Raw genomic sequence first — 56,318 nt, 5'->3', positions numbered from 1 at the left:
ACCTGGTCGTCGAACTTGCGGATGTTGCCCGGGTTCACCCGAACCGCCGCACAGCCGGCCTCGATCGCGGTGAACACGTACTTCGGCTGGAAGTGGATGTCGGCGATCACCGGGATCTGCGAGTGCTGGGCGATCTCCGCCAGCGCGTCGGCGTCGTCCTGCGACGGGCAGGCGACCCGGACGATGTCACAGCCGGCCGCGGTCAGCTCCGCGATCTGCTGCAGCGTGGTGTTGACGTCGGAGGTCAGCGTCGTGGTCATCGACTGCACCGAGACCGGCGCGTCGCCGCCGACCAGCACCTTGCCCACCTTGATCTGGCGGGTCTTACGGCGCGGGGCCAGGACGGGCGGCGGCAGCGCGGGCATGCCCAGGGAGATGCTCATGATTCCTTACTCGGTTGAGGGTCAGCCGTTGAACAGACGGATCGGGTTCACGATGTCGGCGATGACGAGCAGCACACCCATCACCGTGATCACGCTCGCCATCACGTACGCGATCGGGAGCAGTTTGGCGACGTCGACGTACCCGGGGTCGGGGCGGCCGAACAGCCTCGCGAAGCCGCGCCGGATGCCTTCCCAGATCGCGCCGATCATGTGGCCGCCGTCGAGCGGCAGCAGCGGGATGAAGTTGAACAGGGCCAGGAAGAGATTCAGCGAGGCCAGCAGCGAGATCAGGAAGGCGATCCGCTCACCACCGGTCAGGGACTGGTTCGACGCGATCTCGCCGGCCACCCGGCTGGCGCCGACGACGCTCATCGGGCTGTTCTCGTCGCGTTCACCGCCGACGATCGACTTCGCGACGCCGACCAGCTTCTGCGGGAAGTTGCCGATCGCCTTCACCGTGGCGACGGTCAGCTCGCCCATCTTGTCGACGACGAACGCCGGCCCCTGCCGCTCCAGCTTCATCTCCGGGGAGACGCCCAGGAAGCCGACCGAGACGAACTTGTCCGACCCGGCCTCCTTCGGGACCTGGTTCACGATCGTGTTGGTGCGCAGGGTCTGCTGCGCACCGTTGCGCTCGACAACGATCGTCGCGGGCTTGTCGGTGTTCGCGCGGATCAGCGGGGTGAGCTGGTCCCAGCTGGAGATCTGGGTGCCGTTGAACGACACGATCCGGTCGCCGACCTGGAATCCGGCGGTCTTGGCCGGCGACACCGTGTCGGCGTCGGTGCACTTGCGGTCCACGCTGGCCTGGCTCGCCGGGATCACGCAGTCGGTGACCGTGGACACGGTCGTCTGCGCGACATTGGCGCCGTACAGCATGAAGAGTCCGCCGAACAGCACGAACGCGATCGCGACGTTGACCAGTGGGCCGGACGCCATCACGATCAGCTTCTGCCACCACGGCTTCTGGTAGAAGAGCCGTCCGTTGTCGGCGGGGTCGATGGTCTCGTACTCCGCGTTGCGCGCGTTCTCGGCGATCGACTGGATCGGGCCGGTGCTGGCCTTCCGCACCTTGCCGGGATCCTGACCCTTCGCCGGCGGCAGCATGCCGATGATCCGGACGAAACCACCGGCCGGGATCGCCTTGAAGCCGTACTCGGTCTCGCCGCGCTTGGTCGACCAGACCGTCCGGCCGAAGCCGACGAAGAACTGGGTGACCTTCATCCCGAACGCCTTGGCCGGGAGCATGTGACCCATCTCGTGCAGAGCCACCGAGACGATGATCCCGAGGGCGAACACCACGATGCCGAGGATCGTGAGCAGTGCGGTCATGCGTTCGTGGTCTCCTGTACTCCGGTGATCTCGCGAGCCCGCGTCCGCGCCCAGGCATCCGCGGCCAGGACGTCGTCGACGGACAGCTCCTCGTACGAGGGTACGTCGTGATCGGTCAGCACCCGGGCCACTGTGTCGACGATCGCCAGGAACGGCAGCCGGCCGTCCCGGAACGCCTGCACGCAGACCTCGTTCGCCGCGTTGAAGACGGCGGGAGCGGTACCGCCGCGGGTCCCGGCCTCGCGGGCCAGACCGACGGCCGGGAACGCCTCGTCGTCGAGCGGGAGGAACTGCCAACTGCTCGCCGTAGCCCAGTCCCACGGCGGCGACGCGTCCGCTATCCGGTCGGGCCACCCTAGACCGAGCGCGATCGGCAGCGTCATGGTCGGCGGCGAGACCTGCGCGATGGTGGATCCGTCGTGGAACTCGACCATCGAGTGCACCGCCTGCTGCGGGTGTACGACGACCTCGACGCGCTCCATCGGAATTCCGAAGAGCAGGTGCGCCTCGATCAGCTCGAGCCCCTTGTTGACCAGTGTCGCGGAGTTGATCGTGACGACCGGGCCCATCGCGAAGTTCGGGTGGGCAAGCGCTTGCTCCACGGTCACCTCGGCGAGCTCACTGCGCTTGCGACCGAGGAACGGCCCGCCGCTCGCAGTTAGCAGGAGCTTGCGGACCTCATCGGGCGCGCCGCCGCGCAGGCATTGCGCGATCGCGCTGTGCTCGGAGTCGACCGGCACGATCTGCCCGGGCTTCACCCGCCGGGTGACCACCGGGCCGCCGATGACGAGCGACTCCTTGTTCGCCAGGGCGAGCGTGTTGCCTGCGTCGAGCGCGGCCAGCGTCGGGTGCAGACCGACCGAACCAGTGATGCCATTCAGTACGACGTCGCACGGGGTCGCGGCCAGTTCGCTCGACGCGTCCGGGCCGGTGATGATCTTCGGAATCCGGAACTCGCCTTGCGCATACCCCTGGCGTTGCGCCTCGGCGTAGAACGCCAGCTGCAGATCCTGCGCCACCGTGGCCTTGGCGACGGCAACCACCTCGACCTCGAACGCCAGCGCCTGCTCGGCCAGCAGCCCGACGTTGTCCCCGCCGGCCGACAGCCCGAGCACCCGGAACCGGTCGCGATTGCGCCCGATGAGCTCAAGAGCCTGGGTGCCGATCGAACCGGTCGAGCCGAGGATGACGACGGTGCGCGGATTCACGTCGCCATCATCCCAGGTGGTGGTGTGCGCCGTAACCGTCGCCCCGGAGTAAACGGCGTACCGTTGGCTGTATGAGTCTGGAGCAGCCGCCGCCCAGCCAACGGGCCTCTGACAACGACCGCGAACGCGCTGCCGCCGTGCTCCAGGAAGCACACACCGACGGCCGCCTCGACTTCCAGGAGCTGGACGAGCGGCTGACCCAGGTCTACTCCGCCAAGACCCAGCTCGAACTGCGTGATGCGACAGCTGATCTGGTCCCGGTCCGAGACACCGCCAAGCCGGCCGAGGTGATGATCCGCGCCACCCACAGCGCGCAGAAGCGCGAGGGCGCCTGGCAGGTCCCGGAGCGCGTGGCCGCTGAGCTGGTGCACTCCTCGGCCCGTCTCGACTTCACCGATGCCACCGTCCACTGGCGTGAGGTGACCGTCACTGCGAACCTCACGCACAGCTCGATCACGATGATCGTGCCGGTCGGCTGGTCCGTCACTCTCGACGATGTCGAGCTCCACGGTGGCTCCGCTTCGAACAAGACGGCTCCGGCCGGACCGAACGGCGTACATCTGATTGTGAAGGGTGCTGCGCGGTACAGCTCGATGACCGTCCGGCATCCGCGCAAACGCCGCTGGTGGTGGCCTTGGTACCGGAAGTGAGATAAACCTCCCTTCACTGTGGTCTGGTTGGGGCTAGCGTTTGGCCATGACCGTTTCGCTGGATCTCGTTGACGTCGACTCGCTGCTGACTTCTGAGGAGGTCGATGTCCGGGCGGCTGCGCGGCGGTTCGCGGATGAGCGGTTGCGGCCTTCGCTGCCGGAGTGGTTCGAGAGCGCTTCGATCCCGGCGCGGGAGCTGGCCAAGGAGCTCGGCTCGCTCGGGTTCCTGGGGATGCACCTGACCGGGTACGGGTGTGCGGGGCTGGGGCCGGTCGCCTACGGGCTCGCCTGTCTGGAGATCGAGGCTGCGGACTCGGGCATGCGGTCGCTCGTGTCGGTGCAGGGGTCGCTGGCGATGTACGCGATCTGGAAGTACGGCAGCGCGGAGCAGAAGGACGAGTGGCTGCCCCGGATGTCTGCGGGTGAGGCGATCGGGTGCTTCGGTCTCACCGAGCCGGACTTCGGTTCGAACCCCGGTGGGATGCGGACGAACGCGCGGCGCGACGGTGACGACTGGGTGCTGAACGGTTCGAAGATGTGGATCACCAACGGGTCAGTGGCTGACGTGGCGGTGGTGTGGGCGCGGACCGACGAGGGTGTGCGCGGTTTCGTCGTACCGACTGCCACACCGGGTTTCTCCGCGCCGGAGATCAAGCTGAAGATGTCGCTGCGCGCGTCGGTCACGTCGGAGCTCGTGCTGGAGGACGTGCGGTTGCCGGCTTCCGCCGTACTGCCTGAGGCGCAAGGGCTGTCGGGTCCGTTGGGCTGTCTGAACGAGGCACGCTTCGGCATCATCTTCGGTGCGATGGGCGCGGCCCGGGACTGCCTGGAGACGGCGATCGCGTACGCCGGTGAGCGGACCGTGTTCGACAAGCCGCTGGCGGGCTACCAGATCACGCAGTCCAAGATCGCCGACATGGCAGTCGAGCTGAACAAGGGCATCCTGCTCGCCGTTCACCTCGGTCGCCTGAAGGAGAAGGGCACCTTGCGGCCCGAGCAGGTCAGTGTCGGCAAGCTGAACAACACCCGCGAGGCCATCGCCATCGCCCGCGAGTGCCGCACCATCCTGGCCGCCAACGGCATCAGCGGCGAGTACCCGATCATGCGGCACGCCAACAACCTGGAGTCCGTCCTCACCTACGAGGGCACCTCCGAGATCCACCAGCTGGTCATCGGCCAGGCCCTGACCGGCCAGAACGCGTTCCGCTGACGTGCTCGCCGAACCGGCGATCGACCGCACGGCGCTGCTCACTGCGATCGAGACGTCGTACGGCGTCTCTGGTGAGCTGACGTTCATCCCGCTCGGCTGGGGTTCGGTCTGCTACCGGCTGGGCGAGGACTACTTCGTCAAGCTGTGGGTCGACGCCGAGAGCGCGACCAACGCGCACATCCGCTTTCCACTGGTCAAACAGCTGCACGAGTCCGGCTTCCGCGTGCCGTACGCCGTTCCGACCGGTAGTGGTGCGCTCTCGATCACCATCCCCGATGGCATCGTCGCGCTGTTCCCCCTCCTGCCAGGACGGTCGCCCCGCGACTGGTCCGTGCCGATGCTCCACCAGCTCGGCCAGGTGCTGGCGCGGCTGCACGCTGTGGTGCCGACTGTCGCCCTCCCGCGTGAGGAGTTCGCCGTACCGCATGAGATCCAGCGTGAACGGCTCCTGCAGTTGCAGAGCGCAGTACGCCGTTTGCCGCAGCAGATGGTGGTTTGTCACACCGACCTGCATGGCGGGAACCTGTTGGTGGACGACTCCGGCCAGCTGAGCCTGCTCGACTGGGAGGGCGCACGACTGGCTCCCCCGGAGTGCGAACTGGCCCTCCTGCTGCAGGCCGAGCAACCTGTCGACTCCCGCGCGCTCAAGCATGTGCTGGAGACCTATCCGGCCGATGTACCGCTGCATCTCGACCAGTTCGCGTTCTTCCTGCTGCGCCGATACGTCGCGGACTACTCGGCCAGGGCTGGGCGTTTAGGGCAACCCGGACTGACGGCCGCAGACGAGGCTGAGGCGCGCGAGGGGATGGTCACCTGGGGCTCATTACAGTGGGAGGCGCTGGACCGAACCCTGGACCTCGTGGGAGACGCCCTGCGCATGCGTCAGTGACGCCTTGGGTACAGGGAGTGAAATCCATTACTCCACGTCACGGGGCTCAGGAGTTCCGAGAGGAGTCAGGCATGCGAATCGGAGTAGGAATCACCCTCGTCACCATCGGCGCCATCATTGCGTTCGCTGTCCGCGACACATCGGACAGCCTGAACCTGCAAGCCCTCGGCATCATCATCATGCTGGCCGGCGCCGCCGGCATCTGGCTGTCCTACCGCCTCGCGAACCCCCGCAACCGCGACGAAGCCACCATGCTCAAACCCAACGTCGAGAAGCAGTACAGCGTCGCCCCACACGACAAGGTCGCCGAAACCACCATCGACGTAACCCCCACCCACCTCCGCGAGGATCACAACTGACAGGCCGGTTTAAGGCTGGGTGAAGGAGTGGGGGGATGGTGGGGTGATGGACCGGAATCGGGAGTTGCTGGAGCGGTTGTGGCCGGCGGGTGGGCAGTTGGCGTTGTCGGCGGAGGCCGAGCACGAGATGCGGGCCGAGGACTACGTGCTGGAGATGCCGCAGTCCGGGGAGCGGATCGTGGGGCGGGACCGGATGCGGGCGATGCAGGGCGAGTATCCGAATCCGCCGTCGATCGAGGTACTGCGGATCACCGGGGCGGGTGACCACTTCGTCGTACTGGGGCGGTCGGACTACGGCGGCGACATCTACTACGTGGCGAACGTCGTGGAGTTCGGCGACGGGCGGATCGTGCGCGAGACGCGGATCTACGGCGCGCCGTTCGAAGCGCCTGCCTGGCGGGCGAAGTACGCCGACTGAATCGTGCACGGTCGGGCGACCGATCGGGCATGTCTTCACTGCGCACCGGCACAGCCAAGGCACGCATGGTCAACTGGAAAGAAACCTTCCAGTTGTCGGAGGCAAGCATGTGTGCGGTCCTGGTGGTTTCACCTCATCTCGACGATGCAGTACTGAGCGCTGGCGCGACGATTGCCGCGCTCACCGGACAGGGCGTGGACGTCACCGTCTGCACGGTGTTCGCCGGTGCGGCGGCGCCGCCGTACTCGGAGTTCGCCCGGCAGTTCCACGCCATGTGTGGGCTCGGCGACGATGCGGTGGCGCGGCGACGGGAAGAGGACCTCGAGGCCACAGAGATCCTGGGGGCGCGGTCGCTGCATCTGCCCTTCCTGGACTCGATCTACCGCCAGGACGAGATCGGATCGTTTGCCGCCTTGTTCGAAGCGCCGACGGATGCCGTGCTTGTCGAACAGATCGCTCGGGCCATTCACAAGTCCTTCGGTGATGATTGGCCGGCTGAGCTGTGGACCTGCGCAGCCCTCGGCGATCACGTCGACCACCGGATCACCAGGGAGGCGGTCGCCCGCGTGGCGCGCGAGCACAACCTGAAGCTGGTGTTGTGGGAGGACTTCCCTTACGCAGCAGGGCAGGCACACGCCACGGTTGGCCAGCCAGCGACCGTGCCGGCTGTCACCCCGGCACACCTGCAGCAGAAGCTGGAGGCCGTCGCGCGGTACCCGTCGCAGCTCGCCATGCTCTACGACCCGGAGCGGGACTGGCGCGACGGCATGGAGCTGGACTGGCGCTCAGAGCTGCTAAACCATGCAGCCGAGCGCGGCGGCTCCGAGCTGCTCTGGCAAGCCGCTACTTCGCAACCTCAGTAGCCCGCGACTCCCGTACGACGGTCACCCGGATCTGCCCCGGATACGTCAGCTCCTCCTCGACCTGCTTGGCGATATCGCGCGCCATCACCTGCGCCGCGATGTCGTCAACCGCATCCGGCAGCACCATCACGCGGATCTCGCGACCGGCCTGCATCGCGAACACCTTCTCGACCCCGTCGTGGTGCATCGCGATCTCCTCGAGCCGCTCGAGCCGCTGCACGTACGCTTCCAGCGACTCGCGACGCGCACCCGGCCGGCCGCCGCTGACCGCGTCCGCGGCCTGGGTCAGCACGGCCTCGACTGTCCGGACCTCGACCTCGTTGTGATGCGCCTCGATGCAGTGCACGACGTCGTCGCTCTCGCCCCACTTGCGAGCCAGGTCGGCACCGACGATCGCGTGGCTGCCCTCGGACTCGTGCGTGAGCGCCTTGCCAATGTCGTGCAGGAACGCACCGCGCTTGCACAGCTTCGGATCCAGCCCGAGCTCGGCCGCCATCATCCCGGCGATGTGCGCGGACTCGATCAGGTGCTTCAGCACGTTCTGCCCGTACGACGTCCGGTAGCGCAGCAGCCCCATCGTCCGGATCAGCTCCGGGTGCAGGTCAGTGATCCCGACTTCGGCCATCGCGTCCTCGGCGGCCCGCTCGCACAGTTCGGCGACCTCGCCCTTGCTGCGCTCGTAGATCTCCTCGATCCGGCTCGGGTGGATGCGCCCGTCCAGTACCAGCGAATCCAGCGTCAGCCGCGCCGTCTCCCGCCGTACCGGGTCGAAGCAGGACAGCAGCACAGCCTCAGGGGTGTCGTCGATGATCAGGTTCACCCCGGTCGTCTGCTCGAACGAGCGGATGTTCCGCCCCTCACGACCGATGATCCGCCCCTTCATGTCATCGCTGGGCAGGTGCACGACAGACACGACCGACTCACTCGTCTGCTCACTCGCCAGCCGCTGAACGGCCCCGGTGATGATCTTGCGCGCCTTCGTCTCGCCCTCGTCCAGCGCCTGCCGCTCGATATCGCGGACGATCGAATGCGCGTGCCGCTTCGCCTCCGCCTCGATCGACGCGACCAGCTCGGCCCGTGCCTGCTCGGTGGTCAGATTCGCGACGCCTTCGAGAATGCGACGGCGCTCCTCCTCGAGATCCTTGATCTCCGCCTTGCGCTGATCGAGCTCGGCCAACTGCGTGGCGAGCTCGCTCTGCCGCTCCTCGCTCTGCCGGTGCTGCTCGTCGAGTCGCTCCTCGCGCTCGGTCAGCCGGTGATCACGCCGCTCCATCTCCAGCCGCTGCTCACGCAGGTCGTCGCGGATCGACTGAGCCTCCGCCTCGGCCTCACGCCGTACGTCGGAAGCCCGCTGCTCCGCATCCCGCCGTACCTCCGAGGCCCGATCCTCCGCGGCGCGGCGAATCTCCTCCGCACGCTGCTCAGAGGTCTCCGCCCGCACCCGCAGTACGGCGGCCTCCTCCTCGGCCTGGCGCTTGATCAGCTCAGCCTGCGACTTCGCGCCACTCGTGATCGTCGACGCCTCGAGCTGGGCATTCGCCAGCGCAGCCGTGTTGTCGGCAGCCTTCCGGCGCGACAACGTCAAGCCGATCCAGGCCAGCAGGCCGGCGATCACCAGCCCGACCACGGTCAGGCCGATCACGGTCAGCCCGGCGGAGCTCGCCAATGCCACGAGTGCCATCGGCCTCTCCCCTCGTCGAGTCACGCACCAGGCGGGACTGTGTCAGTCGGTCGAAGAGGTCACTCGCTGTCACCGGGTACGGCGATATCGCCTCCAGGTGACGGGGGCATCGTCACCTGGATCGTCCGAGCACCGGCAATACCTCTTGCCGTCGTTTCGCTCAGCTCGGGAGAACTGTCAGCTCGCTATAACCGCCACCGTCAGGTGGAGTGATCCCTTCGTCTTCCCGAGGCTAGGCGTGCCCCATCACCCGGTCAAGACGGACACTCAGGCACGCCCCGACCGCATCCGCGACCCATTCGCGTCAACAGACCAGCCACCCAACTGGTCCAGCACCGTCACCCAGCCACGAAGTCCCGAACCACCCCGGCAACCGTCACCACAAACGCACTCACAGCAACCAGCCGTGGGTGTACGCCGCAAGCGCGGCGCACCCCAGTCGGCGGTCCGTCCGGCTACTCGCGCGGACCCGGCAGGCCGCCGGTCGCCGTACCGCCGGTCTCGGCGCCTTCAGCCGACGAACCGGCTGAGGCTGCATCGGACGGTTCGGGGGCGTCGCCGCCGACGGTCCAGCCTTCGGGTTCTACTGCCGCGGCGTCTTCCTCGGCGCCGGCCGCGTCTTCTTCGGCGCCGGCCTCATCCGCTGCCGCGCCGGCAGCGTCCTCTTCGGTGCCGGCGGCATCTTCCGCTGCGCCTGCGGCGTCCGCTTGGGCGCCGGCCGCGTCGTCGGCTGCGGTGGTGGATTCGCCGTTCTGCTTGTCGACGAAAGAGCCGACCTTTTCCTGTACCGCGTCGACCTTGTCCGCGTACTTCCCGCCGGTCTGCTGGTCGATCAGATCACCGGCTTTCGTGACGCCGGCCTTGATCTTGTCCGGGTTCTGCTTGACGACGTTCCGGAGCCAGTTCTTCGCCTGTTCCTGGAATTCGTTCATTGCACCCTCCGCGGTGTGTCAGGGGCGGATCGACGGAAAATCCCCAGCGTACGGACCCGGCAAAACACCGGGCCTACTTCGGATAACACACCGTTGCAACCGACCCGTCAACGCCCCTCGCCGCTCACACCGCCACGGATTCGGCCGCCAGCGCGCGGCTGGTCGGGGTCGCCCGGTCCAGATAGTCCGCCGGCCGCCCCTCGAACAGCACCGTCCCGCCGTGCCGGCCGGGCCCGGGACCGAGGTCGATCAGCCAGTCCGCCCGCCGGATCACCTCCAGATTGTGCTCGACCACGACCGCACTGTGACCGTGCCCGACCAGCCGGTCCAGCACACCCTGCAGCGTCTCAATGTCATCCAGGTGCAGCCCGGTCGTCGGCTCGTCCAGCACGTACGTCGTCCGTCCCTCCGCGACCCGCAGTTCCTTCGCAATCTTCACCCGCTGGCATTCTCCGCCGGAGAGCGTGTTCAGCGACTGCCCGAGCCGTAAATACCCCAAACCGACCGCAGCCAGTTGCTGCAGCCCACGAGCGATGCCCGCATCGGGCAACTCGCTGATCGCCTGCTCAATCGTCAGGTCGTCCACATCCGCGATCGAATACCCGTTCACCTGATAAACAAGGGATTCCGGCGAGAATCGCCGCCCACCACAGGCCGGGCACACCACCTCTTGCCCTTCCATAAATGCCAGGTCGGTATGCAGCACCCCAAGCCCTCGGCACTCCGGACACGCTCCCGCCGAATTCGCACTGAACATCGCCACCGGTACGTCGTTGCTGTGGGCAAACAACTTCCGAATGGCCGGCGCGATCCCGGTATAGGTGACCGGCGTCGACCGCCGGCTCGTCCCGACCGCCTTCTGGTCGATCACCACCGCGTCGTGCTGCGCCACCAACTCGGCCACCAAACTCGACTTCCCCGAGCCCGCGACCCCGGTCAGCACCGTCATCACGCCACCCGGGATCCGTACCGTCACATCCCGCAGGTTGTTCCGGACGGCGTTCGCAACCACCAGTTCGCCGACCGGCCGCCGTACGGCGTCGTCACCGCTGGCCCGGCCTGGTCGTCGCAGCGCGCGCCCGGTCGGCGTCTCGGCCACCAGCAGCTCGTCGTACGTGCCCTGGAACACCACCCGACCACCCGCAGCGCCGGCGCCCGGTCCGACCTCGATGATCTGGTCGGCGTGCCGCATCACCGCGGGATCGTGCTCCACCACCAGCACGCTGTTGCCACTGTCGCGCAGTTGCTCGAGCAGTGCGATCATCGACTCCACATCGGTCGGATGCAGACCCACGGTCGGTTCGTCGACGACGTACGTGAGCTCGGTCAGGCTCGACCCGAGCTGCTTCACGGTCTTGATCCGCTGCGACTCACCGCCGGACAGGCTCGTCGTCGCCCGCGCAAGCGCGAGATAACCAAGCCCGATGGTGACCATCGCCTGCAGCCGCGCCGTCAGCGCCGACACCACCGGTACGACGGCCGGCTCGTCGATCCCGCTCACGAACTCCAACAGCTCGGTGATCTCCCACCGGGCCAGCTCGCCGATTGTCCGGCCTCGGATGGTCGCGGTCCGCGCGGGTTTCGCGAGTCGATCCCCGTCGCATTCCGGGCAGATGTCCGAGCGGGTGAACTTCTGGATGGTCGTCTGCTTGCGCTCCGAGAGGTTGTCCGCGGTGTGCAGATAAATGCGCTCGAATCGCTCGACGACCCCCTCGTAGTCCTTCGGCGGTTTGCGGCCGAGTTCGGCGGCTGCGCGACCGCCGTACAGGAGTGCCTCACGCTCACCCTCCGACCACTCGCGCAGCGGGGTGTCGATGGCGAACGAACCGATGTCGGCGTACTGCGAGTACCAGTACTTGCCCGGGCCGAAGCCGGGTAGCCGAATCGCGCCCTCGGCCAGCGACTTCTCGAGGTCCAGGAACCGGTCGACCGCGCTCACGACGACCTCGCCGAGGCCTGAACACGCCGGGCACATCCCGCTGGGGTCGTTGAACGAGAACCGGTTCGACTCACCGACGTACGGGTCACTGAGCCGCGAGAAGAGCAGCCGCAGGTACGTCCACGCGTCGGTGACCGTGCCGACGGTCGACCGCGCGTTGCCGCCGATCCGGCGCTGGTCGATCACGATCACCGGCGTCAGTCCGTCGATGTGTTCGACTTCCGGGCGAGCCCACTTCGGCAGCCGGTTCCGTGCGAACGGCGGGAAGGTCTCGTTCAGCTGGAATCCCGCCTCGGCCGCGATCGTGTCGAACACCAGCGACGACTTCCCCGACCCCGAGCGGCCGACGAACACGACCAACTGGTTCCGCGGTACGTCGAGGTCGAGGTTGGCGAGGTTGTTCGTCCGGGCCTGGCGAAGCGTGATGGCTCTCATGCATGTGACGCTACGACCGGATGTGGCCGGATTCTGGCCGCATCTTTTGTCATGATGGACGCATGGCCGACGTGACCGCCCGCATGCTCGCGTTGCTGTCGACGCTGCAGTCCGGGCGCTCGTTCAGTGGAGACGAGTTGGCTCAGCGGCTCGGGGTCAGCCCGCGCACGCTGCGGCGGGACGTCGACCGCCTGCGCGGCTATGGCTATCCCGTGCAGACCCGGCCCGGGCCCGGCGGCTTCTACCGGCTGACCGCAGGGCGGACGATGCCGCCGCTCGTCCTGGACGACGACGAGGCGGTGGCGACCCTGCTCGCACTGGCTTCGCTGGGCTCGGTCGGTTCGGCGGCTGAGGGCGGGATCGATGATGCGGCGACGCGGGCGTACGGGAAGGTCGATCAGTTCCTGCCTGCGCGGCTCAGGTCGCGGGCGGTCGCGGTCCGGGCCAGCGTGGAGACGAGTCATCAGGAGGCGCCGAGTGTCCCTGCCGACCAGCTCGGCGACCTAGCTGAAGCCATCGGCCTGCAGCAGGAAATCTCCTTCGCCTACCGCAGCGTCGGCGGCCTGCAGACCGTCCGCCGAGTCGAGCCCTACCGTCAGATCCACCACCTGCTCCGCTGGTACCTGCTGGCCTGGGACCTGGACCGCGACGACTGGCGCGTCTTCCGCGTCGATCGCATCAGCGACCTACACCGCCATACGAAGCACTACACGGCCCGCACTCTCCCCGCAGACTCAGCCACCGCCTACCTTCGCGCGGGCCTGCACAAGACGAAGCACCCGATCCGGCTCGCCGTCGATGCGCCGGCGGACGCCGTAGTCGACGCCTTCAAGTACCAAGATGCCGAGATTCAGGCCACGACCCCGACCACCACCGAAGTCATCGTCGCGCTGGACACCTGGCACTGGCTGCTTCTCCCGCTGGCCTTTCTCGACACCGACTACCGCATCCTCGATGCCCCACCAGCCTTCCTCGCCGGCTATCAGTCCTTCGCGCGGCGTCTTCGGGCCGCGATCACGTCCTGAGCCTGCGCCGCCGGCGCGAACACCAGCCACCCATCAAGCAACGCCTCGCGCAACACGGCCTCCGGCACCAGCTCCAGCTCAATCAGTACGGCGGCGTAGTTGTCGAAATGCGGAATCGTGAAGAAGCCGTCGCCCGCTCGCGCAGTCAGCACCGCCTCTTTCTCGCCGAGGTCCTCGACCCGGATCGCGAGTATCGGCTCATCCGGCGGAGTCTCGTCGCCGAAGCGCTTCAGGTCCGCCTTGCTGAACGGGCGTTCCCACGCATACGCCTTACCGCCGACAGTCCAGGTGCGCGTCCCGTGCCGAGTCGTCTCCTCGGTCCCCGGCAGCTCCGCCACCAGCCGCTCCACATCCTGCAGGGTCGCCATCACTCCACCTCGATCCCGGACGAATCCAGTAGCGGGAACTCCTCGTGCGACGCATCGAGCTCCTGCTTGATGATGCTCATCGCCATCCCACCCGGATACCCCTTGCGGGCCAGCATCCCGAGCAACCGCCGCATCGCCACCTGCCGATCCAGCGAACGCATCGACCGCAGCTTCTTCCGCACCAGCGCGCGAGCTGTCTCCTCCTCCTGCTCCGGATCCAGCTCCTCCAACGCATCCCGCGACAACTCGTCATCAACCCCACGCCGCCGCAACTCCTGCGCCAGCGCCCGCTTCCCCAGCCCACGCCCCCGATGCCGCGACTCCACCCACGCCGTCGCGAACGCCGCGTCGTCGATCAGTCCAACCTCAGTGAACCGATCCAAAACCTCATCAGCCACCTCGTCCGCAATCCCACGCTCCGCCAGCACGTCCGCCAGCTCCGCCCGAGTCCGCGGCTGCCCCGACAACTTGTCCAGCAAAATCCCCCGAGCCACCTGCCCCGGATCCGCCCCGTCCGGCACCGCCGACTCCCCCAGTTCGTTAGCCGCATCCCGCCGCCGACGCCCACTCCCCGCTGGCCCCCGAGACGCCAACCCGCGCCTCTTACCCCGTCCCCCGGAATCAGCCCCCAAACTCCCGCCAGTCTCACCAGACCGACCAGCCCCACCCACACCGCCAGCCCCACTACCTCCACCAGCCCCGTTACGCCCGGCAGCCCCATTAGGCCCGTTAGCCTCACCAGCCCCGTGGGTCCCAGCAGCCCCGCTAGCACCAGTGGCACCACCGGCACCACCGGCACTTCTGGCCCCACTGGCATCACGGCTCTCCGCAGCACCACCACGCCGAGCGTTCTTGCCGCCCTTGCGCCCTCCCGGAGACCCACCACCACCCCAACCACCGCCGCCACGCGATGCCTTGCCCCGTCCACCAGCCTCCGCATCGTCACCACTCTGACGCGCAGTAAGCCAGCTACGCCTCTCCGGCTCACCAGCCCCAGCCTCGCCGTCCGGCAGCCGCGCGGCCCCAACACTCGCCTTGGCTTGGGGGGTAGTCGATCCCGCAGCACCTCGCCCACTTCGCGGCGCATCTTCTCGAGGGCTCTCAGGATCTGCCCACGCACTCGAATCCGCAGCAGCGTCTGGCGCCATCTCCGGCCCCACCGGCTGATCCGCCCCCCACACATCCACCACGGCATCCCGCGAGATCCGCGCAGCCACACCATCCCGCCCACGGCGTACCGGTGGGATCTCCGGAGCCTCCGGCGCCACAGCCGCTTCGGGAGCGCACGCATCCACCGCACCGTCGACTGTGCGGGCAGCAGCAGGCTCAGCAACCTCGGGCCCACCAGACGCACCTACCCCGGTCCCCCAAACCCCAGCATCCGGCTCCACCCGGACCGGCTTACGCACCTTCCGCGGACGCGCAACAGCTACCCCGTCACCCCACGGATCGAACGTCTCACCAGCAGCACCGCCCTGCTGCAAACCGTCATCCGCCGACTCGCCATCCCCAGCAAACGCCTTCGCGTCAGCCCAGTAGTCAGCCCCCACACTCCGCCGAATCCCCGTACTCGGCCGCCGCCCACTCCCCGGGTCATCCCCCGCAAAGTCCTCGTCCAACTCCCCCCAAGGATCAACCACCCGACCTCCGGCGGGATGGGCGGCTCCACCAGGGTTCTCAGCTCCAGCGGGGTTGGCTGCCCCAGCGGGGTTGGCTGCCCCAGCGGGGTTGGCTGCTCCAGCGGGGTTGGCTGCTCCAGCGGGGTTGGCTGCTCCACCACCGGGATTCGCGCCCGGCACCTGATCGCGCCGACCACGTCCATCTGAACCACGCCCGCGCCCGGACTCGTCCGCCGACCCGGCACCCGCCGTACGGCCACCGCTCGACGCACGCGCACCAGCACGCCCAGCCGAACCGCCGGATCCGCCAGCCGTCCGCGCCGATCGACCCGCAGCGCCGGTTGTCCGGGGCACCCCATCGGCTTCGAAATCGTCTTCCGGCGCGGAAGACCGCGCCGACCCGTCACCGGTCGAACCGCTCGTTCGTGCCGACGTGTAGGCGGCACCGCCGTCTTGCGATGGATCGGCGGCTTCCGCGCGACCGCGACCGGCGGCGGGCTTACCCACCTGGGCATCGAGGGCTGCCGTGCCGCGGGCCAGGAGTTGGCGGGCGTAGGCGAGGCGCTCTTCGTGGGGTAGAGACAGCGCCGCGGGGGCAGGCTCTTCGGCAGGTGAGTGCCGAGGAGCGCCGCCGCCCGCGGTGGGTCGATCAGAAGTCGACATCGACCTCGGCAGCCTTGGCCTTGTCGTCGGCCGGCTGGTCCAGGGTCGGACCGATGCCCATCTTCTCCTTGATCTTCTTCTCCAGCTCGTTGGCCAGGTCGGGGTTGTCGCGCAGGAAGTTCCGCGCGTTCTCCCGGCCCTGACCGAGCTGGTCGCTCTCGTAGGTGAACCATGCGCCGGCCTTGCGGACGAAGCCCTGGTCGACACCGAGGTCGAGCAGACTGCCCTCACGGCTGATGCCCTGGCCGTAGATGATGTCGAACTCGGCCTGCTTGAACGGCGGGGCCACCTTGTTCTTCACGACCTTGACCCGGGTCCGGTTACCGACCACGTCGGTGCCGTCCTTGAGCGACTCGATCCGGCGCACGTCCAGCCGCACCGAGGCGTAGAACTTCAGCGCCTTACCACCGGTGGTGGTCTCCGGGGAGCCGAACATCACGCCGATCTTCTCGCGCAGCTGGTTGATGAAGATCGCGGTCGTGTTCGTCCCGCTGACCGCACCGGTCATCTTCCGCAGCGCCTGGCTCATCAGCCGGGCCTGCAGACCGACGTGGCTGTCACCCATCTCGCCCTCGATCTCGGCGCGCGGCACCAGCGCGGCCACCGAGTCGATCACGACGATGTCGATCGCGCCGGAGCGGACCAGCATGTCGGCGATCTCCAGCGCCTGCTCACCGGAGTCCGGCTGCGAGACCAGCAGGGCGTCGGTGTCGACCCCCAGCTTGCGCGCGTAGTCCGGGTCGAGGGCGTGCTCGGCGTCGATGAAGGCCGCGATCCCGCCGGCCCGCTGCGCGTTCGCCACCGCGTGCAGGGCGACCGTCGTCTTACCGGAGGATTCCGGGCCGTAGATCTCCACCACGCGACCGCGCGGCAGGCCGCCGATCCCGAGCGCGATGTCGAGCGCGATCGAACCGGTCGGGATGACCTCGATCGGCGGCCGGTTCTGCTCGCCGAGCCGCATCACCGAACCCTTGCCGCACGCGCGCTCGATCTGCGTCAGCGCGGTCGCAAGCGCCTTCTCGCGGTCGGCTTCCTTGCGCTCCGCGCTTGCTGTTGCACCAGCCATCTGACTGCCACCTGACCTATCTCGTAAGTGGGACGGACTACCCAGCCGCCCGAAGGATTCCGTGTGCCAGAGAAGATATTCGGCGCCACGGACAGTTTTCGCCGCCACCACGAATCTGTGGACAACCTGACTGCCCGCCGCCCTTCCCGGGAGCACAAACTATCCCGAACACGTGTTCGAATCACAAACTGACACGCCGAAGCCTCCCCCGGCAACTGAACTGGCCCGCCGACTCCCTACTCTTGCGGGCGTGACCGAGCGCCCGGACGTCCCCGATTCCGCCGTCGTCCTCGCCCTCAGCCGGGTCGAGTTCGGCATCGACTCCGTCCTCGACGCGCTCCGCACCCAGGACCCGTTCGGCATCCGCAGCCTGCTCACCGAGTACTCCGCGCAGGAGCGCCCCAACCTGGCCGAGAAGGGCCTGATCCTGGCGATCGACCGGCTGCTGCAGATGAAGGTCCCCGGCCACGCCGAGTGGCCGACGCTGCCGCTGGCCAAGCGCTGCGACTGGTGGGTCGAGCGGCTCGGCGGCTTCGCAGCCGTGGTCGCCGGCCTGCCGCGGATCAGTGGCGCCGCGGCCGACCGGCTCCCGATCAAGGACACCCTCGGAGCATCCGTCCAGGCGATGGTGATCGGCGCGGTCTGCCGCGAGTACGGCGTCGACGCGCATGCCGACCGGGTGGCTGTCATCGCCCGTGTCCTCACCGACCGCCCGATCACCCCTGACGACGTCCTGCGGTACGACGACCCGACCGCCGCGGGCCAGGATGTCGCGAAGCAACTGGGCTTCGGCGACGACTCCGAGGAGGCCGGACTGCGCAAGGGCGTCCGGCTGGTCTGGCGGATCAGCAAGCTGCTCGCCGGGCTCGGGGAGGTCTTCGAGGAGCGGCCGCGCGGCAGCCTCGGTGCCCGGTTCATCGGAAAACTGCCCGGGGTCGGAGTGGTCGGCGGGTTCTTCGACGAGCGCAAGGGCATCCGCAAAGCGGCGTACGAGGCTGCGGACCTGCTCACCACGGGGACGTTCCGGATCAAGCCTGTCTGATCGACCCTGGACTCCGCGGCTGGGATGATCGGCCCCATGAATGCGATCTCCATCGTGCGCCCGGACGAGACCTGGCCGGCCCAGTTCGAGAAGACCGCGCAGGCGGTCCGGGTGATCCTCGGTGACCTCGCGCAGCGGATCGACCACATCGGCTCGACGTCGGTACCTGGCTTGCCGGCCAAGGACATCCTCGACATGCAGGTGACGGTCGCGGCGGAGTCCGAGCTGGACGACGTGGTCGAGCGGATGGTCGCCGAGACCTGGGACTTCCGTCCCGGCGCCAAGCGGGACCATCCCGTGCCCGGACTGCCCGAGGACGAGCACCACTGGATCAAGCGCCTCGTGGTGGAACCGATGTACCGCCGCCGGGTGAATCTGCACATCCGCGTGGCCGGTCGCGCCAACCAGCGCTATGCCTTGCTGTTCCGCGACTACCTGCGTAGTCACCCCGACACAGCCCAGGCGTACGGCGAGTTCAAGCGCCGCGCGGCCGCCTTGCCGTTCGACAACATCGGCGACTACGCGGACCTGAAGGACCCGGTCTGCGACCTGATCTATCTGCCGGCCGAGGAGTGGGCCACCCGCACCGGCTGGACTGTCTGAGCGCTCAGCGCTCGCTGGGCGGCAGTTGCAGGTGGGCCCACACGGCCCGCCAGACGGTCTTGGCCGCCTCGCCCTCCGCGAGGGCCTCGACGACCGTGCGGCCCTCCAGCTCCTCGACGACCTGGGTCTCGGCCCAGGTCCGTGCGTACGCGGGACCGAGGTGATGGTCCATCCGCGCCCAGAACTCCGTCAGTCTCATGCCGGCCCGTTGTTGTCCTTCGGAGGTTGCTGTCCCCAGCCGCCCTGCTGCGGCGGCTGCTGCTGTCCCTGCTGCGGCGGTCCCTGCGGAGGCGGCGGTCCCCACTGCCCAGGCTGCGGCTGCCCCGGGTACTGCGGCTGTCCGGGCTGCGGCCCCGGGTACGGCGCGGGCCCGCCCGGCTGCCCCTGTCCCGGCTGACCGCCGTACGGGCCTGGTCCCTGACCCGGCTGGGGTCCCGGCTGACCGCCGTACGGCCCCGGCTGGCCCTGACCCGGCTGACCGCCGTACTGGCCGGGCTGTCCGTACTGACCTGGGCCCTGTGGCGGGTACTGCTGACCGGGCCCGTAGCCCGGCTGGCCGCCGTACTGCGGTCCCCACTGGCCCTGCTGGGGCTGGCCCGGATACTGCCCCGGGTACTGCCCGTAGCCCTGCTGGGCCTTCGCCTTCCGGCTGCGCAGCAGGAAGAACGCGACACCGCCACCGGCCAGCAGCAACAGCACCACGATGAGCACGATCGCCCAGACCGGGAACCCACCGCCGGCCTTCGAGGTCAGCGAGATGTTGCCCAGCTTGTCGAGGCTGTCGTACGTCGCCGTCCGGCCGTCGACCCGGGCACCGCTGTCGTGCTCGAGGATCTTGCCCGGCATGGTGATCTTGAAGTTCACCTGCGGCTGCTGCCCACCGCCCGCGAGCGAGCTGAGGTCGGGCGCCTTGACGGTGACGATGATCTTGCCGTCCACCTTGCGGAAGCCGACGCCGTCACCGCTCGACTGGCCCATCTTCTCGAACGGAACGCTCTCGAACGTGCACTTCTCGCCGATGAACTGGTCGTCGTCGAGCGGCTGGCAGTCGACGCCGTCCGTGGTCAGCTGCTTGATGCTGGTGCCGATCCGCTCCCGGATCTTGTCCAGCGACTGGCCACTCGCCTCCAGCAGCTGTTTGTCGATGCCGATCTGCATGGTTCCGGAGACGGTCTCGTCCGATCCGACCTTGAAGTCGGCATCGAGCTTCGCGCACCCGGTCAGGGCGAACAGACAGGCCACGACGATCGCGGCGCGGAGGCGGTTCTTCATGATGACGATCATTCCAGACCGCGCCGACAACCTTCACATCGGACGAGTGCCGATCCGGGACGGGGAAGGTGTCGAAAACTGTCGGAGGCACCCGGCAAGATGGTCGTCGTGAAGAAGACCAGCGCGTTGAGCCGGTTCTCGCCCGCGACCCGGGCGTGGTTCGGCGACGTCTTCGAGGCGGCCACCCCGGCCCAGCTCGAGGCGTGGGACGCGATCACCGCGGGCCGGGACGCGCTGGTGGTTGCCCCGACAGGCTCGGGCAAGACCCTGGCCGCCTTCCTCTGGGCGCTCGACCGGCTCGCGACGAATCCGCCGCCGGAGGATCCGAAGCTGCGCTGCCGGGTGCTCTACGTGTCGCCGCTGAAGGCGCTGGCCGTCGACGTCGAGCGCAACCTGCGGGCCCCGCTGATCGGGATCCGCGAGACCGCCCGACGGCTCGGTGAGGCACCGATCGACGTCGAGGTCGCGGTTCGGTCCGGCGACACCCCGGCGGCCGATCGGCGACGCTTCGCCACCCGGCCCTCCGACGTACTGATCACCACTCCCGAGTCACTGTTCCTCCTGCTCACCTCGCAGGCGCGCGAGTCGTTGCGCGGTGTGGACACCATCATCGTCGACGAGGTGCACGCGGTCGCCGGGACGAAGCGCGGCGCCCACCTGGCGCTGACTCTCGAGCGGCTCGACGCGCTGCTGCCGAAGCCGGCGCAGCGGATCGGGTTGTCGGCGACGGTTCGGCCGGTCGAGGAGGTGGCGCGATTCCTCGGCGGCGAGCGACCGGTGACTGTGGTCCAGCCGAAGTTCACCAAGCAATGGGATCTCAGTGTCGTGGTGCCGGTCGAGGACATGGCCGAGCTGGCGAGCACGGAGCTGGAAACATCTGGTTCGGCTGCCGGCCCGCCGCAGCACGCCTCGATCTGGCCGCATGTCGAGGAGCAAGTCTTCAACCTGATCGAGCAGCACAGCTCGACCATCGTCTTCGCGAACTCACGCCGCCTCGCCGAGCGCCTGACTGCCAGGCTCAACGAGATCGCAGCGGAGCGCGCCGAGCTCGAGCTGGCGCAGGAGGGTTCACCGGCGCAGGTGATGGCGCAGTCCGGTGCCTCGTTGGCTGCGCCGCCATTGATCGCCAAGTCGCACCACGGCTCGGTCAGCAAGGAGCAACGCGCGCTGATCGAGGCCGATCTGAAGTCCGGCCGACTCCCTTGTGTGGTGGCGACGAGCAGCCTCGAGCTCGGTATCGACATGGGCGCGGTCGACCTCGTCGTACAGGTCGAGGCGCCGCCTTCGGTTGCGAGCGGTCTGCAGCGGGTCGGTCGCGCCGGCCACCAGGTCGGCGCGGTGTCGCGCGGCGTGCTGTTCCCGAAGTTCCGCGGTGATCTGATCGACACCGCGGTCGTCGTGCAGCGGATGCGGGACGGGCTGATCGAGAGTCTGCACATCCCGGCCAATCCGCTGGATGTGCTGGCCCAGCAGATCGTGTCGATCGTTGCCCTGGACACCATCGATGTCGATGAGCTCTTCGCTTTGGTACGGCGCTGTGCCCCGTTCGCGACGTTGCCGCGCTCGGCGTACGACGGGGTGCTCGACATGTTGTCGGGCCGCTACCCGTCGGACGAGTTCGCCGAGTTGCGTCCGCGGATCGTGTTCGACCGGGTGAGCGGGGAGATCTCCGGCCGTCCGGGTGCACAGCGGCTCGCGGTGACCAGCGGCGGCACGATCCCGGACCGCGGTCTCTTCGGCGTCTTCCTGGTCGGCGAGTCGACCAATCACCGCGTCGGTGAGCTGGACGAGGAGATGGTGTACGAGTCGCGGGTTGGCGATGTATTCACCCTCGGCGCATCGAGTTGGCGGATCGAGGACATCACCCACGATCGCGTGCTGGTCTCCCCCGCACCTGGCCAGCCCGGGCGGTTGCCGTTCTGGAAGGGTGACGCCGTCGGCCGACCGGCTGAGCTCGGTGCGGCGACGGGTGCCTTCGTGCGGAAGATGGCTTCGCTGCCGGCCGCCAAGGCGGTCGAGCGGGCGCGCTCCGCGGGCCTCGACGAGTACGCGGCGAACAACCTCGTCTCCTACCTAGCCGAGCAGCGTGAGGCGACGAGCCGGGTGCCCGACGACGTGACGATTCTGGTGGAGCGATTCCGCGACGAGCTCGGCGACTGGCGCGTCTGCATCCACTCGCCGTACGGCGGACAGGTGCACGGCCCGTGGGCCTTGGCGATCGCAGCGCGTTTGCGCGAGCGGTATGGGATGGACGCGCAGTCGGTGTCCGGCGACGACGGAATCGTGCTGCGGTTGCCGGAGACCGACGAGGCGCCACCCGGCGCCGACCTGGTGCTGTTCGACCCGGCCGAGATCGAGGACCTGATCACCACCGAGGTCGGTGGTTCGGCGTTGTTCGCAGCGCGATTCCGTGAGTGTGCCGCACGAGCCCTGCTGCTCCCCCGGCGGAATCCGGGTCGTCGGTCACCGCTGTGGCAGCAGCGTCAGCGCTCTGCGCAACTGCTCAGCGTCGCCAGCAAGTACGGTTCGTTCCCGATCGTGCTCGAGACCCTGCGTGAGGTTCTGCAGGACGTCTACGACTTGCCTGCCTTGAAGGACCTGCTGACCGGTATCAGCGAGCGTCGCATCTCGGTCGTCGAGGTGGAGACTTCCGAGGCGTCACCGTTCGCGAAGTCGCTGCTGTTCGGGTACGTCGGCGCCTTCATGTACGAAGGCGACACACCGCTGGCGGAGAAGCGAGCGGCCGCGCTGTCACTGGATCAGAGTCTGCTTTCCGAGCTGCTCGGTCGCACCGAGCTGCGGGAGTTGCTCGACGCCGAGGTCGTATTGCGGACCGAGGCTGAGCTGCAGCGCCTCGCCGAGGACCGGCGTGCGCGCGATGCCGAAGGGCTCTTCGACGTACTGCGTTTGGTCGGCCCGCTGTCGGTGTCCGAGGCCTCGCAGCGTTGTGTCGAGGACGCGGATGCCGAGTCCTGGTTGACGGATCTGGCCGCGGCCCGCCGAGTCGTCCGGGTGCGAATCGCCGGTGAACATCGCTGGGCGGTGGTCGAAGATGTGGCACGGCTGCGCGACGCCCTCGGCGTACCGCTCCCGCCAGGGATCGCGGAGGCGCACGCCGAGCCAGTCGCCGATCCGCTCGGCGATCTCGTCTCTCGGTATGCGCGGACGCACGGTCCGTTCCGGGCCATCGATCTGGCGACTCATCTCGGCATCGGCGTTGCGGTGGTCAGTGACGCGTTGCGCCGGCTGGCCGCGGCCGGCCGGGTCGTCGAGGGTGAGTTCTTGCCTGGCGGCATTGCGATGGAGTGGTGTGACAGCGAGATTCTCCGGCTGCTGCGTCGTCGTTCGCTCGCCGCGCTGCGCAAGGAGGTCGAGCCGGTCGACCCGTCGGCGCTGGCCCGCTTCCTGCCGGCCTGGCAGGGAATCACGAGCAGCCGAGGCCGTGGGTACGACGTACTGCTCGGAGCCGTTGAGCAGTTGGCCGGATGCGCCGTACCGGCGTCGGCGCTGGAGTCGATCGTGCTGCCGTCGCGGGTGCCCGGATATCAGCCGTCGATGCTGGACGAGCTGACCGCGACCGGTGAAGTGGTGTGGGCCGGTTCGGGGTCGTTGCCCGGGACTGATGGCTGGGTGTCGTTGCATCTGGCCGACAACTGCGATCTGACCTTGCCCGACCCGGACCCGTCGTTCGAGATCGGTGACACTCATCAGGCTGTCCTCGATGCACTGGCCGGTGGAGGCGCATTCTTCTTCCGCCAACTCAGTGATGCAGTGGGTGCGGCGCACGGCGTGGTGGACGACGAGACGCTGGTGACGGTGCTGTGGGATCTGGTCTGGGCAGGGCATCTGTCCAACGACACGCTGACGCCGGTGCGTTCGCTGGTCGGCGGCGGTCGAGGTAGTCATCGCACCCGCCGGGCAACGCCGCGTGCGCGACCAGGTCGCCCGCTGCGGCCCGGTCGGCCCGCGATGCCCGCACGCAGCGGTCCGCCGACTGCCGGCGGGCGCTGGTCGTTGCTTCCGGCCCGCAACGAGGACACGACCCGCCGGGCCCATGCGGCTGCCGAGACTTTGCTCGACCGCTACGGCATCGTCACTCGGGGCTCGGTGATCACCGAGCGGACTCCGGGCGGCTTTGCGGCCGTGTACAAGATCCTGAGTGCGTTCGAGGAGTCCGGGCGATGCCGTCGCGGGTACTTCGTGGCCGGCCTGGGAGCTGCACAGTTCGCGCTGCCGGGCGCAGTCGACCGACTACGAGCGCTGGCTGAGTTGCCGGGTTCGTTCGGTGGTGGCGCTGGACGCGGCCGGCGCGACGAGGAGCCGGCCACGCGGGCCGTAGTACTGGCAGCATCCGATCCGGCGAATCCCTACGGGGCGGCGCTCCCCTGGCCCGAGCGTGAAGGCGCCAGCGGGCATCGGCCGGGACGCAAGGCCGGCGCCCTGATCATCATGGTCGACGGGCGACTCATCGTGTACGTCGAGCGCGGCGGGCGGACCGTGCTGAGCTTCACCGAGGACGTCGACCTGTTGCAGCCCGCCGTTGACGCACTGGCGCTGTCGATCCGCGACGGTCAGCTGGGGAAGCTCAGCGTCGAGACGGCGGATGGCGAGCAGGTTCGCCATACGGCGTTCGGAGACGCCTTGGCCAAGGCCGGCTTCCACGCCACTCCACGCGGACTCCGGCTCCGTGCCTGAGGGTGACACCGTCTGGCGGGCCTGCAAACGTCTCGATCAGGCCCTCGGCGGTCAGGAGCTGATCGGAACCGACTTCCGGGTCCCAACGCTCGCGACGACCGACCTCAGCGGCCGCACAGTGATCGAGGTAGTTGCTCGCGGCAAGCACCTCCTGATGCGGCTGACCGGCGGACTGACTGTCCACAGCCACTTCCGGATGGACGGCAGCTGGCACCTCTACCGCCCGGGCGAGCAGTGGCGTGGCGGGCCCACCCACCAAGTGCGCGCGGTGCTCGAGACCGCTCCCTGGACAGCCGTGGGCTACCGCCTCCCCGTGCTCGACCTGGTCGCCACAGACGCGGAAGCCACCGTCGTCGGTCACCTCGGCCCCGACCTGCTCTCCCCCGGCTTCGACCGAGACCAGGCCATCGCAAAGCTGCAGGCCGAGCCTGATCGCACCATCGGCGAAGCGCTCCTCGATCAGCGCTGTATCGCAGGCATGGGAACCGTGTACCGAGCCGAGACCCTGTTCCTCGCAGGCGTGTCGCCGTTCCTGGCCGTCTCCGAGATCCCGAACCTCGGCAAGATCGTGGACCTCGCCCGCCGCCTGATGCTGGCCAACCGAGAGAACCCTCTCCAGGTGACCACCGGTGTCTCGCGGCGCGGTCAGCACCACTGGGCCTACGGCCGCGCCGGGCAACCCTGCCGAAGGTGCCGAACCCACATCCAAACCGCAATGCAAGGCCCGTCTCCCGACCGCCTGCGAGTCGTGTACTGGTGCCCACACTGCCAACCGGACAGAAGCACGGGTTGATCAGATGGGGTGGCGTAGCTGATCGGTGGTCGTGGTGATGTCGGCGGCCCGTTCGGCCAGTGTGGGGTGGCTGTGCTGGAGTCTGGCTCCGGCGTCGGCCAGTGGCGTGAGCAGGGTCGCGGTGTCGCTCTCGCCGAGGGCATGGAAGACGCGGTCGACGGCTTCTTGGGTAGCGGGGTCGAGGCCGTCGAGGGCGGTGATCTGAGCGGCGAGCCGGCGCACCCGGGCGGCGTTGGTGCGGGCCCATTCGTTGACGGCGCGATCGCCGGCGCGGCGGTCGCGGGCTGCCTGCACACGCTCTTCGCCGGTCAGGCCGACCGGGTCGGCGGCATGCGGGTTGAGCCGCAGGTAGCGGCGCTCGGCGGCCTGGCGGCTGGCAACGCCGAGGGCCGGCGCGATCGCGGCCCAGCTTGCTCCGCGGGCCCGGGCGGCTCCGATCAGCAGTGGTTCCCAGGCTGCGAGCCGGTCCTGCACGGCCCGCAACCCGGCCAAGGCAGTCAGCACATCAGTCGTACTGGCGGCGGTGTCCGGCCGCCCGGCCGGCGCGATGTCTTCCTGGGGTGCGACCTGGCGGACGGTTTCCTCGACCGCAGCGATCGCAGCACTCGCCGAGGCCTCCGCCCCGCCGGGGGTGTTGGTGGCTGTCACAGTCACCTCCTATCACCTTCTGTCAGCGATCCGCTGACATTCCTTCTTGTCATCGTTTCGATGACATGTTACAACTGCAGTGCGTATTGACGCCAGTTGGATCAGCACATTCAGGAGGTGTAGGACGATGTTGATGCGCACCGACCCGTTCCGGGAGTTGGACCGGTTCGCCCAGCAGTTCTTCGGTGGCCAGGCACCGGGCACGTGGTCACGGCCGACCCCGATGCCGATGGATGCCTACCGCCAGGGCGAGCACTATGTCGTTTCGTTCGACCTGCCCGGGATCTCGCCGGAGGCGATCGATCTGGACGTGGAGCGCAACGTGCTCACAGTGAAGGCCGAGCGCCGGCCGCTCAAGCTCGGTGACGGTGTGGAGATGCAGGTGGCCGAGCGTCCGCTCGGGGTGTTCTCCCGGCAACTATTCCTGGGCGACACTCTGGACGCCGACCGGATCGAGGCGAGCTACGAGGGCGGCGTACTGACGCTCAAGATTCCGATCGCGGAGAAGGCCAAGCCGCGCAAGATCGCGATCAGCGCCGCTGACGGCGGCGACCGCAAGCAGATCGACGCCTGACCCGGGCGAATCACACACCACACGGGTGTGATGTGCGGTGTGTTGTCGATGAGGTGAGATCGATGACGGCGACCAACCAGCAGCAGACGCTCGTCGAGGCCGAGGTCTTCTTTGACCTGGTGCTGGGCGACGACGATCTGCTGCGCGCCGAGTTCGACGCGCTGATCGCTGCCTGCTGGGAGTCGCCGTCAGAGCCTCCGCGCCGCGACCCGTCGCCACCCGGCGGCGGGTGGGCCCGGCGGCCACCGCACCGGTGGCCGCCATGGGACCGGTCCCTGCTCACCGAGAGAGTCCCGGCGCAGCGACCTTACAGCAGGGAGCGCGGCCCTCCGACGTGAAGGCGAGGACGCTCCGCTCTCATGACCCCGATGTTGCTCGTGGCAACGAAAGCCCGGTTGGGAGGTGGTAACCCGAACCCGATCGAACTCCTTGCCCCGGTGACGCGGCTACCCGCGCTGACACACCCTCGCGGCGGGCCGCCGCATCACCACAGCTCCCCTGCCCCGCCGTCTACATCGTCGACCCCTACACGTCCGATGAGTTCTTGTCATGACCGCGCCATCGCTCGACCCGTACGCGATCCTGGGCGTCACCGTCGAGGCCTCCGACGATGACGCCGACCGGCGCCTGCAGGAACTCCTCAACGCCTATGCCACCCTGCGCGACCCGATCCGCCGCGCCGCCAGCACCAGGAGAAAACCACGATGGCACCCGTTGACGACATTGAGACCTACAGCGAGAACGACGTCTGGAAGACCCGCTGGCGCAACAGCACCGCCCCCTTCGCCGCCGACGGCGGAAAGCAGCGCCAAGTCAGCCAAGGCGCAACCGTCGCGCAGTGGTACGGCGTCGACCACATCATCATCATCAACCCCGACGGCACCCTCGCCGAACACAACTCCTACCGCTACCGCCGGGAAGCCCACGCCACCGCCATCTAGAAGCTCCGTGCGACGACCGACCGCGTGGGCAAGTTGAGCTGGCAATCAGCCCACAAGCAGCCCACGAAATCCCTTAAAAATAAGGCGTTCTGGCCTCGAAAACTGTCGGTGCCCATGTCTAAGCTGTTGGGTATGGAGATGTTGGCGTTGCCCCCGGTGTGGTCGCTGAGCGGCAGTGAACTGCTGTCCACTCTCGACACCGTGGAGGCTGCCACCGCCCTGCTGAATACCTACAAACTCCAACTCCTACGCGGGCTGGACGAGATGGGCATCGCCCGCGAGCTGGGTGCCCGCGACACCGTCGAACTGGTCTCGGAACGCTACCTTCGCGACCCGGTCGAGGTCCGCAAAGACCTCGCCTTCACCGGCGCTCTGCACAAGTACCCGGCCGTGACCGCCGCCCTACCCGACCCCACAGACCCCGCGCGGCCCGCGGTCGTGTCTCCCGACCAGGCCAAGGTCATCGTCAAGACCCTGGAGAAGGCCCCCTCCACCGTCCCGGTCGAACACCTGACCGTCGCCGAAGAGCAGCTGGTCGAGGCAGCCCGGCTCACCAACCCCCGCGAACTGACCCGGTTCGGTCACAAGGTCCTGTCCACCTTGGACACCGACGGCCCCGAACCAGCCGAGGACGAAGCTCACACGAAAAGATCACTGCGGCTCCGACGCACCGACGGTGGAGTGAAGTTCTCCGGGTTCCTGCCCGGCGCCGACGGCGAACAGCTCGAAACCCAAATCCACACCCTGTCCAAACCCCACAAGACCATCGACGGTGAACGAGACCCCCGCACCCGCGACCAGCGACAAGCCGACGCCCTGACGATCATCATGAACGCCGCAGCCGGCAACCCCGACCACCCCGGCGTCCCGCACCTGACCGTCACCATCGACTTCAACGACCTCGCCGCCGCCACCCTCGCTGCAACCCCGGCCACTTTCGGCGGCACAGCCGACGCGAGCGGTCTCGGTGCGATCGGGGGCGATACGAGCCGAGCCGGTGCGGTCGGGGCCGGTGCCGTCGAGGGCGGTGCGACTGGTCTCGGTGCGGCTGGCCGAGGTGGTGGAGTAGGTGAGTTGGTGTTCGGCGGCAACCTATCCGCCGGCGCAGTGCGGCTGCTGGCCTGCGACGCCGCCGTCCTGCCGATCGTCCTCGGCGGAGACTCCCAACCGTTGGACGTGGGCCGCGAGCAACGCTTCGTCAACCGCTACATCCGCCGCGCGCTGAACAAACGCGACAAAGGCTGCGTCATCTGCAAAGCACCACCCTGGATGTGCCACGCCCACCACCTCATCCACTGGGCCAACGGAGGCCCCACCAGCCTCCAAAACCTCGCCCTCCTCTGCGCCTTCCACCACCGCGCCGTCCACAACGGCCAATGGACCATCACCATCGTCGACGGCATCGCCCAAGTCACCCGCCCGCCCTGGGCAGACCCACCCCGCACCGACCCCGCCGCAGTCGCCGAGGTCATCGGCTGGGTCACCCCTGCCCACAGCACCAGCACCAGTGCCGACAGCGCCAGTGGCAGAAGAGCCCGGGTCAGCGGCAACCCAACTCATGAGCAGCCGGATCGGCTCCCGCCCGCCAGCACCCTCCCCAACCCAGGACTGGCCGCCGCCCGCGAAGCCCTCCGGACTCGGCTCACCGCAGTGGCACCCAACTACACCGACCCCTGGGGCACCAACGCTACCCCCACAGCCGGACCGTAAGAACCACGCCACCCGTCCATCACCCCACCGCGGCAGCCGGTCCACACACCGGCCCGCGGACCTACCCATGTCCACCGCACAACCACAGCCACACCACCGGCTCAGCCGCCGAGCCCATGATTCCCAAACAGCAACCACCCCGATCATTCAGCCGCACACCACTTGATCCCGGAACAGGACCACAGCCCGTCAGCCGCACGCCATCCGAGCTCAGGGCAGCAACCACAGCCCGTCAGCCCCAGACGACACGAGCACTGGTCGCCGGCAGCAATCATCCGGATCAGCCACCGGACCGCCCAGCCACCCCGCCTTTAGTCGGCCGCAGCGGTGATCAGCCGCCGCGCACGTCGTCGGCCGAGTTCATGCCAGGGTGGGAAACCTGCGGCGGTGACGGCAAGCCCAGACACCTTCAGGCGGCGAACCTGTGGACAACTGCGGCCACGGGGCGGAACGCGGATATCTTCTTTGGCGTATCGAACAGGTGTTCGAGCGAGAGGAGGAAGTGATGTGTGACGTTTGTGGTGGGATCAGCGCGCCGGAGGTCTCGCGATCGATCGAGGCCAGGGTCCAGACCTACGGCTGGACTGTGCTGCACATCCAGGGGGACGGCGAGCGGAACCCGGCGTTCGGGTACACGATCGGGCTCACGCAGTACGACCATCCGGAGATCATCGTGTTCGACCCGGTGCCGGACTCGGCGTATCTGAGCCTGAAGCCACTTGCGTGGGCTGTGCTCGAGGGGAACACCTTCGGGGAAGGCGACGATCTGACGGGGTTCTTCCCGCCGCCGGAACGCGCCGAGTTGCTGCAGTTCCCCGATTCGGGGATGCATCTGTTTACGGCGAACAGCATGTTCCGGGCCGCGGGTGATCCACCGCTGACCGCGCTGCAACTCGTGCGGTCGAGTTTGAGTCCGTTGCTGAGCCGACGGGGAGGCCGCTGATGGCAGCAGGGACCGGCTGCTCCGGAGTTGCCGGGACAGCCGGGTGTCGACGACGATCAGGCCGCGGAGGCCACGACCTCGGACTCGATGGTCGGATGCGCCAGGACCAGCGCCTCTTCGCGCGCCAGGTCTTCACTCACCTCGGCGAAGACAGCCGAGAGCGGCACCTCGAGGGCCATGCAGATTGCCGCCAGCAGTTCGCTGGAGGCCTCCTTCTGGCCGCGCTCCACCTCGGACAGATAACCGAGACTCACGCGTGCATCGGCAGACACCTCGCGAAGAGTGCGCCCCTGGCGCAGCCGCTTACGCCGCAGGACGTCGCCCAGCAGGCCACGAACCAGCACCATGAGGTTTCTCCCTTCCGCCTGTCCGGTCGTTGCTACTCGCACCGTAGCCCGACCGTAGGAACCAACGGTACCTGTTGCCGGGTCACTACTCCTCGCAATGTCCACCTTCGGTGCGCCGTGCCAGTCTGCCTTACCTGTCCCCATGCTGGTCTCAACACCCCGTTCAGTCGAGTTCTTCCGCCACAAGTGTCGCTACGAGTTCCAGTGCGGCCGCCACAGTGCCCTGCCGTACCGCACTCCGGTCACCGCTCAGCTGCAACTTCCGCACCTGCACAGACCCTGGTCCAGCCGCCGCGACGTAGACCGTGCCCGCCTCGACGCCTGCTTGGGGGTCCGGTCCCGCCACACCGGTCGTGGCTAGCCCGTAGGTGGCCTCCAGACGCTCTCGCACGCCGGTGGCGAGCGCTGCTGCAGTGTCGGGGTGAACCGGGCCCACAGCGTCCAGAAGGTCCTGAGGAACGCCCGCAAGCTTGGCCTTCAGGTCCGTCGCGTAGACCACCACACCACCCCGGTACACCGCAGACACCCCCGCCACATCCGTCAGAGCCGCCCCGACCATCCCACCTGTCAACGACTCAGCAGTCGCCAAAGTCTCGCCCCGACTCTTCAGAACTCCGACCAACCACTCGACGCTGCCCGCCCCGGTGCTCTCCATCTCCCCATTCCACCCCACGACCCACCCACGCCGCAGGCGGCACACGGTGTGGCGACACACCGGAGAGGTTGGACGGCCGGGAGGGGTGGTCGGCGGAGGAGCTGAGTCCGGAGGCGCTGGCAGACCGGGAGGGGTGGTTGGCGGAGGAGCTCAGGCCCGAGAGGTTGGAAGCCCGGGAGGCGTGCTCGGCGGAGACGCTCAGGCCGGCGGGGCTATGGGAGGGGGTGTTTGGCGGCGGCGCGGAGGCGGAGGGCGCGGATCAGGTAGTCGACGCCGGTGATCAGGGTGACGGCTACGGCGGCGGTCATGAAGAGGATCGCGGTCCAGTGCAGGAGGCCGAGGGTCTGCCACGGGAGGAGGTAGAGGCCGAGAGCGATCGCCTGCAGGACGGTCTTGAGTTTGCCGCCGCGGCTGGCGGGCATCACGCCGTGGCGGATGACCCAGAAGCGGAGGGCGGTGACACCCCACTCGCGGACCAGGACGACGACAGTGACCCACCACGGGAGTTCGTTGAGCAGGGAGAGGCCGATGAAGGCGGCTCCGGTGAGGGCCTTGTCGGCGATCGGGTCGGCGATCTTGCCGAAGTTCGTGACCAGGTTCCAGCGGCGCGCGATGTCACCGTCGAAACGGTCGGTGACGATAGCGACCACGAAGGCGCCCGTGGCGAGCAGGCGGGTGCCGGTGTCGTTACCGTCGTGGCGGAGCAGCAGCCAGACGAAGAGCGGAACCAGGACGAGCCGCAGCACAGTCAGCGCGTTCGGGACGTTCCAGGCGCTCGGCGCGTGGATCCGCCCGGCTTGCGGAACCGGGTTCGGCGGGTTGGTCACGCGGTCAGGTTAGCGGCCGGACGGTCGTCCTGGGGATTCACCACCGCGGCGAACTCCGCGATCAGGTCGACACCGTCGCTGCCGGACACCTTCGCGGAGACCAGATCACCGATCCGGACACCCTCCGGAAGCCCGACCAGCGTCGTCGAGCCATCCACCTCGGGGCCCTGGTGAGCGGCGCGGCCTTCACCGGTCTGCCCGGCGACCGGTGCGTCGTCCGGGGCGGTGGTGAGGGATTCGACGAGTACCTCGACGAGGTCGCCGATGCGGGACTCGGCGCGGGCGGAGGTGAGGTCCTCGGCGAGGCGGGTGACGCGGTCGAGGCGGGCTGCGATGGTGTCCTCGTCGAGCTTGCCGTCGTAGGTCTCGGCCTCGGTGCCGTCTTCGTCGGAGTAGCCGAAGACGCCGATGGCGTCCAGGCCGGCCCGGGAGAGGAAGTCGCACAGGATGTCGACGTCTTCCTCGGTCTCACCGGGGAAGCCGACGATGACGTTGCTGCGGATCCCGGCGGCGGGAGCTGCGGCGCGGACCTGGGCGATCAGTTCGAGGAAACGTTCGGAGTCGCCGAAGCGGCGCATCCGGCGCAGGAGCGGGCCGGAGGCGTGCTGGAAGGAGAGATCGAAGTACGGGACGACGCCGGGGGTCGACGTCATCGCAGCGAGCAGCGTCGGGCGCATCTCGGCGGGCTGCAGGTAGGAGACGCGGACCCGGGTGATGCCGGGGACCTCGGCGATGTCGGCGACGAGGGTTTCCAGGAGACGGAGGTCGCCGAGGTCCTTGCCGTAGGAGGTGGAGTTCTCGGAGACCAGGAAGAGTTCGCGGACGCCGTTCTCAGCGAGCCAGTGGGCTTCGCCGAGGACCTCGGTGGGGCGGCGGGAGATGAACGCGCCGCGGAACATCGGGATCGCACAGAACGCACACCGGCGGTCGCAGCCGGACGCCAGCTTCAGCGGCGCCATCGGGCCACCGTCGAGCCGGCGTCGTACGACACGCGGGCCACTGGCCGGAGCAGACGCGAGGTCAGGCGCGTCGATCTTCAGTTCGTTGCGGGTGCCGTCAGACGCGGCAACCATCCGCCCCTTGAGAGGCTGCGCGGTGTCGGCGGCAGCGTCCGGCGTGCCAACCGGCTTGAGCGCCGAGGGGACGTGGTCGCCGAGCGTGCTACCAGCGGCGTCCGAGGAGCCGTGCGCGTGGTCGCGCTGGGCCGGGATGACGGCAGAGCCGTGGTCGCCGTGGGCGGGAGCGGCACCGCTGCGGGCGTGGTCGCCGTGGGCGGGCGTGGCGCTGTGCGCGTGGTCGCCGTGGCCGGGGGTGGCTACGGGGGTGGCGGACTGGCGGGCTGCTGGAGACAGCGGGAGGAGTTTGCGGCGGTCTCGGGGGGTGTGGGGGTGGTGCTTGGTGCCCGAGAGGATGGAGCGGAGGCGGTCCGAGATGTCGGCGTAGTCGTCGAAGCTGAGGACCGCATCAGTTTCGGGGAGGGCCTCGGCGAGTTGGTCGCCGTAGCGCTCGGCGAGGCAGCCGACGGCGACGACCGCCTGGGTGCGGCCGGACTCCTTGTAGTCGGCGGCGGCGAGCAGGGTGTCGACCGAGTCCTTCTTGGCGGCCTCGACGAAACCGCAGGTGTTCACCACCACGGTGTCCGCTTCGGTGGCGTCGTCGACGAGAAGGAAGCCGCCGGCCTCGAGGCGGCCGGCGAGTTCCTCGGAGTCGACGTCGTTGCGGGCACAGCCCAGCGTGACCAGGGCAACAGTGACGGGTGGCGTAGTCATCACTACGAGTATGACTCGCCGCCCAGCCTCACACCTAACTGCGCGCGAAGGCTACTTCTTGGTCAGGGTGCCGTCGGGGTGGGCAACGAAGCGGTAGAGCTTGGTGACCTGGGCTTTGCCGTTGACCTTGATCGCGAGGTTGCCCGGGGCACCGGCGGAGACGCGGATGTCGCCGACCACGGTGACCGTCTGCACCGAGCCGGGACCGACCAGGCCCTGGAAGAGACGCTTGCCCTTCTTGTCGCGCAGCGTCACATAGGAACCGTTGTTCTTCGCGGTCAGGGTGAGCGTGGTCTTCGTCGGCACGACCGGCGGCGCGACCGGCTTCTTCTTGGTCGGGGCAACCGTCGGCTTCGGGGTTGGCTTCGGCGGCTGCGTGGTGATCGTCGTCGTGGCGGTGGTCTTCGACGCGTTGGCCTCGACATCGCTCGGCAGCGTGAAGAGCCGAACCATCCCCCAGCCCATCAGCCCGACCAGAATCGCGCCGAGGACAACCGCCCAGCGCGGACGGGCGGGGTGCAGGGTCGGGCCCTTGACCGCGGCACGCTCCTCGCGGCGGGACTTCTCCTCGTCGGCGGCGTGTTCGGCGTCGAAGGACGCCACCAGCGGGGCCGGGTCGGCCTTGACCACGCGCGCGATCGAACGGATGTGACCGCGCGCGTAGAAATTGCCGCCACAGCGGGAGAAGTCGTCGGCCTCCATGGCGGTCAGCAGCCCGGTTCTGATCCGGGTGGCGGCACTCAGCTGCTCGATCGTCATGTCGGCCCGTACACGGGCCGCCGTGAGCTCGCTACCGATGCTCACGTGGTCACCGTCCTCTCCGTCGCCCGATCCGAAGTGCGGGCCATCAGCATCAATGAGTTCCTGATGCCGGCAGCCAGGACCGCCGACATCAAGTCAACGGTCGTCGCCCGATGGGGTCACGGACAAGTCAGAGTTGCTCGCGCACCGGACATCTGGCGTCCGCGAGCATGTGCAAAGCCTGTACCACTTCCCCGTTCGACGGCCGTGCCGTCAACCCGAACGGTACCGCTAGTGAGGACCCGGTCAGCCGCCGGTTGGCATCCGTGGTCCGGCGCGTCGCACTCGGCATCGCGGCCAGGATCGGACCGGGATCCAGCAGATGGACGGCGATCCGGCCGTCGTCGAGCGGATGCCGGCGTTTCAGCACCGTCACCTCCTCGATCTCCTGCCATCGGGTGCCGATCCATTCGTTGCCGATTCGCAACCGGATCCCGACGTCGTCGGCCACCAGCATGTCCCCGACCGTCAGCGCCCGGGCGCACACCACGGCCAGTACGGCGAACGCTGCCGCGGCGAACCAGCGCAGTACACCGGTCGCAGTACCCGACGCGGAGGCGGCGAAACCGACGGCCACCAGGCCGGCGCCGAGGGCGAGGCCCCCGTGCACCTTCTGCGAGGCGCGGATCGTGAACGGAACAGGCCTGTCGTCGAGGTCGAAACCCTCATGACGGGGCTGATGATGTGTCACGGCGCTTGCTTCGGTCACAGTCACTCTCCTCGGAGGGTGGTGATGAAGTCTTCCAGGTCGTCCGGCTTGACCAGCACGTCCCGCGCCTTGGATCCCTCGCTGGGACCGACCACGCCCCGGCTCTCCAGGATGTCCATCAACCGGCCGGCCTTGGCGAAACCGACCCGCAGCTTGCGTTGCAGCATCGACGTCGATCCGAACTGGGTCGAGACGATCAGCTCGGCGGCCTGGACCACCAGGTCCATGTCGTCGCCGATCTCGTCGTCCAGGTCCTTGCTCGGCGCGGCGACGGCGGTGACGTCCTCGCGGTACGTCGGCTCCAGCTGGGTCTTGGTGTGCTCGACCACGGCGCGGATCTCGGACTCGGTGACCCAGGAACCCTGGATCCGCATCGGCTTGCTCGCACCCATCGGCAGGAACAGGCCGTCACCCTGACCGACCAGCTTCTCCGCACCGGGCTGGTCCAGGATGACGCGGCTGTCGGCCAGCGACGAGGTCGCGAAGGCCAGCCGGGACGGCACGTTGGCCTTGATCAGACCGGTCACGACGTCGACCGACGGCCGCTGGGTGGCCAGCACCAGGTGGATACCGGCGGCCCGGGCGAGCTGGGTGATCCGGACGATCGAGTCCTCGACATCGCGCGGCGCGACCATCATCAGGTCGGCCAGCTCGTCGACGATCACCAGCAGATACGGGTACGGCGTGAGTACCCGTTCGGACCCTGGTGGCGGCTTCACCTTGCCACCGCGGACCGCCTTGTTGAAGTCGTCGACGTGCCGGAAGCCGAACGCCGCGAGGTCGTCGTACCGCATGTCCATCTCGCGGACGACCCACTGCAGCGCCTCGGCGGCCTTCTTGGCGTTGGTGATGATCGGCGTGATCAGGTGCGGGATGCCCTCGTAGTTGTTCAGCTCGACCCGCTTGGGGTCGACGAGGATCATCCGCACCTCGTCGGGGGTGGCCCGCATCAGGACCGAGGTGATCAGCGAGTTGACGAACGACGACTTACCGGAACCGGTCGCACCGGCGACCAGCAGGTGCGGCATCTTCGCCATGTTCGCGACCACGAAGCCGCCCTCGACGTCCTTGCCGAGCCCGGCCACCATCGGGTGGTGGTCGTTCCGGGCGGTCGCCGAGCGGATCACGTCGCCGAGGCTGACGATCTCCTTGTCGGTGTTCGGGATCTCGATCCCGATCGCGGACTTGCCGGGGATCGGGGACAGGATCCGGACGTCGGCCGAGGCGACGGCGTACGCGATGTTCTTGGACAGCGCGGTGACCTTCTCGACCTTGACCGCGGAGCCGAGCTCGACCTCGTACCGGGTGACCGTCGGGCCGCGGGTGTAGGCGGTGACCTGGGCGTCGATGCTGAACTGCTCGAACACCTCGGTCAGCCGGTCGACCACGGCGTCGGACGCCTTGGTCCGGGCCTTGTGCACCGATCCCGGCTTCAGGATCTGGCCGTCCGGCAGCGTGTACGTGATGTCGCCGGACAGGCTGAGCTGCTCGACGCGCTGCGGCATCGGGGTGTGCGGCGGCGGCTCCGGAGCCGGTGCGTCGTTCACCTTGAAGCTCGGCGTGGCCGGGGCCGCGGCTGCTGAAGCGTCGACGTCGTACGCGTCTTCTTCCGAAGGCGGCGCGGCCTTCGGCTTGCGGCTGCGCTTGGAGATCTCGCGTCCTTCGAGGACCGGCGAGTCGTACGGCTTGATCGTCGGGTCGCCGTCGTCCTCGAGGGCAGCCTTGGCGCGCCGCTCCTTGCGGGTGAGTCGCACAGTGTCGTCAGTGGACGACTCGCCCGTCGGCGCGGCAGCCTCCTCCGGCAGTTCGGTCCGGCCCATCAGTACGTCGAATGCTGCGCGTACCCGGAGCGGGATCGCGTAGATCGCCGTACCGGTGATGACCAGCAGACCGAAGATCGAGAGCAGCACGAGCAGCGGAGCGGCGACGTACTGGGTCATCAGGTAGGAAAGCGCCGCCGAGATGACATAGCCGACCGCACCGCCGGCGTCGTGCAGCGGGGCATCGCCCGCAACGTCCGGTCGCGGGATGCCGTGGGCGATGTGCACCAGCCCGAGCACCCCGAACGACAGCAGTGTCCAACCGATGATCTGACGCCCGGCCGGACCGTTGCTCTCCGGGTTCCGCAGGGTCCGGATCGCCATCGCGAGCAGCAGCAGAGGGACGGCCCAACCGGTAATACCGATGCTCTCGCCGACCGCGGTCCGGACGCCGTTGCCGACCGCGCCAGGCAAGTGCCACCAGATCGAGGCGGCGACAATGATCGCCAGCCCGATCAGGAACAGGCCCGCGCCGTCACGGCGGTGCTCCGGCTCCAGATCCCGCGCGCCGTGACCGATCCCCCGGGCCGCCCGGCCGATCAGGTGGGCGATGCCGATCCACAGCTTCACGAGGCCGCGGCCGATCGCCAGCATGGCGGCCGCAAAAGGGCCTGGTCCGCTGTTTTTGGGTGTGCTGGTCCGCGCAGCGGTACTACCACCACCGCGCTTCGAGGTCTGCCCACGCTTCTGGGCGGCCGACGGACGGGTGCGTCCACCGGCAGCGGCTCGGGCCGTGCTGGGCCGTTTCGCTGCCGACTTCTGCGCCCGCGCCGGGGAAGACGTGCGGGTCGCCATGTTTAGCAGGCTACCTCCAATACCACTCGAGTCCCACGTGTCACACGCCGATCACGCTGCCCCATCCGTAGCGTCACGACTCAGAAGACGGGCCACGCCTCAGTCGGACGCTGCTGACCGTCACCTGGTGCCGTCCAGTCACAGACACCCTGCGGAAAGGCCTGTCGGAGCGCGGTCCACTGGGCCGGTGTGAAGTCGGCCTGGTAGTCAGCCGGTGACAGCGGACGCAGGCGACACTTGATGATGTCGTTGGCGACGGAGGCCCCTGCTACCTGGCGTGGCGCGGGCCAGACCGGATAGAGCGTGTTGCACCGCGTCGTACCGATGCCGTTGACCTGCTTCTCGACGATCTTCACGCCCTGCGGAGTCCAGCACGCCTCGTCGAGCGACGACGGCTTGTTGCGGATCAGGCGGCTGTGCGACGAGCCGGGACCGGTGTCGGCGTCCACGGCATCCATCCACTGATCCAGTGCCTTCAGCGCGGACAGGACAACCGGGTTGCCGGTACTGAAGCCGCCCTGCGCGTCGCTGGACTGCACCAGCATCACCTGGTTGTCCGCGTCGCCGTTCGCCTTCACCAGTCGCTCGCGCAGCGAAAACGAGTGGAACATCAGATGGATATCGCCGTTCGGCAACTCGTCCAGGTACTGCCGATAGTCGATGATCGGGGTGCTCGCCAGTCCCCCGCCGCCGTTGATCAACTGCCCGGTCCGGTACGCCGTCTCGGTCGCCACCGGATCGGCCACCGTGCGACCGGGGACGAAGTTGGCGTCGGCGTCGAAGCCACCGATCGCGCGGTTCAGGTCGACGAACTGGGCGGCGGTGATCTTGCCCGCGTTCAGCGCCGCCAGGCCGTACTGGATCCCGACGTTGTCGAGCGGCCGCCGGACCGCACCGGCAGCGTCCTTGCCCCAGATGTTGACCTGGTGGTCGTAGACGTCACACCGAGCACCACCCGGGTTCGTCGAAGGGTCGTACCGCTGCTCCACAGGTAGTTGCTCAGGGCAATAGACCCGCGGGTCGATCCGGCGGCCGCCGGCGGCCAGGTTGGCGATCGTCTCGATCTTGCCGAACCCGGCCACCGCCCGCTTCGCGGTGTCGGTCCAGCCGTCGGCCGACCGGAAGTAGTGATCCAGCAGCAGCGCGTCGGTGATCGTGTGCAGCGTCGCGAACCCGACCTCGGGGAACACGCACGCCGCGACGATCCCGTCCAGCAGCCCCGGATAGTTGTCGGCGATCTGGAAGACCTGGTACGAACCGCCCGAGCAGCCCCAGCCGATCGTCTGCCGCGGTACGCCGATGGTCTCGGCGATGTGCTCGCGGGTCATCGTCATCGTCTCGGCCGCGAGCACCCCGTTGCAGTTCACCCCGAACACGTTCAGGCTCGACGAGGCAACGGCGTACCCGCGTCCCAGGAGGACGTCGTCGTTGATCCCGCCGGTGTTGCTCCCCTGCTGGTACCAGCCGCCGGGGCAACCGCCGCCGAAGCTGTAGACCAGCCGGCCGTTCCAGGCCGACGGTGGCCGCTGCACGCTCGGCGCACCTTCCGTGCGGTCGTGCAGTACGGCGTACTCATAGATCGACCGGTTGATCACACCAGTCTCGACGCGAACGATGTACGGCACCCGCCGGCCATCCGACGTGGTCGTCGTGGCCAAGTCATCGGGTTTCGTTGCCGGCAGCACCTTCAGCGACCGGTCGATCGTCGAGCGGTACAGGTAGTCGACCCGGGTCGGCACCGAGCAGTTCGGCCCGGTCGCCGGACCGAGCTTGACCTTCGCGAGCGTCGTGAAACCGGCCGTCCCGCAGATGTACGGCGTTTCGTGCGGTCCCGCCAGCATCGGGCCGGAGCGCGGATAGTTCGTGATGCCGAGTCGAGCCTCGCCCGCGGTGAGCGTGTTCCGGCCGATCACCAGCCCGCGAACCAGGCCGATCAGCCGATCCGCGGTTCGGGTGAAGGCATCACTGACATCGCGGCCGTTCAATTCGACGACGAGGTTCTCGAGGTTCTGCCCGGTGATGCCGATCAGCGCATTACCGTCGCTGACGAAGTCCGGCCGCGGAGACGACAGCACCTCGATCCGGACGCCGTACGCCGCACTCGCGGGCGCGACGAGCAACGCGGTGAGCACCGCGAAGATCAGCGCGACGAGGGCGGCCGGACGCTTCATGGCAGGAAGTTGACCACAAGGCCCGGTCCATCGGAAGGCTTGTTACCAGATCGATCAGGCTCCGGTGGTGCCGTCGAGTTGTTCCCGCAGCAGGTCAGCGTGTCCGCAGTGCCGGGCGTATTCCCCGACCAGGTGGATGTAGATCATCCGGAGCGTCGACTCCGTGCCGTTGAAGACGAAGCGCTCGTCGAACGAGCGGCCGGCCGCCGCTTCGTCGGACAACTTCCATTCGGCGACCAAGCCGTCGTACGCCGCCTCGGCGTCGGCCGGATCGATCAGCTCGAAGTCGGCGTCCTTGCCCAGCTCGGGCGCGAACAGCGGCTCGGCCTTCTCGCCGGACGCGAAGTGAATCCGGAACCAGATCCGCTCGACCTTGGTCAGGTGCCGGATCAGCCCGAGCAGCGACAGGTTCGACGGCGGCGAGGGCCGGGTGGCGAGCTGCTCGGCGGTCAGCCCGGCGCACTTGTAGAGCAGCGTGCTGCGGTAGAAGTCGAGATACCCACGCAGCAGCTCACCTTCCGGCGCGGTCAGCGAACCGTCGGGCCGCTCGACATCAGGTGCGGTCCACGCCGCGATCGTCGTCATCCCGCCATCCAACACGCCCACCTCAGCGGTCGCGAATCGGCGGTGCCCAGCCCGGCCTCGGGATGAGGCAGAACGGGTGACCCGCCGGGTCCTCGAACACGCTGCCCACCACTTGACGGGCGCCCAGCGCGACGACGGCCGCACCGGCTTCCTCGAGGTCGTCGACCATGACGTCGAAGTGCATCTGCTGTGGATGCGCGGGGTCCGGCCACTGCGGCGGGCGATAGTCGGATGCGCGCTGGAAGGCCAGGCCGGAGGTGTGGTCGTTGTCCGCGACCACCACCCAGTCGTCGCTGCGATAGGTGATCGGCTTGCCGAGGAGCTCGGCGTAGAACTCCGCCAGCCGGAGCGGATCCGGGCAGTCGATGGCCAAGTGGTGCAGCCGTCCGATCATCGTCGCGCCGCCTTCCCGTCCCACGATGTGTTTGTCTATCTCATCACATGAGATTAGGGCTGGCGTCCTCGTGGCCGGTTCGTTACCGTTCTCGGCAGGTCATGAGCGCCAGCGTCAAGCCCCGGCTCGCTGGCCGGCAACCCTCCTCCGCGGTGGGGTGCCCCGGGTGAAGACCAGGCCGTGCGGATACCCCGTTCGGCAAGTGCGGACTTCCCGGGAGCGAAGCCATGTCGATCCTCTCCATCCTCGAGCCGGCCAGCACCACCACCCCGCGTGCGGCGGTCACCCGGCTGACGAACGGCACCATCCCCGCCACTGTCGGTGCGGACCTGCTGGTCCCGCTGGCCGACGGTCGCGTGACGGACTACGCGAACTTCGACCATGGTGCCAGCGCGCCGTGTCTGGAGTCGGTGCGCGCCAGTGTCGAGGCAGCCCTGCCGTCGTACGCGTCGGTGCACCGCGGCAACGGCTACGCCTCCCGGATCACCACCCAGTGGTACGAGCGGGCCCGCGCCGAGGTACACAGCTTCGTCGGCGCTCGCAACGACGACCAGGTGATCTTCACTCGGCAAACCACCGACGCCCTGAACCTGCTCGCGCACGCCGTCCCGGCCGACGCGACGGTGATCGTCTTCGAGTCCGAGCACCACGCGGCGCTGCTGCCGTGGGGCGAGGAGCGCACGGTCCGGCTCGCTGCACCGGCTTCGGCCAGCGCGGCCGTAACGGCCGTGGCCGATGCACTGAGGAGCGCTCCGGAGGGCCCGCGGCTGGTTGTCGTCACGGGCGCATCGAACGTGACCGGTGAGATCTTCCCGATCGCCGAGCTCGCTGCGGTCGCCAAGGCGCACGGCGCGCGCATCTGCTTGGACGCCGCACAGCTGGCACCCCACCGCGTCGTCGACATCGCCGAGCTGGACGTCGACTGGGTCGCACTGTCCGGCCACAAGCTCTACGCCCCGTACGGCGCCGGTGCGCTCATCGGCCGCGCGGACTGGCTCGACGCCGCCGACCCCTACCTGTACGGCGGGGGCGCGACGACCGCGGTCACCGGCGACGGTGTGGTCTGGGCGACCGGCCCGTCCCGTCATGAGGGTGGCTCCCCCAACGTCATCGGCGCAATCGCGCTGGCCTCGGCCTGCGCGACCATCAGCCGCAACCGCGACGCGATCGAGCAGCACGAGCGCAGCCTGCTCGCCCGACTCCGCACTGGCCTCGCGCAGATCGCCGACGTCACGACGTACTCGATCTTCGGCGCCGAGGCCGACCGCGTCGGCACGGTCTGCTTCACCATCAAGGGTCTGAGCTCGACGCTCGTCTCCGCAGCACTCAGCGCGGAGTACGGCATCGGCGTCCGTGACGGCAAGTTCTGCGCCCACCCGCTGGTCGGCCACCTCCTGGCCGACGCACCCGAGCACGGTACGGCGGTGCGCGCCAGCCTCGGTCTTGGCACGACCCGCGAGCACGTGGACCGGCTGGTCGGCGCAGTGCGCTCACTGGCCACCAACGGGCTGCGCGCGGAGTACGAGGACACCGACCACGGCTGTCAGCCGGTCGAGGACCCTCGCGACCTCCACGCGCCCCGCATCTGGTAAAGCCAAGCTCCTACTGCTCAGGAGTCTCCAGGCCTACATGGTGAGCAGCGAACGCCAGTAGGTCCGCCCACTCCGCCGCGATCATGGCGGCGGGTTTTCCGAAGCCGTGACCGGTGTTGACCTCCACTCGGGTCAAGACGGGTGCGGACGCGGACTGGGCATGCTGCAACGCAGCGATGAACTTGTGACTGTGCAAGGGGACTACCCGGTCATCGTGGTCACCGGTGACCACCAGCGTGGCCGGGTACGCCGTACCGTCCTGCACTCGATGTAGTGGCGAGTAGGCCAGCAGGTCCTCGAACTGCTCCGGGTTGTCCGGATGCCCGAAGTCGGACGCCCAGGCGGCACCCACCGTGAACAGGTGGAACCGCAGCATGTCCAGTACGCCGACTCCCGGCAGCGCGACCTTGAAGAGGTCGGGCCGCTGTGTCATGGCGGCTCCGACAAGCAGTCCGCCGTTGCTGCGGCCATGAATGGCCAGCTGGGCCGGAGTGGTCACGCCCTGGTCCCGCAGATGTTCCGCGACGGCAATGAAATCGTCGAACACCTGCTGCTTGTTCTTGAGCCGCCCGGCGTCATGCCAATCGCTGCCGTACTCACCGCCGCCCCGCAGGTTGGCGATCGCCAGCACTCCCCCGGCTTCGAGCCAGGCCGGCCAGCCTGGCTTGTAGTCGGCCAGGATCGAGATGCGGAAGCCGCCGTACCCGTAGAGCATGGTCGGGCGCGGTGTGGTGAAGTCCAGGTCGGAACGGGTGATCAGGAAGTACGGCACATCGCCGGCCTTCTCTCGCACCACTGTGACCTCGGGCGACTTGTAGCCGCTCGTGCCCCGAACCAGCTCCGGCAGCGCACGCGCCTCACCGGTCGACGCAGAGACGACGTACGAGACCGTCGGGTCAGTGGTGGTCGACAAACCGATGAAGAGCTCGTCGTGCTTGGTGCTGCCGTTCAGAGCGAGCACGCCACCACCCTGTACGTCGACCACTCGCGCACCGGAACCGTCGAGTGCGTAGAGGGTCAGCACGGGCTGCGCGTCGACCAGCGTGATGGTCGCCAGTCCAGACGCTGTACCGCGAACGGCCTGCAGTGCGTCAGGCCCCTCCGGGATGAGGTCGGAGAAGGTGCCGTCCAGGGAGGAGAGCACCACGCGGCCGCGGGACGCGTCGCGGTCGGTCTGCAGCACCAGCTGGTCGCCGGCCATCCGGATGAAGAAGATCTCGTCGACCAGCTCGTCGACGACCTTGATCGGCTCACCGAGGCCGTCTGTGGTGATCGGGTAGACCCACAGCCGGGACGCCGGGTCAGTGCCCGCGTTGATGTGCACGACGACATACCTGTCGTCGTCGGACACCTCCGGCGAGATGAACAGGCGGTCGTCCTCGGGGAACGCGAGAACCAGTTCGTCGTCGGACTGCGGCGTACCCACGCGGTGCAGTTTGAGCTGACCACCGGTCAGCGTCTTCGTCTCCGTGCCCTCAGTGCGCCCACTCGACGGGTAGTGCAGGTACAGGTACGCCGAACTGTCCGGCAGCCAGGTGGCCTCGCAGAACTTGGCCTCCGTCACCAAGTCGTCCACCGGGTCCCCAGTGGCGATGTCGAGCAGCCGGAACGTCGTCCAGTCGCTACCGCTCTCGTTGATGCCGTACGCGAAGTACTTGCCGTCCGGACTCACTGTGAACGTCCCCAGTGAGTCGGTGCCGTCTTCGGACAGCTTGTTCGGGTCGATCAGCACCCGGCCGCGATCCAGCAGTTCGTCGAGCGACTCCGCGACGTACACGACGTCCTGCGCCTGCGTGCCGTCGTTGCGACCGACGAAGTACCAACCGCTCTTCTTGGCCGGCACTCCGGCGCGCGGACGCGCCAGGATCGCGGACAGCGTGGTCTGGAACCACTCCCGCTCCGGATAGCCCGCCAGCTCGGCCTGGGTGTACTCGTTCTGCCGGTTGACCCAGTCCTGGGTCACGGCGGCGTCAGGGTCTTCCAGCCAGCGGTAGGGGTCGGCGATCGCGTGCCCGTGCAGGGTTTCGACCACATCGTCGCGGCGGGTCTCCGGGTAGGTCATGGGGACAAACCTAACCGGCGACCGGAATCACTGCCCGGGCAATTAGCTCGAACGTCGGCCGCGGGTCCACGTCGTCGTGCCGAGCGATCCGATGCAGGATCAGCCCCTCGGACACCGCAGCCATCGTGTGCGCTGCCACCTCCGGGTCGGTGGCCCCCAGAGCCGCGAGCGCCTCGGCGGCGCCGGCCTTCAACGCAGCGTGCCCGCGGGACAACGCTTCTCGCAGTACCGGGTCGTGGCTGCCCTCCAGAAACAGGATCAGCCGCGCAGTGGTCTGCACGCGATTCACTCGGGTGATGAGATCGAACAGTCCGCACATGGCATCCACAAACTCCGCCGCTGTTGCCGGACGGAACCCGCCCGGCCCGGCTGCCTGCCGGTCGGCCTCCGCGAGCCAGTCGACCACACCGGACATCAGTGCGGCCCGGCTGCGGAAGTAGTTCGAGGTCGACCCCTTCGGCAGCCCGGCCCGGTCGTCGACCCGGGCATGGGTCAGCGATCGGAGCCCTTCGGTGCCGAGCAGCTCGACAGCGGCCTGGAGCGCCCGGGTGCGCGGTGATTCCACCCGGTCACTATAAACGTAGTAGACGCCGTACTACGTTCGTAGTACGGTCGAAAGATGGAACTTCAGGGGGTGAGTCACCGCTTCGTCGAGTTGTCCGGCGTGCGGTTACACGTGACGGAGGCGGGGACCGGCGAGCCCGTCGTACTGCTGCATGGTTTTCCGCAGCACTGGTGGGAGTGGCGTGACGTCCTCCCCGCACTGGCCGAGCACTACCGGGTGATCTGTCCTGACCTGCGCGGGTTCGGGCAGTCGAGCGCTCCGGCCACCGGCTACGACCGCGAGTCGCTGCTCGGTGACCTCACCGGACTGCTCGATGCGTTGGAGCTCGACCGGGTGCACCTGCTCACGCACGACTGGTCCGGGATTCTTGGAACGCTGCTCTGCCTGCGGCATCCGGAGCGAGTGCAGGATCACCTGATGCTGGCGATCCCGCCGCTGGGCGCGAAGCCTGACGCAGCGATGTTCGGGAGGGCGCTGCGGCACGGGTGGTTCAACCTGGTGCTTCCGTGGCCGGGACTCGGTCCGTGGGCACTACGCCGTACCGGACTGGCCAAGACGATGCTGCGCGGGCACTCGGTCGATATGCCCGAGGACTTGGTCGAGTTGTTCGCCAGCCAGTTCCAGGAGCCGGAGCGTGCCGTGGCGGGGTCGTTGTTGTACCGGAAGTTCATTCAGCCCGAGGGGATGCGGATGATGCGCGGTGAGTACCGCGCTGAGCAGCTCACGACGCCGACGAGGGTGCTGATCGGTGCCGAGGACCGCGTGGTGCGGGCCGGCCCCGGTAGCCAGGAGATTGCGGGCGCGTCGCACTTCCTGGTCGACGACCGGCCGGATGCGGTGGTCGAGCACGCACTGGAGTTCTTCGGACGGTAATCGCGTCGTACCCACCGCCCCCGGTGGGCGGCATCCCGCACAGGCGCCGGGGGCGAGTGGGTACGACGGGGGCCCTAACGGCGGGCCGGATTGATGTCTTTGCTCCAGAGGACCTTGCCGAACAGGTCCCGCAGTGACGCGGTGAAGACTCCGGTGCGCGGATCGATCTCCACGTGGCCGAAGAACTGGTTGCCGCCACTCGGCGGCTGGTTCGGGAAGTCGGCCGCCTTGACGAACTCCGCCTTCGGTCCGAACGTCGGGTCCAGAGTGTTCGGGCCGAACGTGCCTGCGTTCACCGGACCGGCGACGAGCTCCCAGAACGGATCGAAGTCGGTGAAGGCCGCGCGGGACGGGTCATAGTGATGGGCGGCGCAGTAGTGCACGTCTGCGGTCAGCCAGACCGTGTTGCGCACCTTGCGCTTCTTGAACTGGCTGAGCACCCAGGCGATCTCGTGCTCCCGGCCACCGGGCGCACCGCCGACGCCGTTCGCCACTGCCTCGATCAGCGGGCCGTCCGGCACCAGCAGTCCGAGCGGCATGTCGCTGGCGATCACCTTCCAGGTGGCCTTGGACTTGGCCACCTCACGGACCAGCCACTCGGCCTGCTCGGTGCCCAGCATCGCCACCGGTCCAGCCGTCGCCGGTGTCGGGTTGGCACCGCGGTAGGTGCGCATGTCGAGGCAGAAGACGTCGAGCAGCGGACCGTAGCTCACCTTGCGGTAGATGCGGTTCCGGCCGGCGGTGTGCACCATCGGCAGGTACTCGAGGAACGCCTGCCGAGCTCGGGCCGCCAGGACGTCGACCCGCCTCTCGGTGTAGCGCGCGTCTTCCAGGATCTCGCCCGGGTACCAGTTGTTGACCGTCTCGTGGTCGTCCCACTGGCTGACGATCGGTACGTCGGCGTACAGGTCCCGGACGTTGTGGTCGAGCAGGTTGTACTTGTAGCGGCCGCGGTACTCCGCCAGCGTCTCGGCGACCTTGGAGACCTCCTCGGTCACCACGTTCTTCCACACCGTGCCGTCCGGGATCTGCACCGAGGCCGCGATCGGCCCGTCGGCGTAGATGTTGTCCCCGGAGTGCAGAAAGAAGTCCGGCCGGGTCTCGTGCATGGCCTTGTACGCGATCATCCCGCCGAAGTCCGGGTTGATGCCGTACCCCTGGCCGGCGGTGTCCCCGGTCCAGACGAACGACAGCCCGCGGTTGCGGCCCGGCGTACTGAAGGAGCCCTCGAGGGACTCACCCCGCCGGCCGTAGGCGTCCTCGAACGCGATGCGGTAGTCGTAGCGCTGACCGGGCCGCAGGCCGCGCAGCGGCACCTGTGCGGTGTAGTCGGCGTCCGGCCCGGCGATCGGGCCGCACAACCGGACTGCCCGGTCGAAGCGGCCATGGCTGGTCAGGTCGACCACCATCCGGGCCTTCCGGTCGGTGCGCGACCAGACCACGGCGGAGTTCGAGCTGACGTCGCCCGACATGATGCCGGACGGCAGTGCGGGCCGATCCCGGCGTACGACGTTGGCGGCTGCGACCTCAGGCAGAGCCAGGGTGGCGCCGGCGGCGGTGGATGCAGCCAAGAGTTGGCGGCGACTCAATTTCATACGGCAAGCCTGGTCCGGCCGGATGGCTGCCGCGTGAACTGGCGATGACCCCTTGGCGCGCCACGAGACCCACCTTGCGAAGGGCTTGCTCCACGTGGTTCGGTTGGGGCCCAGCCACAGCTGTGGCGCTGCCCTGGACCTGGTGGCGCATCGAGACGATGTTCCACCGGACCGGAGGGTTTCCCTTGCGCCCACAGCAGCAGTACGCCAGCCTCTACACCGACCTGCTCCGGACCGTGCAGGAGCTCGGACTCCTGCGGCGGCGGCACGGGTACTACTTCACGCGCATCGGCCTCGTGGCCGTCGCATTGATCGGCGTCGCGGCAGGCGTCGTCGTACTGGGTGACTCGTGGTTCCAGCTCGTGCTGGCCGCCGTACTGGCGCTGGTGCTCGTTCAGGTGGCGTTTCTGAGCCACGACAGTGCGCACCGGCAGATCTTCGACTCCGCCGCACGCAACGACTGGACAGCCCGAGTGCTGGCCGGTGCGGTCGCAGGGATGAGTGTGAGTTGGTGGCGCAACAAACACTCACGTCATCACGCCGCACCGAACCAGGTGGACAAGGACCCCGACGTACAGCTCAAGGCGGTCGCCTTCACGCCAGATGCGGTGCTCGGGCGCGGACCGCTCGGTCGGTGGATCGCTGCGCGGCAGGGCTGGCTGTTCTTCCCGCTGCTCACGCTGGAAGGCCTCGGGCTGCACGCGTCGAGCCTGCGGCACCTGTGCCGCCGGGACGCCAGCAAACTCGAGCGGGTCGAGCTGGCGGTCGTGATCTCCCGCCTGACTCTGTACGTCGCCGCGCTGTACCTGCTGCTGCCACCCACCAAGGCCACTGCCTTCCTGGCAGTGCAGTTGGCAGTCTTCGGGGTGTTCCTCGGCGCAGCGTTCGCACCGAACCACAAAGGCATGCCCCTGGTACCAGCCGGCATGAAGCTCGACTTCCTGCGCCGCCAGGTGCTGATGTCGCGCAACATCCGCGGCGGCGTGCTGATCGACTTCGCCATGGGCGGACTCAACTACCAGATCGAGCACCACCTCTTCCCGAGCATGCCCCGCCCGACACTGCGCCGGGTGCGCCCGATCGTCCGCGAGTACTGCGAGCTGCACGGCGTCGACTACACCGAGGTCGGTCTGTTCACGTCGTACCGCATCGTCGTCGAGTACCTCAACAACGTCGGCCTGCACGCCCGTGACCCGTTCCAGTGCCCGCTGGCGGCCTCCCTGCGTGGTTAAGTGGCGCTATGGGGTTGCTGTGTGCACTTGCTGCTGCGGTGGCCTACGGACTGGCGTCAGTCCTGCAGGCCGCGGCCGCCCGGAGTACTCCGGATGAGAGTGCGCGCGGTGTGCTTCGCGTCGTCGGACAGTGGAGGTTCCTGGCCGGGATCGCGCTGGACGTGCTCGGCTTCGGGCTGCAGATGGTCGCACTGCAGTCACTGCCGCTGTTCCTGGTCCAGGCCGCACTCGCAGCCAGTCTTGCGGTGACCGCCGTCGCAGCGCGGGTACTCGGCGTACGGCTCGGGACGAAGGAGTGGTCCGCCGTCGCTGCGGTGTGTACCGGTCTGGCCCTGCTGGGGATGTCGGCAGGCAAAGAGGGCAGTACGCCGGTCGGTCACGGCTTCCGGCTGTCGTTGGTCGGGGCAACGATCGTGCTCGGCCTCGCGGGGCTTGCGACCCAACGCGCGTCCCAGCGACTTCGCGCGCCGCTGCTCGGTTTGGTGGCCGGGCTGGCGTTCGGCGTGGTCGCCATCTCGGGCCGGATCATCACCGACTTCCACCCGCTGAAGCTGCTCGCCGAGCCGGCGCTCTACACCGCGGTCGTGAGCGGCGCGCTGGCCATGTTCTGCTACGCCTCCGCGCTTCAGCGTGGCGGCGTGACGATGGCGACCGCGATGCTCGTGGTCGGCGAGACTGTGTTCCCGGCGCTGGTCGGACTGATCGCCCTCGGCGACCACTCACGGCCAGGGTTCGGTGCGGTCGCGGTCGGCGGCTTCCTCCTCGCGGTCGCCGCCGCCGTCGTACTGGCTCGGTTCGGCGAGGTTACGACGCCGGCGGGATCTCCCCCGAGCCACGAATCGTCAGTTTGACCGGCACCCGCACTGTCCGGCCGGGCCGGTGGGGTTCGGGAAGGCGCTCGGTCATCAACTGGATCGCCGTACGGGCCATCACGTCGGCCGACTGAGCGACCGCGGTCAGGCCGGGCTTGAGGAGGTCGCCGAGCGCCAGGTCGTCGAACGACACGAGGGCGACCTGGTCACGGCGGCCGGCCAGACCTCGCAGTACCTCGGCGGTTGTCATGTTGTTTGCCGACAGCAACGCTGTGGCGGGCTCCGGCCGATCCAGTACGGCGGACAGCGTGATGCCGATGCCTTCCGTGGTCGGCTCCGACAGGTGCACGAGGTCCTCGTCGACGTCGATGCGGTGCCGGGCCATCGCGGCGCGGTAGGCGACAACGCGCTCGCGAGCGGTGAAGATCCGCTCGTCGTCACCGAGGTAGGCGATCCGCCGGTGGCCTTGGCGAACCAGGTGGTCGATCGCCTGGTCGATACCGCCGGCATTGTCGGCCAGTACGGCGTCTGCTTCGATCCCGTGCGCGGGTCGGTCGATCGTGACGACCGCCATCCCCGCATCGACATGCGGTGCCAGGTACTCCTGGGTCTCGCCGATCGGCGCCATGATCAGCGCGTCCGGGCGGCGGGCGACGAACTCGAGGCAGACGTCCCGCTCGCGCTCCGGGTCCTCATCGGTCAGGCCGATCATCACCACGGAACCCGATGAGCGGGCCCACAGCTCGACCGCGCGGCCGAGTGAGGCGAAGAACGGGTCGCCGATATCGCGGATGACCACGGCGATCGTGCCGGTCTTGCCGCGACGCAGCATCCGGGCCGACTCGTTCGGCGTGTAGTTCAGGTCCTTGATCGCGGCCTGGACCTTGGCGGTCAGCTCCGGGCTGACGTTCGGCTCCTCGTTGACCACCCTGGAGACGGTCTTGAGCGCCACGCCCGCCCGGGCCGCGACCTCTTTCATGGTGGGCCGGCGCTGACCGGCTCCGTTGACACCAGTGATACTCACAGGCCCACCTCTCTCCTAGCTCTGCACGACGACCGGGATGATCATCGGGCGGCGGCGGTGGGTGTCACTGACCCACTTGCCGACCACCCGGCGGATCACCTGCTGCAGCTGGTACATGTCGTCCACGCCGCCGCCGATCGCCTTCTCGATCTCCGCCTCGATCTTCGGCTTCAGGGTGTCGAAGACGGTGTCGTCCTCGGCGAACCCGCGGGCCTGGATCTCCGGACCGGCCGTCAACTTGCCGGTGACGGAGTCCATCACAGCGATCACCGAAATGAAACCCTCGTCGCCGAGAATCCGGCGGTCCTTCAGCGAGGTCTCGGTGATGTCGCCGACCGTCGAGCCGTCCACGAAGACGTACCCGCAGTCGACCTTGCCGGCCACGACGGCCTTGCGGTCGATCAGGTCGACCACCACACCGTCCTCGACGACGACCACGTTCTCGCGCGGTACGCCGGTCTGGATCGCCAGCTCGGCGTTCGCGTGCAGGTGCCGGATCTCGCCGTGCACCGGCATCACGTTGCGCGGCTTGACGATGTTGTAGCAGTAGAGCAACTCGCCGGCACTCGCGTGCCCGGACACGTGCACCAGGGCGTTGCCCTTGTGGATCACGTTCGCGCCGTGCCGGGTCAGGCCGTTGATCACCCGGTAGACCGAGTTCTCGTTGCCCGGGATCAGCGACGACGCGAGTACGACGGTGTCGCCCGGCTGGATCTGGACGACGTGGTGGTCGTTGGCCGCGATCCGGGACAGCGCCGACATCGGCTCGCCCTGGGATCCGGTGGAGACCAGCACGACCTGCTCGGGCGGGTAGTTCTCCAGCTCGCGCATGTCGATCAGCGTGTCGCCGGGCACGTTCAGGAAGCCGAGATCCCGGGCCACGCCCATGTTGCGGACCATCGAACGTCCGACGTACGCGACCTTGCGGCGGTGCTTCACGGCAGCGTCCATGACCTGCTGGACGCGGTGCACGTGGGAGGCGAAACAGGCCACGATGATGCGCTGGTTCTTCGCCTTGGTGAAGACGCCGTCGAGCACCGGGGCGATGTCCCGCTCGTGCGTGGTGAAGCCGGGGACCTCGGAGTTGGTGGAGTCGACGCAGAACAGGTCGACCCCCTCCTCGCCGAGCCGCGCGAACGCGTTCAGGTCGGTGATCCGGCCGTCCAGCGGGAGCTGGTCCATCTTGAAGTCGCCGGTGTGCAGCACCATGCCGGCCGGGGTCCGGATCGCGACCGCGAGGGCGTCCGGGATCGAGTGGTTGACCGCGACGAACTCGCAGACGAACGGGCCGATCTGCAGCTTCTCGCCTTCGACCACGGTCTGCTGCGGCACGTTGCGGTGCCGGTGCTCCTTCAGCTTGCCCTCGAGCAGCGCGAGCGTGAGCTGCGACCCGATCACCGGGATGTCGCCCCGCTCACGCAGCAGGTAGGGCAACCCGCCGATGTGGTCCTCGTGGCCGTGCGTCAGTACGACGGCCACGACGTCGTTCAGCCGGTCCCGGATCGGCTGGAAGTCCGGCAGGATCAGGTCCACGCCGGGCTGGTTCTCGTCCGGGAACAGCACACCGCAGTCGACGATCAGCAGTTTGCCGTCGTACTCGAACACGGTCATGTTGCGGCCTACTTCACCGAGGCCGCCGAGCGGGATGACCCGCAATGCGCCCGGCGCCAGCGGCCCGGGCGTGTCGAGATCGGGATGGGGATGACTCATGCAATCAGTCCTGCCGTTTTCAAGTCGGTGGTGAGCCAGTCCACTTGCTCCGCGGTCGCCTCGATCAGCGGCGACCGGAGGGTCGCGTGCTCGATGACGCCGGCCAGCTTGAGTGCGGCCTTCACCATGATGGCGCCCTGGGTTCTGGTCATAATCGCTTCGACGGCGGGCACCAGCCGTCGATCAATCTCCTGTGCGGTGGCGAGGTCGCCGGCCACCACGGCGTCGATCAGCTGCCGGTACTCCGGGCTTGCGACGTGTCCCACGACACTCGCGATACCGACCGCCCCGATCGCCAGCATGGCGAGGTTCAGCTCGTCGGCACCGCAGTAGTAGAACAGATCGGTGTTCGCGAGCACCTTGGTGGTCGCGGCCAGGTCGCCCTTGGCGTCCTTCACCGCGACGATCCGCGGGTGCTCCGCGAGCGCGATCAGAGTCTCGGTCCTGATCTCCACCCCGGCCCGGCCGGGGATGTCGTACAGCAGGTTCGGCAGGCCGGTCGCGTCGGCAACCTGGATGAAGTGCTGACGCAGACCCTCCTGCGGAGGCTTGTTGTAGTACGGCGTCACGACCAGCAGCCCGTCCGCACCGGCGGCCTCGGCCTGCCGGGCGAGCTCGATGGTGTGGACAGTGTCGTTCGTCCCGACGCCGGCGACGAGCTTGGCCCGGTCGCCGACGGCCTCGCGGACCGCGCGGATCAGGTCCACCTTCTCCTGGTCCGAGGTGGTCGGGGCCTCGCCGGTCGTCCCGTTCAGGATCAGGGCGTCGTTCCCGCCGTCGACGAGATGCGTGGCCACCTTCTGCGCCGCGGCCAGATCCAAGGATCCATCCGGCTGAAAAGTAGTGACCATGGCCGTGGTCAGGCGGCCGAAGGGCAGCGCCGGAGCGGCTGAAGGTTCTGGCGAGGGCATGGTGCTCAGATTACCGTCCCGACGCCCTGAAGAAATGAGTAGGCCTGGTGGCTGTCCGCTCGGGGGTCCGGGCAGCCACCAGGCTCACTCGTCCTATCGGGTGAGCCCAGGAAGTCGTTACACGTTTCACGAAAAAAGTCCGGAAAAGATTCTGTGAACACTTTGAGTGACATCTCCCTCACTGAATGTAGACAAAATGAACGGATACACGCCTGGAAGCAGCAAAATCCCGGCCACCAGCAACGCCGGTACGACGATCAGCCGCTCGACCCAGCTGTTCGTACTGAACCGCAGCAGCCGCGGCAGGCGGATCTCGTACCAGGTCTCGCCGCGAATCGGGAGCGGCCAGAGCCATGGACACCCGGAGCGAGTCAGACTGTCGCCCAGACAATGCGTGAACATGCCGACGCCGACGGCCACCCCGATCCAGCCACCGATGCCGCTCAACCCCGCCTGCAGCGCGTCGGCGGGCGTCGTACCAGGAAGCGCCGTACCGAAGATGGAGTAGGCGCCGGCGCCCAGCACGGCGAAGAGAAACCAGTCGCCGAGCACATGGGCCGCCAGTAGGAGCCCGGTCGCGGCGACAGCAAGGACTGCCCATTTGCCACGGTCCCCCAGGCTTGCGGCCAGTATGCCGAGACCGATCGCGGCCGCGAGGGTGTGCGTGGCGTGGCGATGCTTGCCGGTGCTGTCCTCGTCACGAGGACCCTTGGTGAGACTGTAGAGCGCGCCCGAAAGCCTGCGAATCAGGGCGGAGATCAGCCCGGTGATCGGACCGAGGAACCGCGACGCGCTCCCGCCCGGGTGATCCAGGTCCGGCACCAACGCGTAGCCGGCCGTGGCCGCCGCGAACGGCACCACCTCGGCCACCGAGGTCAACCCGACCATTGGAGCCACCGCCAACCCCAGAACCCACCCCGACAACGCATGCGACCGCCCCATCATGGTGCGCCTCACTCCCCTCCAGCAGACCCCCATCCTCTCAATCCAGCCACAGCAGTCCCAGTAGCCACACCCGTCACCGGCATTTTGCATAATCATTCAGAGGCATGCATACTCTTCCTATGTCCAAGGTGCTTACGTCGTTGCCGGTTGGTGAGCGGGTCGGGATCGCGTTCTCGGGAGGTCTCGACACGTCGGTCGCGGTCGCGTGGATGCGCGACAAGGGAGCGGTGCCCTGTACCTACACCGCCGATCTCGGCCAGCCCGACGAGCCCGACATCGCGTCGATCCCCGGGCGAGCTGCGGCGTACGGCGCTGAGCTGAGCCGACTGGTTGACTGCCGGGCCGCCATGGTCGAGGAAGGGCTGGCCGCGCTCGCGTGTGGCGCCTTCCACATCCGGTCGGGCGGACGGACGTACTTCAACACCACGCCGATCGGGCGGGCCGTCACCGGGACGATGCTGGTCCGGGCGATGCTCGACGACGACGTCCAGATCTGGGGCGACGGGTCGACGTTCAAGGGCAACGACATCGAGCGGTTCTACCGGTACGGCCTGCTCGCGAACCCGCAGCTGCGGATCTACAAGCCGTGGCTGGACGCGCAGTTCGTGCACGAGCTCGGTGGGCGGAAGGAGATGTCGGAGTGGCTGGCCAGCCACGACCTCCCGTACCGGGACAGCGTCGAGAAGGCCTACTCCACCGACTCGAACATCTGGGGCGCCACGCACGAGGCGAAGACGCTGGAGCACCTTGACGCCGGGGTCGAGATCGTCGACCCGATCATGGGCGTCGCACACTGGGACCCGTCGGTCGAGATCGCCACCGAGGACGTCACCATCGGCTTCATCCAGGGCCGGCCGGTGACGATCAACGGCAAGGAGTTCGGTTCCGCGGTCGACCTCGTCCTCGAGGCGAACACGATCGGCGGCCGGCACGGCCTCGGCATGTCCGACCAGATCGAGAACCGGATCATCGAGGCCAAGTCGCGGGGTATCTACGAAGCCCCAGGCATGGCGCTCCTGCACGCGGCGTACGAGCGGCTCGTGAACGCGATCCACAACGAGGACACCCTGGCGAGCTACCACAACGAGGGCCGCAAGCTCGGCCGGCTGATGTACGAAGGCCGCTGGCTCGACCCGCAGTCGCTGATGCTGCGGGAGTCCCTGCAGCGCTGGGTCGGTACGGCGGTCACGGGCGAAGTGACGTTGCGGCTGCGGCGGGGTGAGGACTACTCGATCCTCGACACGACTGGACCGGCGCTGTCGTACCACCCCGACAAGCTGTCGATGGAGCGCATCGAGGACTCCGCCTTCGGCCCGGTCGACCGAATCGGCCAGCTGACGATGCGGAACCTCGACATCGCCGACTCCCGCGCCAAGCTGGAGCAGTACGCCGGCCTCGGCATGTTCGGCGTCGAGAACCCCGCCCTGGCCGCCTCCACCAAGCTCATCGGCGAACTGCCCACCGGCGGCGCCGACGCCATCGCCTCCCGCGGCGAGGCCTCCGAGGAAGACATCCTCCTAGACCGCGCCGCCATGGAAGCCGGCACCGACTGACCCACTCGCCACGAGCCGGTACGACGTTGTGCGCGGCTCAGCCATCTGATCGGTCGGAAGGTAATTGACGGGCGCTCAAGGTGAGCCTTGCCGGGCGACCTTGAGCACGATTCGACCGTTTCGGTGGGGTGTCGATGGTTGGTGGGATGCTCCTATAGCTGTCAAGTGGTGGTTTGTGGTTGGAGTGCTTGGCGGATGTGGGGTAGGAGTTCGCGGGGCGATGTAGCGTTTGAGGCAGCGGATGGTTTGGGTTTTGCTGCGGCCTTTGGTGGTGCTGCGGTGGGCGTAGTCGCGGGTGGTTGGGTGGTGG

General features: G+C 68.2%; 51 protein-coding genes, 1 pseudogene and 1 riboswitch (1 of these 53 running past the window's edge). Of the genes and pseudogenes, 21 read left to right on the top strand and 31 right to left on the bottom strand.

The genetic code is table 11. From position 1 onward, the window contains the following. The 3 genes in view from ispG to dxr are tightly spaced (at most 21 nt apart) and all read right to left on the bottom strand, a layout consistent with a single transcriptional unit that may run on beyond the window. Positions 1–383 carry the 5' portion of a flavodoxin-dependent (E)-4-hydroxy-3-methylbut-2-enyl-diphosphate synthase gene (gene ispG / locus ACFTSF_RS41090; protein ID WP_380160958.1) on the bottom strand. It extends 769 nt beyond the left edge of the window, so 383 of the gene's 1,152 nt are visible here — the first part of the coding sequence; the start codon lies at positions 381–383; its stop codon lies beyond the left edge, outside the window. Positions 384–404: 21 nt separating this feature from the next. Continuing rightward, positions 405–1,715 (bottom strand): M50 family metallopeptidase, encoded by a 1,311-nt coding sequence (locus tag ACFTSF_RS41085; protein ID WP_380160956.1) that lies wholly within the window; start codon positions 1,713–1,715, stop codon positions 405–407. After that, a complete protein-coding gene (dxr, locus tag ACFTSF_RS41080; RefSeq protein WP_380160954.1) occupies positions 1,712–2,923 on the bottom strand; it encodes a 1-deoxy-D-xylulose-5-phosphate reductoisomerase in 1,212 nt (403 codons plus the stop codon). The genes ACFTSF_RS41085 and dxr overlap by 4 nt, the downstream gene beginning before the upstream one ends. 71 nt (positions 2,924–2,994) lie before the next feature. Here dxr and ACFTSF_RS41075 point away from each other — a divergent pair, with 71 nt between their 5' ends. From ACFTSF_RS41075 to ACFTSF_RS41050, 6 genes are all read left to right on the top strand, one after another. Continuing rightward, positions 2,995–3,573 carry a DUF1707 domain-containing protein gene (locus tag ACFTSF_RS41075; RefSeq protein ID WP_344164305.1) on the top strand — a complete coding sequence of 193 codons (579 nt, stop codon included), beginning with the start codon at positions 2,995–2,997 and terminating at the stop codon, positions 3,571–3,573. A gap of 46 nt (positions 3,574–3,619) precedes the next feature. Further along, entirely contained in the window at positions 3,620–4,783 is a 1,164-nt protein-coding gene (locus ACFTSF_RS41070; RefSeq protein WP_380160952.1) for an acyl-CoA dehydrogenase family protein, read from the top strand. A 1-nt stretch (position 4,784) separates the two neighbouring features. Next, a complete protein-coding gene (locus ACFTSF_RS41065) occupies positions 4,785–5,672 on the top strand; it encodes a phosphotransferase enzyme family protein (RefSeq protein WP_380160950.1) in 888 nt (295 codons plus the stop codon). Between the two features lie 71 nt (positions 5,673–5,743). Then, the gene (locus tag ACFTSF_RS41060; protein ID WP_344164296.1) at positions 5,744–6,031 is read left to right on the top strand and encodes a DUF6458 family protein; all 288 of its coding nucleotides are present in this window, start codon (positions 5,744–5,746) and stop codon (positions 6,029–6,031) included. 46 nt (positions 6,032–6,077) lie between these two features. Beyond that, positions 6,078–6,449, top strand: coding sequence for a nuclear transport factor 2 family protein (locus tag ACFTSF_RS41055; protein WP_344164293.1), 372 nt, complete (start codon positions 6,078–6,080; stop codon positions 6,447–6,449). Between the two features lie 29 nt (positions 6,450–6,478). After that, a complete protein-coding gene (locus ACFTSF_RS41050; RefSeq protein ID WP_380160948.1) occupies positions 6,479–7,312 on the top strand; it encodes a PIG-L deacetylase family protein in 834 nt (277 codons plus the stop codon). Here ACFTSF_RS41050 and rny read toward each other — a convergent pair. From rny to ACFTSF_RS41035, 3 genes are all read right to left on the bottom strand, one after another. Then, entirely contained in the window at positions 7,293–8,993 is a 1,701-nt protein-coding gene (rny, locus tag ACFTSF_RS41045; protein ID WP_380160946.1) for a ribonuclease Y, read from the bottom strand. The two genes, ACFTSF_RS41050 and rny, sit on opposite strands and share 20 nt — an antisense overlap. Positions 8,994–9,448: 455 nt before the next feature. Then, the gene (locus tag ACFTSF_RS41040) at positions 9,449–9,925 is read right to left on the bottom strand and encodes an antitoxin (RefSeq protein ID WP_380160944.1); all 477 of its coding nucleotides are present in this window, start codon (positions 9,923–9,925) and stop codon (positions 9,449–9,451) included. A 124-nt stretch (positions 9,926–10,049) separates the two neighbouring features. Then, complete coding sequence (locus tag ACFTSF_RS41035; protein ID WP_380160942.1) at positions 10,050–12,299, bottom strand: ATP-binding cassette domain-containing protein; 2,250 nt, start codon at positions 12,297–12,299, stop codon at positions 10,050–10,052. Positions 12,300–12,361: 62 nt separating this feature from the next. Here ACFTSF_RS41035 and ACFTSF_RS41030 point away from each other — a divergent pair, with 62 nt between their 5' ends. Then, the gene (locus ACFTSF_RS41030) at positions 12,362–13,324 is read left to right on the top strand and encodes a helix-turn-helix transcriptional regulator (RefSeq protein WP_380160940.1); all 963 of its coding nucleotides are present in this window, start codon (positions 12,362–12,364) and stop codon (positions 13,322–13,324) included. Here ACFTSF_RS41030 and ACFTSF_RS41025 read toward each other — a convergent pair. From ACFTSF_RS41025 to recA, 3 genes are all read right to left on the bottom strand, one after another. After that, positions 13,282–13,692 carry a hypothetical protein gene (locus ACFTSF_RS41025; RefSeq protein WP_380160938.1) on the bottom strand — a complete coding sequence of 137 codons (411 nt, stop codon included), beginning with the start codon at positions 13,690–13,692 and terminating at the stop codon, positions 13,282–13,284. The genes ACFTSF_RS41030 and ACFTSF_RS41025 overlap by 43 nt on opposite strands. Further along, positions 13,692–14,213: a regulatory protein RecX gene (locus tag ACFTSF_RS41020; RefSeq protein ID WP_344164273.1), complete on the bottom strand. Its 522-nt coding sequence runs from the start codon at positions 14,211–14,213 to the stop codon at positions 13,692–13,694. Before ACFTSF_RS41020 ends, ACFTSF_RS41025 begins: the two co-directional genes overlap by 1 nt. Before the next feature lie 1,747 nt (positions 14,214–15,960). Beyond that, on the bottom strand, positions 15,961–17,040 hold the full coding sequence (recA, locus tag ACFTSF_RS41015) for a recombinase RecA (protein WP_344164267.1): 1,080 nt from the start codon (positions 17,038–17,040) through the stop codon (positions 15,961–15,963). Positions 17,041–17,290: 250 nt separating this feature from the next. Between recA and ACFTSF_RS41010 the strand changes: the two genes are divergently transcribed. Continuing rightward, entirely contained in the window at positions 17,291–18,082 is a 792-nt protein-coding gene (locus tag ACFTSF_RS41010) for a hypothetical protein (protein WP_380160936.1), read from the top strand. Between the two features lie 36 nt (positions 18,083–18,118). Then, complete coding sequence (locus ACFTSF_RS41005) at positions 18,119–18,685, top strand: GrpB family protein (protein ID WP_344164261.1); 567 nt, start codon at positions 18,119–18,121, stop codon at positions 18,683–18,685. Positions 18,686–18,689: 4 nt separating this feature from the next. Here the strand turns inward: ACFTSF_RS41005 and ACFTSF_RS41000 are convergent, their stop codons facing one another. Together ACFTSF_RS41000 and ACFTSF_RS40995 are read right to left on the bottom strand one after the other, a co-directional pair. Beyond that, positions 18,690–18,884, bottom strand: a complete 195-nt coding sequence (locus tag ACFTSF_RS41000) for a DUF3046 domain-containing protein (RefSeq protein WP_344164258.1) — start codon at positions 18,882–18,884, stop codon at positions 18,690–18,692. Next, entirely contained in the window at positions 18,881–19,957 is a 1,077-nt protein-coding gene (locus tag ACFTSF_RS40995) for an LppM family (lipo)protein (RefSeq protein ID WP_380160934.1), read from the bottom strand. Before ACFTSF_RS40995 ends, ACFTSF_RS41000 begins: the two co-directional genes overlap by 4 nt. A gap of 99 nt (positions 19,958–20,056) precedes the next feature. On the opposite strand from ACFTSF_RS40995, the gene ACFTSF_RS40990 reads away from it, so the two are divergent. Together ACFTSF_RS40990 and ACFTSF_RS40985 are read left to right on the top strand one after the other, a co-directional pair. Beyond that, positions 20,057–24,652, top strand: coding sequence for an ATP-dependent helicase (locus ACFTSF_RS40990; RefSeq protein ID WP_380160932.1), 4,596 nt, complete (start codon positions 20,057–20,059; stop codon positions 24,650–24,652). Then, a complete protein-coding gene (locus ACFTSF_RS40985) occupies positions 24,645–25,445 on the top strand; it encodes an Fpg/Nei family DNA glycosylase (RefSeq protein ID WP_380160930.1) in 801 nt (266 codons plus the stop codon). Before ACFTSF_RS40990 ends, ACFTSF_RS40985 begins: the two co-directional genes overlap by 8 nt. Here the strand turns inward: ACFTSF_RS40985 and ACFTSF_RS40980 are convergent, their stop codons facing one another. Next, positions 25,446–26,099: a hypothetical protein gene (locus tag ACFTSF_RS40980; protein WP_380160928.1), complete on the bottom strand. Its 654-nt coding sequence runs from the start codon at positions 26,097–26,099 to the stop codon at positions 25,446–25,448. Between the two features lie 121 nt (positions 26,100–26,220). Between ACFTSF_RS40980 and ACFTSF_RS40975 the strand changes: the two genes are divergently transcribed. Together ACFTSF_RS40975 and ACFTSF_RS40970 are read left to right on the top strand one after the other, a co-directional pair. Continuing rightward, a complete protein-coding gene (locus tag ACFTSF_RS40975; RefSeq protein WP_380160926.1) occupies positions 26,221–26,667 on the top strand; it encodes an Hsp20/alpha crystallin family protein in 447 nt (148 codons plus the stop codon). A 62-nt stretch (positions 26,668–26,729) separates the two neighbouring features. Next, the gene (locus ACFTSF_RS40970; protein WP_380160925.1) at positions 26,730–27,005 is read left to right on the top strand and encodes a hypothetical protein; all 276 of its coding nucleotides are present in this window, start codon (positions 26,730–26,732) and stop codon (positions 27,003–27,005) included. Between the two features lie 187 nt (positions 27,006–27,192). Here ACFTSF_RS40970 and ACFTSF_RS40965 read toward each other — a convergent pair whose 3' ends face one another. Then, a complete protein-coding gene (locus ACFTSF_RS40965) occupies positions 27,193–27,378 on the bottom strand; it encodes a hypothetical protein (RefSeq protein WP_380160923.1) in 186 nt (61 codons plus the stop codon). Between ACFTSF_RS40965 and ACFTSF_RS40960 the strand changes: the two genes are divergently transcribed. From ACFTSF_RS40960 to ACFTSF_RS40950, 3 genes are all read left to right on the top strand, one after another. Continuing rightward, positions 27,372–27,608, top strand: a complete 237-nt coding sequence (locus ACFTSF_RS40960; protein WP_380160922.1) for a hypothetical protein — start codon at positions 27,372–27,374, stop codon at positions 27,606–27,608. The two genes, ACFTSF_RS40965 and ACFTSF_RS40960, sit on opposite strands and share 7 nt — an antisense overlap. 132 nt (positions 27,609–27,740) lie before the next feature. Further along, positions 27,741–29,318: a DUF222 domain-containing protein gene (locus ACFTSF_RS40955; protein ID WP_380160920.1), complete on the top strand. Its 1,578-nt coding sequence runs from the start codon at positions 27,741–27,743 to the stop codon at positions 29,316–29,318. Positions 29,319–29,823: 505 nt separating this feature from the next. Then, positions 29,824–30,261 (top strand): DUF4262 domain-containing protein, encoded by a 438-nt coding sequence (locus ACFTSF_RS40950; protein ID WP_380160919.1) that lies wholly within the window; start codon positions 29,824–29,826, stop codon positions 30,259–30,261. A gap of 56 nt (positions 30,262–30,317) precedes the next feature. On the opposite strand, the gene ACFTSF_RS40945 is transcribed toward ACFTSF_RS40950, so the two are convergent. The 11 genes and pseudogenes from ACFTSF_RS40945 to ACFTSF_RS40895 all read right to left on the bottom strand — a co-directional run bounded on the left by ACFTSF_RS40945 (position 30,318) and on the right by ACFTSF_RS40895 (position 41,134). Next, on the bottom strand, positions 30,318–30,608 hold the full coding sequence (locus ACFTSF_RS40945; RefSeq protein WP_344151206.1) for a helix-turn-helix transcriptional regulator: 291 nt from the start codon (positions 30,606–30,608) through the stop codon (positions 30,318–30,320). A gap of 163 nt (positions 30,609–30,771) precedes the next feature. After that, positions 30,772–31,263, bottom strand: a complete 492-nt coding sequence (locus ACFTSF_RS40940) for a CinA family protein (protein ID WP_380160917.1) — start codon at positions 31,261–31,263, stop codon at positions 30,772–30,774. A gap of 212 nt (positions 31,264–31,475) precedes the next feature. Next, entirely contained in the window at positions 31,476–32,090 is a 615-nt protein-coding gene (pgsA, locus tag ACFTSF_RS40935; RefSeq protein WP_344151200.1) for a CDP-diacylglycerol--glycerol-3-phosphate 3-phosphatidyltransferase, read from the bottom strand. Beyond that, positions 32,087–33,523: a radical SAM protein gene (locus ACFTSF_RS40930; protein ID WP_380160994.1), complete on the bottom strand. Its 1,437-nt coding sequence runs from the start codon at positions 33,521–33,523 to the stop codon at positions 32,087–32,089. The genes pgsA and ACFTSF_RS40930 overlap by 4 nt, the downstream gene beginning before the upstream one ends. 81 nt (positions 33,524–33,604) lie before the next feature. After that, positions 33,605–33,859, bottom strand: a pseudogene (locus ACFTSF_RS40925) (MiaB/RimO family radical SAM methylthiotransferase); the annotation flags it as partial. 51 nt (positions 33,860–33,910) lie between these two features. Further along, positions 33,911–34,663, bottom strand: coding sequence for a RodZ domain-containing protein (locus ACFTSF_RS40920; RefSeq protein ID WP_344151194.1), 753 nt, complete (start codon positions 34,661–34,663; stop codon positions 33,911–33,913). A gap of 127 nt (positions 34,664–34,790) precedes the next feature. Further along, the gene (locus ACFTSF_RS40915; RefSeq protein ID WP_380160914.1) at positions 34,791–35,369 is read right to left on the bottom strand and encodes a hypothetical protein; all 579 of its coding nucleotides are present in this window, start codon (positions 35,367–35,369) and stop codon (positions 34,791–34,793) included. 2 nt (positions 35,370–35,371) lie between these two features. Beyond that, on the bottom strand, positions 35,372–37,984 hold the full coding sequence (locus ACFTSF_RS40910) for a DNA translocase FtsK 4TM domain-containing protein (RefSeq protein WP_380160912.1): 2,613 nt from the start codon (positions 37,982–37,984) through the stop codon (positions 35,372–35,374). Between the two features lie 80 nt (positions 37,985–38,064). Further along, positions 38,065–40,155, bottom strand: a complete 2,091-nt coding sequence (locus ACFTSF_RS40905; RefSeq protein WP_380160910.1) for a DUF6351 family protein — start codon at positions 40,153–40,155, stop codon at positions 38,065–38,067. A gap of 54 nt (positions 40,156–40,209) precedes the next feature. Next, complete coding sequence (locus tag ACFTSF_RS40900) at positions 40,210–40,740, bottom strand: DinB family protein (RefSeq protein ID WP_380160909.1); 531 nt, start codon at positions 40,738–40,740, stop codon at positions 40,210–40,212. A 22-nt stretch (positions 40,741–40,762) separates the two neighbouring features. Further along, complete coding sequence (locus ACFTSF_RS40895; protein WP_380160907.1) at positions 40,763–41,134, bottom strand: VOC family protein; 372 nt, start codon at positions 41,132–41,134, stop codon at positions 40,763–40,765. Positions 41,135–41,231: 97 nt separating this feature from the next. Then, positions 41,232–41,345, top strand: a riboswitch (SAM riboswitch). A gap of 16 nt (positions 41,346–41,361) precedes the next feature. Here ACFTSF_RS40895 and ACFTSF_RS40890 point away from each other — a divergent pair. Continuing rightward, positions 41,362–42,726: an aminotransferase class V-fold PLP-dependent enzyme gene (locus ACFTSF_RS40890; protein ID WP_344151176.1), complete on the top strand. Its 1,365-nt coding sequence runs from the start codon at positions 41,362–41,364 to the stop codon at positions 42,724–42,726. 10 nt (positions 42,727–42,736) lie between these two features. Here the strand turns inward: ACFTSF_RS40890 and ACFTSF_RS40885 are convergent, their stop codons facing one another. Both ACFTSF_RS40885 and ACFTSF_RS40880 read right to left on the bottom strand, forming a co-directional pair. Beyond that, on the bottom strand, positions 42,737–44,788 hold the full coding sequence (locus tag ACFTSF_RS40885) for a prolyl oligopeptidase family protein (RefSeq protein ID WP_380160905.1): 2,052 nt from the start codon (positions 44,786–44,788) through the stop codon (positions 42,737–42,739). 10 nt (positions 44,789–44,798) lie between these two features. Next, positions 44,799–45,353, bottom strand: coding sequence for a TetR family transcriptional regulator (locus ACFTSF_RS40880; protein WP_344151170.1), 555 nt, complete (start codon positions 45,351–45,353; stop codon positions 44,799–44,801). Between the two features lie 54 nt (positions 45,354–45,407). Here ACFTSF_RS40880 and ACFTSF_RS40875 point away from each other — a divergent pair, with 54 nt between their 5' ends. Continuing rightward, a complete protein-coding gene (locus tag ACFTSF_RS40875) occupies positions 45,408–46,226 on the top strand; it encodes an alpha/beta fold hydrolase (RefSeq protein WP_380160903.1) in 819 nt (272 codons plus the stop codon). A gap of 74 nt (positions 46,227–46,300) precedes the next feature. Here the strand turns inward: ACFTSF_RS40875 and ACFTSF_RS40870 are convergent, their stop codons facing one another. Continuing rightward, positions 46,301–47,821 carry an alkaline phosphatase D family protein gene (locus ACFTSF_RS40870; RefSeq protein ID WP_380160901.1) on the bottom strand — a complete coding sequence of 507 codons (1,521 nt, stop codon included), beginning with the start codon at positions 47,819–47,821 and terminating at the stop codon, positions 46,301–46,303. Between the two features lie 185 nt (positions 47,822–48,006). On the opposite strand from ACFTSF_RS40870, the gene ACFTSF_RS40865 reads away from it, so the two are divergent. Together ACFTSF_RS40865 and ACFTSF_RS40860 are read left to right on the top strand one after the other, a co-directional pair. After that, positions 48,007–49,053, top strand: coding sequence for an acyl-CoA desaturase (locus tag ACFTSF_RS40865; protein ID WP_380160899.1), 1,047 nt, complete (start codon positions 48,007–48,009; stop codon positions 49,051–49,053). An 8-nt stretch (positions 49,054–49,061) separates the two neighbouring features. Continuing rightward, positions 49,062–49,904, top strand: coding sequence for a hypothetical protein (locus ACFTSF_RS40860; protein WP_380160897.1), 843 nt, complete (start codon positions 49,062–49,064; stop codon positions 49,902–49,904). Here ACFTSF_RS40860 and ACFTSF_RS40855 read toward each other — a convergent pair. The 4 genes from ACFTSF_RS40855 to ACFTSF_RS40840 all read right to left on the bottom strand — a co-directional run bounded on the left by ACFTSF_RS40855 (position 49,858) and on the right by ACFTSF_RS40840 (position 54,452). Beyond that, positions 49,858–50,889 carry a LacI family DNA-binding transcriptional regulator gene (locus ACFTSF_RS40855; protein ID WP_344151155.1) on the bottom strand — a complete coding sequence of 344 codons (1,032 nt, stop codon included), beginning with the start codon at positions 50,887–50,889 and terminating at the stop codon, positions 49,858–49,860. The two genes, ACFTSF_RS40860 and ACFTSF_RS40855, sit on opposite strands and share 47 nt — an antisense overlap. 15 nt (positions 50,890–50,904) lie before the next feature. Continuing rightward, positions 50,905–52,599 (bottom strand): ribonuclease J, encoded by a 1,695-nt coding sequence (locus ACFTSF_RS40850; RefSeq protein ID WP_344151152.1) that lies wholly within the window; start codon positions 52,597–52,599, stop codon positions 50,905–50,907. Beyond that, on the bottom strand, positions 52,596–53,510 hold the full coding sequence (gene dapA, locus ACFTSF_RS40845) for a 4-hydroxy-tetrahydrodipicolinate synthase (protein WP_380160895.1): 915 nt from the start codon (positions 53,508–53,510) through the stop codon (positions 52,596–52,598). The genes ACFTSF_RS40850 and dapA overlap by 4 nt, the downstream gene beginning before the upstream one ends. 126 nt (positions 53,511–53,636) lie before the next feature. Continuing rightward, a complete protein-coding gene (locus ACFTSF_RS40840) occupies positions 53,637–54,452 on the bottom strand; it encodes a metal-dependent hydrolase (RefSeq protein ID WP_380160893.1) in 816 nt (271 codons plus the stop codon). Positions 54,453–54,574: 122 nt separating this feature from the next. Here ACFTSF_RS40840 and argG point away from each other — a divergent pair, with 122 nt between their 5' ends. Beyond that, positions 54,575–56,008 carry an argininosuccinate synthase gene (argG, locus tag ACFTSF_RS40835; protein ID WP_380160891.1) on the top strand — a complete coding sequence of 478 codons (1,434 nt, stop codon included), beginning with the start codon at positions 54,575–54,577 and terminating at the stop codon, positions 56,006–56,008. Positions 56,009–56,318: the final 310 nt, after the last annotated feature.

This window comes from Kribbella sp. NPDC056951, from assembly GCF_042674205.1.
Lineage (GTDB): Bacteria > Actinomycetota > Actinomycetes > Propionibacteriales > Kribbellaceae > Kribbella > Kribbella yunnanensis.
This window is presented reverse-complemented; position numbering and strand designations above follow the sequence as displayed.

What these genes read in the sequence shown, in the direction of transcription:
- ACFTSF_RS40840 (WP_380160893.1), bottom strand. Translation starts at nt 54,452, where the DNA reads ATGGGGCGGTCGCATGCGTTGTCGGGGTGGGTTCTGGGGTTGGCGGTG.
- ACFTSF_RS40875 (WP_380160903.1), top strand. Translation starts at nt 45,408, where the DNA reads ATGGAACTTCAGGGGGTGAGTCACCGCTTCGTCGAGTTGTCCGGCGTG.
- ACFTSF_RS41070 (WP_380160952.1), top strand. Translation starts at nt 3,620, where the DNA reads ATGACCGTTTCGCTGGATCTCGTTGACGTCGACTCGCTGCTGACTTCT.
- dapA (WP_380160895.1), bottom strand. Translation starts at nt 53,510, where the DNA reads ATGCCCTCGCCAGAACCTTCAGCCGCTCCGGCGCTGCCCTTCGGCCGC.
- argG (WP_380160891.1), top strand. Translation starts at nt 54,575, where the DNA reads ATGTCCAAGGTGCTTACGTCGTTGCCGGTTGGTGAGCGGGTCGGGATC.
- ACFTSF_RS41085 (WP_380160956.1), bottom strand. Translation starts at nt 1,715, where the DNA reads ATGACCGCACTGCTCACGATCCTCGGCATCGTGGTGTTCGCCCTCGGG.
- ACFTSF_RS40940 (WP_380160917.1), bottom strand. Translation starts at nt 31,263, where the DNA reads ATGGAGAGCACCGGGGCGGGCAGCGTCGAGTGGTTGGTCGGAGTTCTG.
- ACFTSF_RS40975 (WP_380160926.1), top strand. Translation starts at nt 26,221, where the DNA reads ATGTTGATGCGCACCGACCCGTTCCGGGAGTTGGACCGGTTCGCCCAG.
- ACFTSF_RS41000 (WP_344164258.1), bottom strand. Translation starts at nt 18,884, where the DNA reads ATGAGACTGACGGAGTTCTGGGCGCGGATGGACCATCACCTCGGTCCC.
- ACFTSF_RS41005 (WP_344164261.1), top strand. Translation starts at nt 18,119, where the DNA reads ATGAATGCGATCTCCATCGTGCGCCCGGACGAGACCTGGCCGGCCCAG.
- ACFTSF_RS41060 (WP_344164296.1), top strand. Translation starts at nt 5,744, where the DNA reads ATGCGAATCGGAGTAGGAATCACCCTCGTCACCATCGGCGCCATCATT.
- ACFTSF_RS40995 (WP_380160934.1), bottom strand. Translation starts at nt 19,957, where the DNA reads ATGAAGAACCGCCTCCGCGCCGCGATCGTCGTGGCCTGTCTGTTCGCC.
- ACFTSF_RS40955 (WP_380160920.1), top strand. Translation starts at nt 27,741, where the DNA reads ATGGAGATGTTGGCGTTGCCCCCGGTGTGGTCGCTGAGCGGCAGTGAA.
- ACFTSF_RS40900 (WP_380160909.1), bottom strand. Translation starts at nt 40,740, where the DNA reads ATGACGACGATCGCGGCGTGGACCGCACCTGATGTCGAGCGGCCCGAC.
- ACFTSF_RS40960 (WP_380160922.1), top strand. Translation starts at nt 27,372, where the DNA reads ATGGCACCCGTTGACGACATTGAGACCTACAGCGAGAACGACGTCTGG.
- ACFTSF_RS41055 (WP_344164293.1), top strand. Translation starts at nt 6,078, where the DNA reads ATGGACCGGAATCGGGAGTTGCTGGAGCGGTTGTGGCCGGCGGGTGGG.
- rny (WP_380160946.1), bottom strand. Translation starts at nt 8,993, where the DNA reads ATGGCACTCGTGGCATTGGCGAGCTCCGCCGGGCTGACCGTGATCGGC.
- ACFTSF_RS40970 (WP_380160925.1), top strand. Translation starts at nt 26,730, where the DNA reads ATGACGGCGACCAACCAGCAGCAGACGCTCGTCGAGGCCGAGGTCTTC.
- ACFTSF_RS41035 (WP_380160942.1), bottom strand. Translation starts at nt 12,299, where the DNA reads ATGAGAGCCATCACGCTTCGCCAGGCCCGGACGAACAACCTCGCCAAC.
- recA (WP_344164267.1), bottom strand. Translation starts at nt 17,040, where the DNA reads ATGGCTGGTGCAACAGCAAGCGCGGAGCGCAAGGAAGCCGACCGCGAG.
- ACFTSF_RS40910 (WP_380160912.1), bottom strand. Translation starts at nt 37,984, where the DNA reads ATGGCGACCCGCACGTCTTCCCCGGCGCGGGCGCAGAAGTCGGCAGCG.
- ACFTSF_RS40905 (WP_380160910.1), bottom strand. Translation starts at nt 40,155, where the DNA reads ATGAAGCGTCCGGCCGCCCTCGTCGCGCTGATCTTCGCGGTGCTCACC.
- ACFTSF_RS40850 (WP_344151152.1), bottom strand. Translation starts at nt 52,599, where the DNA reads ATGAGTCATCCCCATCCCGATCTCGACACGCCCGGGCCGCTGGCGCCG.
- ACFTSF_RS40870 (WP_380160901.1), bottom strand. Translation starts at nt 47,821, where the DNA reads ATGAAATTGAGTCGCCGCCAACTCTTGGCTGCATCCACCGCCGCCGGC.
- ACFTSF_RS41050 (WP_380160948.1), top strand. Translation starts at nt 6,479, where the DNA reads ATGTCTTCACTGCGCACCGGCACAGCCAAGGCACGCATGGTCAACTGG.
- ACFTSF_RS40890 (WP_344151176.1), top strand. Translation starts at nt 41,362, where the DNA reads ATGTCGATCCTCTCCATCCTCGAGCCGGCCAGCACCACCACCCCGCGT.
- ACFTSF_RS41075 (WP_344164305.1), top strand. Translation starts at nt 2,995, where the DNA reads ATGAGTCTGGAGCAGCCGCCGCCCAGCCAACGGGCCTCTGACAACGAC.
- ACFTSF_RS41030 (WP_380160940.1), top strand. Translation starts at nt 12,362, where the DNA reads ATGGCCGACGTGACCGCCCGCATGCTCGCGTTGCTGTCGACGCTGCAG.
- ACFTSF_RS40950 (WP_380160919.1), top strand. Translation starts at nt 29,824, where the DNA reads ATGTGTGACGTTTGTGGTGGGATCAGCGCGCCGGAGGTCTCGCGATCG.
- ACFTSF_RS40945 (WP_344151206.1), bottom strand. Translation starts at nt 30,608, where the DNA reads ATGGTGCTGGTTCGTGGCCTGCTGGGCGACGTCCTGCGGCGTAAGCGG.
- ACFTSF_RS41040 (WP_380160944.1), bottom strand. Translation starts at nt 9,925, where the DNA reads ATGAACGAATTCCAGGAACAGGCGAAGAACTGGCTCCGGAACGTCGTC.
- ACFTSF_RS40895 (WP_380160907.1), bottom strand. Translation starts at nt 41,134, where the DNA reads ATGATCGGACGGCTGCACCACTTGGCCATCGACTGCCCGGATCCGCTC.
- ACFTSF_RS40885 (WP_380160905.1), bottom strand. Translation starts at nt 44,788, where the DNA reads ATGACCTACCCGGAGACCCGCCGCGACGATGTGGTCGAAACCCTGCAC.
- ACFTSF_RS40990 (WP_380160932.1), top strand. Translation starts at nt 20,057, where the DNA reads ATGGTCGTCGTGAAGAAGACCAGCGCGTTGAGCCGGTTCTCGCCCGCG.
- ACFTSF_RS40860 (WP_380160897.1), top strand. Translation starts at nt 49,062, where the DNA reads ATGGGGTTGCTGTGTGCACTTGCTGCTGCGGTGGCCTACGGACTGGCG.
- ACFTSF_RS41025 (WP_380160938.1), bottom strand. Translation starts at nt 13,692, where the DNA reads ATGGCGACCCTGCAGGATGTGGAGCGGCTGGTGGCGGAGCTGCCGGGG.